This window comes from Paraburkholderia caffeinilytica (assembly GCF_046030355.1).
In the GTDB taxonomy this organism is placed as follows: Bacteria; Pseudomonadota; Gammaproteobacteria; order Burkholderiales; family Burkholderiaceae; genus Paraburkholderia; species Paraburkholderia caffeinilytica_B.
On sequence record NZ_JAQQCQ010000034.1, the window covers coordinates 1 to 57,671 of the forward strand.

At 61.8% G+C, this 57,671-nt stretch carries 45 protein-coding genes (1 of these 45 running past the window's edge); 37 read left to right on the top strand and 8 right to left on the bottom strand.

Annotated features, from left to right (window positions below):
• Positions 1-384: 384 nt before the first annotated feature.
• Entirely contained in the window at positions 385-1,365 is a 981-nt protein-coding gene (locus PQQ95_RS33340; protein ID WP_408445796.1) for a chemotaxis protein, read from the bottom strand.
• Between the two features lie 403 nt (positions 1,366-1,768).
• Between PQQ95_RS33340 and PQQ95_RS33345 the strand changes: the two genes are divergently transcribed.
• From PQQ95_RS33345 to PQQ95_RS33355, 3 genes are all read left to right on the top strand, one after another.
• Positions 1,769-2,326 carry a DUF4142 domain-containing protein gene (locus PQQ95_RS33345; RefSeq protein WP_408445799.1) on the top strand — a complete coding sequence of 186 codons (558 nt, stop codon included), beginning with the start codon at positions 1,769-1,771 and terminating at the stop codon, positions 2,324-2,326.
• 306 nt (positions 2,327-2,632) lie between these two features.
• Positions 2,633-4,363: a tetratricopeptide repeat protein gene (locus tag PQQ95_RS33350; RefSeq protein WP_408445802.1), complete on the top strand. Its 1,731-nt coding sequence runs from the start codon at positions 2,633-2,635 to the stop codon at positions 4,361-4,363.
• A 39-nt stretch (positions 4,364-4,402) separates the two neighbouring features.
• A complete protein-coding gene (locus PQQ95_RS33355) occupies positions 4,403-5,428 on the top strand; it encodes an aldo/keto reductase (protein WP_408445803.1) in 1,026 nt (341 codons plus the stop codon).
• 50 nt (positions 5,429-5,478) lie between these two features.
• Here the strand turns inward: PQQ95_RS33355 and PQQ95_RS33360 are convergent, their stop codons facing one another.
• From PQQ95_RS33360 to PQQ95_RS33370, 3 genes are all read right to left on the bottom strand, one after another.
• Positions 5,479-6,027 (bottom strand): cyclic nucleotide-binding domain-containing protein, encoded by a 549-nt coding sequence (locus tag PQQ95_RS33360; RefSeq protein ID WP_408445805.1) that lies wholly within the window; start codon positions 6,025-6,027, stop codon positions 5,479-5,481.
• An 85-nt stretch (positions 6,028-6,112) separates the two neighbouring features.
• On the bottom strand, positions 6,113-7,009 hold the full coding sequence (locus PQQ95_RS33365) for an SDR family oxidoreductase (RefSeq protein WP_408445807.1): 897 nt from the start codon (positions 7,007-7,009) through the stop codon (positions 6,113-6,115).
• An 80-nt stretch (positions 7,010-7,089) separates the two neighbouring features.
• The gene (locus tag PQQ95_RS33370; protein WP_408445809.1) at positions 7,090-7,833 is read right to left on the bottom strand and encodes an SDR family oxidoreductase; all 744 of its coding nucleotides are present in this window, start codon (positions 7,831-7,833) and stop codon (positions 7,090-7,092) included.
• Positions 7,834-7,979: 146 nt separating this feature from the next.
• On the opposite strand from PQQ95_RS33370, the gene PQQ95_RS33375 reads away from it, so the two are divergent.
• Positions 7,980-8,888 (top strand): LysR family transcriptional regulator, encoded by a 909-nt coding sequence (locus tag PQQ95_RS33375; protein WP_408445811.1) that lies wholly within the window; start codon positions 7,980-7,982, stop codon positions 8,886-8,888.
• Between the two features lie 109 nt (positions 8,889-8,997).
• Entirely contained in the window at positions 8,998-9,303 is a 306-nt protein-coding gene (locus PQQ95_RS33380) for a single-stranded DNA-binding protein (RefSeq protein ID WP_408445814.1), read from the top strand.
• A 782-nt stretch (positions 9,304-10,085) separates the two neighbouring features.
• Here PQQ95_RS33380 and PQQ95_RS33385 read toward each other — a convergent pair.
• On the bottom strand, positions 10,086-10,364 hold the full coding sequence (locus PQQ95_RS33385; RefSeq protein WP_408445817.1) for a hypothetical protein: 279 nt from the start codon (positions 10,362-10,364) through the stop codon (positions 10,086-10,088).
• The gene (locus PQQ95_RS33390) at positions 10,358-11,239 is read right to left on the bottom strand and encodes a LysR family transcriptional regulator (RefSeq protein ID WP_408445820.1); all 882 of its coding nucleotides are present in this window, start codon (positions 11,237-11,239) and stop codon (positions 10,358-10,360) included. Before PQQ95_RS33390 ends, PQQ95_RS33385 begins: the two co-directional genes overlap by 7 nt.
• Before the next feature lie 110 nt (positions 11,240-11,349).
• On the opposite strand from PQQ95_RS33390, the gene PQQ95_RS33395 reads away from it, so the two are divergent.
• The 23 genes from PQQ95_RS33395 (at position 11,350) to rfbC (ending at position 48,200) form a co-directional block, all read left to right on the top strand.
• Entirely contained in the window at positions 11,350-13,116 is a 1,767-nt protein-coding gene (locus PQQ95_RS33395) for an acyl-CoA dehydrogenase family protein (RefSeq protein WP_408445823.1), read from the top strand.
• Positions 13,113-14,342: a CaiB/BaiF CoA transferase family protein gene (locus PQQ95_RS33400; RefSeq protein ID WP_408445826.1), complete on the top strand. Its 1,230-nt coding sequence runs from the start codon at positions 13,113-13,115 to the stop codon at positions 14,340-14,342. The genes PQQ95_RS33395 and PQQ95_RS33400 overlap by 4 nt, the downstream gene beginning before the upstream one ends.
• Before the next feature lie 76 nt (positions 14,343-14,418).
• Positions 14,419-15,732: an MFS transporter gene (locus tag PQQ95_RS33405; RefSeq protein WP_408445828.1), complete on the top strand. Its 1,314-nt coding sequence runs from the start codon at positions 14,419-14,421 to the stop codon at positions 15,730-15,732.
• 216 nt (positions 15,733-15,948) lie between these two features.
• Complete coding sequence (cuyB, locus tag PQQ95_RS33410) at positions 15,949-17,457, top strand: cysteate racemase (RefSeq protein WP_408445831.1); 1,509 nt, start codon at positions 15,949-15,951, stop codon at positions 17,455-17,457.
• Between the two features lie 199 nt (positions 17,458-17,656).
• Entirely contained in the window at positions 17,657-23,572 is a 5,916-nt protein-coding gene (uvrA, locus tag PQQ95_RS33415; RefSeq protein WP_408445833.1) for an excinuclease ABC subunit UvrA, read from the top strand.
• A 978-nt stretch (positions 23,573-24,550) separates the two neighbouring features.
• Positions 24,551-25,261, top strand: a complete 711-nt coding sequence (locus PQQ95_RS33420; RefSeq protein WP_408445835.1) for an energy transducer TonB — start codon at positions 24,551-24,553, stop codon at positions 25,259-25,261.
• Positions 25,262-25,337: 76 nt separating this feature from the next.
• Positions 25,338-26,243 (top strand): MotA/TolQ/ExbB proton channel family protein, encoded by a 906-nt coding sequence (locus PQQ95_RS33425; RefSeq protein WP_408445837.1) that lies wholly within the window; start codon positions 25,338-25,340, stop codon positions 26,241-26,243.
• Positions 26,244-26,255: 12 nt separating this feature from the next.
• Positions 26,256-26,678: an ExbD/TolR family protein gene (locus PQQ95_RS33430; RefSeq protein ID WP_310812341.1), complete on the top strand. Its 423-nt coding sequence runs from the start codon at positions 26,256-26,258 to the stop codon at positions 26,676-26,678.
• 229 nt (positions 26,679-26,907) lie between these two features.
• Entirely contained in the window at positions 26,908-27,339 is a 432-nt protein-coding gene (locus PQQ95_RS33435) for an ExbD/TolR family protein (RefSeq protein WP_054043145.1), read from the top strand.
• A 9-nt stretch (positions 27,340-27,348) separates the two neighbouring features.
• Positions 27,349-28,554: a tetratricopeptide repeat protein gene (locus tag PQQ95_RS33440; protein WP_408445839.1), complete on the top strand. Its 1,206-nt coding sequence runs from the start codon at positions 27,349-27,351 to the stop codon at positions 28,552-28,554.
• A gap of 303 nt (positions 28,555-28,857) precedes the next feature.
• Entirely contained in the window at positions 28,858-29,433 is a 576-nt protein-coding gene (locus tag PQQ95_RS33445) for a helix-turn-helix domain-containing protein (RefSeq protein ID WP_408445841.1), read from the top strand.
• 379 nt (positions 29,434-29,812) lie between these two features.
• On the top strand, positions 29,813-32,548 hold the full coding sequence (locus PQQ95_RS33450) for a TonB-dependent receptor (RefSeq protein WP_408445844.1): 2,736 nt from the start codon (positions 29,813-29,815) through the stop codon (positions 32,546-32,548).
• Positions 32,549-32,772: 224 nt separating this feature from the next.
• Positions 32,773-34,728, top strand: coding sequence for an extracellular solute-binding protein (locus tag PQQ95_RS33455; protein ID WP_408445932.1), 1,956 nt, complete (start codon positions 32,773-32,775; stop codon positions 34,726-34,728).
• Between the two features lie 8 nt (positions 34,729-34,736).
• Positions 34,737-35,789, top strand: coding sequence for a microcin C ABC transporter permease YejB (locus PQQ95_RS33460; protein ID WP_408445846.1), 1,053 nt, complete (start codon positions 34,737-34,739; stop codon positions 35,787-35,789).
• Entirely contained in the window at positions 35,743-36,858 is a 1,116-nt protein-coding gene (locus PQQ95_RS33465; RefSeq protein WP_408445848.1) for an ABC transporter permease, read from the top strand. The genes PQQ95_RS33460 and PQQ95_RS33465 overlap by 47 nt, the downstream gene beginning before the upstream one ends.
• Positions 36,855-38,516 carry an ABC transporter ATP-binding protein gene (locus PQQ95_RS33470; RefSeq protein WP_408445850.1) on the top strand — a complete coding sequence of 554 codons (1,662 nt, stop codon included), beginning with the start codon at positions 36,855-36,857 and terminating at the stop codon, positions 38,514-38,516. Before PQQ95_RS33465 ends, PQQ95_RS33470 begins: the two co-directional genes overlap by 4 nt.
• Positions 38,509-39,945 carry a TldD/PmbA family protein gene (locus PQQ95_RS33475; protein ID WP_408445852.1) on the top strand — a complete coding sequence of 479 codons (1,437 nt, stop codon included), beginning with the start codon at positions 38,509-38,511 and terminating at the stop codon, positions 39,943-39,945. Before PQQ95_RS33470 ends, PQQ95_RS33475 begins: the two co-directional genes overlap by 8 nt.
• Positions 39,945-41,306, top strand: a complete 1,362-nt coding sequence (locus PQQ95_RS33480; protein ID WP_408445855.1) for a TldD/PmbA family protein — start codon at positions 39,945-39,947, stop codon at positions 41,304-41,306. Before PQQ95_RS33475 ends, PQQ95_RS33480 begins: the two co-directional genes overlap by 1 nt.
• A 4-nt stretch (positions 41,307-41,310) precedes the next feature.
• A complete protein-coding gene (locus PQQ95_RS33485; protein WP_408445856.1) occupies positions 41,311-41,871 on the top strand; it encodes a GNAT family N-acetyltransferase in 561 nt (186 codons plus the stop codon).
• 44 nt (positions 41,872-41,915) lie between these two features.
• Positions 41,916-42,464 carry a GNAT family N-acetyltransferase gene (locus tag PQQ95_RS33490; RefSeq protein ID WP_408445859.1) on the top strand — a complete coding sequence of 183 codons (549 nt, stop codon included), beginning with the start codon at positions 41,916-41,918 and terminating at the stop codon, positions 42,462-42,464.
• 13 nt (positions 42,465-42,477) lie between these two features.
• Positions 42,478-45,681: a multidrug efflux RND transporter permease subunit gene (locus PQQ95_RS33495; RefSeq protein ID WP_408445861.1), complete on the top strand. Its 3,204-nt coding sequence runs from the start codon at positions 42,478-42,480 to the stop codon at positions 45,679-45,681.
• An 845-nt stretch (positions 45,682-46,526) separates the two neighbouring features.
• Positions 46,527-47,522 (top strand): GlxA family transcriptional regulator, encoded by a 996-nt coding sequence (locus tag PQQ95_RS33500; RefSeq protein WP_408445864.1) that lies wholly within the window; start codon positions 46,527-46,529, stop codon positions 47,520-47,522.
• A gap of 126 nt (positions 47,523-47,648) precedes the next feature.
• The gene (rfbC, locus tag PQQ95_RS33505) at positions 47,649-48,200 is read left to right on the top strand and encodes a dTDP-4-dehydrorhamnose 3,5-epimerase (protein WP_408445866.1); all 552 of its coding nucleotides are present in this window, start codon (positions 47,649-47,651) and stop codon (positions 48,198-48,200) included.
• Positions 48,201-48,239: 39 nt separating this feature from the next.
• Here the strand turns inward: rfbC and PQQ95_RS33510 are convergent, their stop codons facing one another.
• Positions 48,240-49,130: an EamA family transporter gene (locus tag PQQ95_RS33510; protein WP_408445868.1), complete on the bottom strand. Its 891-nt coding sequence runs from the start codon at positions 49,128-49,130 to the stop codon at positions 48,240-48,242.
• 81 nt (positions 49,131-49,211) lie between these two features.
• On the opposite strand from PQQ95_RS33510, the gene PQQ95_RS33515 reads away from it, so the two are divergent.
• Positions 49,212-50,135: a LysR substrate-binding domain-containing protein gene (locus tag PQQ95_RS33515; protein ID WP_408445871.1), complete on the top strand. Its 924-nt coding sequence runs from the start codon at positions 49,212-49,214 to the stop codon at positions 50,133-50,135.
• A 204-nt stretch (positions 50,136-50,339) separates the two neighbouring features.
• Here PQQ95_RS33515 and PQQ95_RS33520 read toward each other — a convergent pair whose 3' ends face one another.
• The gene (locus tag PQQ95_RS33520) at positions 50,340-50,501 is read right to left on the bottom strand and encodes a DUF1328 domain-containing protein (protein ID WP_035551387.1); all 162 of its coding nucleotides are present in this window, start codon (positions 50,499-50,501) and stop codon (positions 50,340-50,342) included.
• Between the two features lie 204 nt (positions 50,502-50,705).
• Here PQQ95_RS33520 and PQQ95_RS33525 point away from each other — a divergent pair, with 204 nt between their 5' ends.
• From PQQ95_RS33525 to PQQ95_RS33560, 8 genes are all read left to right on the top strand, one after another.
• Entirely contained in the window at positions 50,706-51,689 is a 984-nt protein-coding gene (locus PQQ95_RS33525) for a LysR family transcriptional regulator (RefSeq protein ID WP_408445874.1), read from the top strand.
• Between the two features lie 85 nt (positions 51,690-51,774).
• Complete coding sequence (locus tag PQQ95_RS33530) at positions 51,775-53,265, top strand: 2-hydroxymuconic semialdehyde dehydrogenase (protein WP_408445877.1); 1,491 nt, start codon at positions 51,775-51,777, stop codon at positions 53,263-53,265.
• Positions 53,262-54,083, top strand: a complete 822-nt coding sequence (locus tag PQQ95_RS33535; RefSeq protein WP_408445879.1) for a 2-keto-4-pentenoate hydratase — start codon at positions 53,262-53,264, stop codon at positions 54,081-54,083. The genes PQQ95_RS33530 and PQQ95_RS33535 overlap by 4 nt, the downstream gene beginning before the upstream one ends.
• 11 nt (positions 54,084-54,094) lie before the next feature.
• Positions 54,095-55,039: an acetaldehyde dehydrogenase (acetylating) gene (locus PQQ95_RS33540; RefSeq protein WP_408445882.1), complete on the top strand. Its 945-nt coding sequence runs from the start codon at positions 54,095-54,097 to the stop codon at positions 55,037-55,039.
• 13 nt (positions 55,040-55,052) lie between these two features.
• Entirely contained in the window at positions 55,053-56,096 is a 1,044-nt protein-coding gene (dmpG, locus tag PQQ95_RS33545) for a 4-hydroxy-2-oxovalerate aldolase (protein WP_408445885.1), read from the top strand.
• On the top strand, positions 56,093-56,866 hold the full coding sequence (locus PQQ95_RS33550) for a 2-keto-4-pentenoate hydratase (RefSeq protein ID WP_408445888.1): 774 nt from the start codon (positions 56,093-56,095) through the stop codon (positions 56,864-56,866). The genes dmpG and PQQ95_RS33550 overlap by 4 nt, the downstream gene beginning before the upstream one ends.
• Positions 56,863-57,294: a RidA family protein gene (locus tag PQQ95_RS33555; RefSeq protein ID WP_408445890.1), complete on the top strand. Its 432-nt coding sequence runs from the start codon at positions 56,863-56,865 to the stop codon at positions 57,292-57,294. The genes PQQ95_RS33550 and PQQ95_RS33555 overlap by 4 nt, the downstream gene beginning before the upstream one ends.
• Positions 57,295-57,326: 32 nt before the next feature.
• On the top strand, positions 57,327-57,671 hold the 5' portion of the coding sequence (locus PQQ95_RS33560) for a 3-hydroxyanthranilate 3,4-dioxygenase (protein WP_408445892.1). It continues 180 nt past the right edge of the window; 345 of the gene's 525 nt are visible here — the first part of the coding sequence; the start codon lies at positions 57,327-57,329; its stop codon lies beyond the right edge, outside the window.

The following is a 57,671-nucleotide window of genomic DNA, read 5'->3' on the forward strand; positions in this document are numbered from 1 at the left end:
TGCGCCTCGGCGCCGCGCCTCTGCACTTCCCCGGAAGTCATGGTTCGACGGTGAGACGCGAGCGCGGAAACGCAGCAGTCGGTCTTAAGAAATACGCTTCGGCGCGCGCAGCGCCGCCGGAAGTATGACGCCTTTGTCACTAGCGCCGAATGTGCGAGAACACGGATTCCAGATGCACCACTACCGTAACTGCGCGGGGGACCCGCTTATGAGCTAGCGGTTTGAGCTGCTTTCTTTTGCCTACTTTTCTTTGCAGCAGGCAAAGAAAAGTAGGTGCCTGCCCCGCACAGGGGCGACACTAATAGACCAATAAGAAAACAAGGAAAGGCCAACCCCACAAGCACACAGACAAACAAGCGCCGCGCAGGCAAACAGACAACCCCCTCAAACAACCCCTTCCACCAAAGCCACTCCCCCCAACGCGCCACGAATAGCACTAGCCAGCTCAGCGGCTGCAAACTTAGCCACATACCCATTCGCCCCAGCATTCTTCACATGCGCCTCATTAGCCGCCCCAGTCAAAGAAGAATGAATAATCACCGGAATATCCCGGGTCCGTTCGTCAGCCTTGATCTGACGGGTCAACATAAACCCGTCCATCTCCGGCATCTCGAGATCGGTCAACACCAGCGCAATACGGTCCTTCACCCGTGTACCATTAGCCTGCGCTTCACGCGCGACCTGCTGCAACGTACTCCACGCCTCCTCGCCGGTCTTGGTCATCACATAGTCCGCACCAATCGCACTCAACGCCTGCTCAATCAACTTGCGCGCAAAACCGGAATCGTCAGCGGCGAGAATCTTCGCGCCATGGCGGATGCCAAGCGCTTCGCCCACTGAGGTGGGGTCGACGCTCGGATGCTGTGACGGAAACACGTCGCGCAACACCTGCTCCACATCGATCACCTGGGCGAGCCGCGAGTCGCCCGTGTTGCCGTCGATACGCGCAATGCTCGTCACCAGATTGCCACCGGCCGCGCCTTCGGCGGAAAGCACCTGATTCCACTCGAGCCGCACAATGTCGTCCACTTCCTCGACCGCAAACGCCTGCGTCGAACGCGCGAATTCCGTCACCAGCAAAATGTTCAAGCCGCGCGTCGGCTCGCAACCCATCAGGCGCGGCAAGTCGATCACGGGAATAATCTGGCCGCGAATGTCCACCGCACCCATCACGAACGGCGAAGAACCCGCAATCGGCGTCACCGGCGGCATCGTCGAAATTTCACGCACCTTGAAGACGTTGATGCCGTAAAGCTCATGCGCGTCGCTGCCAGGAACCGAACCCAGCCGATACAGCAATAACTCGAATTTATTGGAACTCGTCAAATTGCTGCGCTCGTCGTTCGCGCGGTGATCTACTGCCATCGAATCTCTCCAGGGAATGCGGTGCGAGTGGTGCGCCATGCATACCGTTCGTGTGGCCCTGGCGCGTGCCCCATCTTTTTGTTATCGGCGCGGCAGCAGGAAAGTTCAGCGAATTCAGGCGTTTTACCGATGCTTTCTGGTTAACACCCAGTCTCCATTCGAGGCATGAAGAGGCCGCTGGCCTTACGGCAAAGGCAAGTCTTTCGTATGAAGGTTACCTAACGTTACAGAAGCGACAGCACGGTTTCACATGCGGGATAACGTGCCTCCTAGAATGCACAGCGATAAGAGCGGGGCGCTGTAGGTCAGTCGCAAGCGACTTGCAAGGTGTCAACGCAATCGCATGCAGTGGCCAGGACGCACCCGCATCGCCGTCGTTTCGCTTCCACTCCAAGGAGAACGTATGATCCGTTTGCCTCTCGCCGCCATCACCGGTGCCTGCATGGCCAGCCTTATGGTTGTCGCTAGCGCGGCCAGTGCTCAAAACGCGCCGTCAGCGGCCGCGCCGGATGCCGCACGCATTCATGCCACCGATCAAGCCTTCATCGCCGACGCCACCAAAGCTGTCGCCACGCAACGCGATGCCGCCCGCATCGCCACTTCGCGCTCCACGGATCGGGACGTGAAGGCATTCGCAGAACGCGTGTCGAGCGACAACGCGAAAATCTCCGACGCGCTGCGCGCCGCGAGTCCGCGTGGCGTCGACGTGCCGAAGAACGATCCGGACGCAGCGGTGCTCGCGAGCATCAACAACCTGCGTGGTGCCGACTTCGACAAGACCTACATCGAACAGGTCGCGCTCACCGGCGAACAGAAAGCGCTGTCGGCGTTCCAGGCGGAAATCGCCTCAGGTCGCGACGAACAACTGAAGGACGCGGCGAAGAAGGCACTCCCGACCATCCAGGAGCACTACGCGATGGCTCAGGATCTCGCGAGACGTAAGCATCTGACTGCGCAGTAAGCCGAACACCAGATACAGTTTGGCGCAGTCTGAGCAACAAGCGCGCATCACGTTGCAACGTGACGCGCGTCTCCAGGCGGCATAAAGCGCCCTTAAAAGGCACTCTCAAAGAGCGCCTCCGAAACCAGCCGCAACTTTCCCGCTCGCGGACAATCAATGCCGCTTGCAAACAGCAGACCGAATGCGTTCTTTTCGGCGATAATCGGCTTCGTTCTTTCAGGCGTGACCTGCGCGGCTTCCGCGCGCGACTCAGGCGGCTTGAAAGCGGTTTCCCGATTCCACTCGCATTCAATCAAAGCTCACCTCATGAGCAAGCCTGCCAATCTTCCGCAACAGTTGGACGCTATGCTTCGGCAAGCCGTCGCGCTTCAGCAGAACGGCGCACTCGCCGAGGCCGAAGAGCTTTACCGTGAGATTCTCGAACTCAAGCCACGCCATTTCGATGCGCTGCAATTGCTGGGCTCACTCGCGCTGCAGGCGGGTCGTGTGCAAGAGGGCATCGAACTCCTTAGAAAGGCGCTCGCCATCAATGCGAAACAGGCACCGCTTCATTCGAATCTCGCTTATGCGCTCAATGCCTTGCAACGTTTCGACGAAGCGCTCGCAAGCGCTAATCGTGCGCTCGCATTGCAATCAAAATTCCCTGACGCACTGAACAATCGCGGCAACGCGCAAGCCGGCCTGAACGTGCCGCTCGAGGCGCTCAGCAGCTTTGATCGCGCGATCGCCCTGCAGCCGGAATTCGCGCAGGCCTGGAATAATCGCGCCTGCGTGCTGCGCGATCTGGGCCGTCCCGCCGATGCTCTGGCAAGTTGCGATCACGCGTTGGCGTTGCAGCCGAACTATCCCGACGCGTGGAGCAATCGCGGCAATGCGCTCAGCGATCTGAACCAGCCGGGCGAGGCGCGGCAAAGCTATCAGCGTGCGCTCGAACTCGCTCCTGCGTTTGCCGATGCCTGGAACAACCTTGGCCTGACCCAGATCGATCTCGGTGAATACGCGCATGCGTTGCAGAGCTATGAGCGCGCACTGGCGGTCAATCCCACCGCGGCCGAGACGCATTGGAACCAGTCGTTGTGTCTGCTGCAACTGGGGCAACTGGAAGCGGGATGGAAGGAATACGAATGGCGCTGGGAGCGTAGCCGTATCAAGGCAGGCAGGCGCACCTTTGCCCAGCCGCTCTGGCTGGGCGATTTTTCCATCGAAGGCAAAACGATTCTGCTGCATGCTGAACAGGGTCTCGGCGATACGCTGCAGTTCTGCCGCTACGCCGACAGGGTGTCGAAGCTCGGCGCAAAAGTCGTGCTGGAAGTACCGGGTGAGTTGATGCGGCTCATGTCCACGCTAGGCGGTGTGGATCAATTGATCGAAGCGGGCCACGCGCTGCCGCCGTTCGATTGTCATTGCCCCTTGCTGAGTCTGCCGCTCGCGTTCAAGACCGATCTCGCGAGCATTCCGTCAAAGACGCCTTATCTGTTCGCCGATCCGCAAGCCACGCGTGAATGGCGTGAGCGTATCGCTGCACAAGAGGCACCGCGCCTTAAAGTCGGACTGGTCTGGGCCGGCGGAAACCGGCCGCATGTCGCCGAGCTCCGCAAGAACGACGCACGTCGTTCGATTACGTTCGAGCAGCTCACACCGCTTCTCGATGTGCCGAACGTGCAGTTCTTCAGTCTGCAAAAAGGACACGCTGCGCTTCAGCCGCTGCACCGCGATTCTCATCCCAACGTCGTGGACTACACCGAGGAACTCGATGACTTCGCCGACACGGCAGCGCTGGTGGCCAACCTCGATCTGGTGATATCGGTGGATACGTCCACCGCGCATCTGGCCGGTGCGCTGGATAAGCCGGTATGGATTCTGAACCGCTTCGACACCTGCTGGCGCTGGATGCTGGAGCGTGCCGATACGCCCTGGTATGCGCAAGCGAGGCTGTTCCGGCAGCCGGCATTGGGCGATTGGGACAGCGTGATTCAACGTGCACGTGACGCGCTGGCTACGTTTGCCGACGCGTTTACCCGGACGCGCGTAGACTAAAGGTCCGTTTATCGACGGCTAGGCCACGGAGAATCATCAATGGAATACAGACATCTGGGTGCATCGGGTTTCAAGGTGCCGGTACTGAGTTTCGGCACGGGCACATTCGGCGGCAAGGGCGAATTTTTCCAGGCGTGGGGCGCCACGGACGTCGCCGAAGCGCGTCGCCTGATCGACATCTGTTTCGATGCGGGCGTCACGATGTTCGACAGCGCGGACATCTATTCGAGCGGTGCTTCCGAGTCGGTGCTCGGTGAAGCACTCAAGGGCAAGCGCGACAAAGCGATCATCTCCACCAAAGCGACTTTCCGTTTCGACGACGGCCCGAATAACGTCGGCTCGTCGCGCTTTCATCTGATTCAGGCAGTGGACGCGGCGCTCAAACGTCTGCAAACCGATTACATCGACCTGTTCCAGTTGCACGGTTTCGACGCCAGGACGCCTATCGCCGAAGTCATGTCCACACTCGACGATCTCGTGCGCGCCGGCAAGATCCGCTACACCGGCGTGTCGAATTTCTCCGGCTGGCATCTGATGAAATCGCAGGACACCGCGGATCGTTACGGCTATCCGCGCTACGTCGCGAATCAGACTTACTACTCGCTGATCGGCCGCGATTATGAATGGGAGTTGATGCCGCTCGGTATCGATCAAGGCGTGGGTGCGGTGGTGTGGAGTCCGCTCGGCTGGGGGCGTCTCACCGGCAAGATCAAGCGCGGTCAGCCGTTGCCGGAAACGAGCCGTCTGCATAAGACCTCTGACATGGGGCCACCGGTGCCGGACGAGTATCTGTTCCGCGTGCTCGATGCAATCGACGAGGTCGCGGCCGAAACCGGCAAGACCGTGCCGCAGATCGCGCTGAACTGGTTGCTGCAACGGCCTACGGTATCGACGGTGCTGATCGGTGCGCGTAACGAAGAGCAGTTGCGGCAGAACCTCGGCGCGGTGGGCTGGAATCTGACGCCTGAACAGGTGGCGAAACTCGACGCGGCCAGCGCTGTACGTCCCGCGTATCCGTACTGGCATCAGGAAGGATTTGCGGAGCGCAATCCGACGGCGGTTTAAGGGCGCCTGTTTGGTGTTTTCATAGAGTAATGACCGCTCCGGCTCGACCGCTATTTGACGAGTCCGGCCGGAGCGGCGAACAGTTCGCTGTAATAGCGTCGGCCCGCGTCGAGATGTGAGTCGAATGCGAAACCTTGTTCGAGCATCGCGTCAAAGTCGGCGCGTTCGATCTTCATCACATAGCTGTGTTCGGTCGTGACAAGGCTGCACGGCCGCTCGGTCACAGCCGCGCTAAACCATTTCCCCGCACTCGCATGGCCCGCCGGATACGATTGTTGGCCGTATTCGATTTGCCAGCCACCGTCCAGAAGAATCCACGTGCTCCGATCGCTCGCGGTGCCGCCGCATTGCGCGATCACGGTGCCGGGTTGTGCTTCCCATTCATGCGAATGGCCGATCACCCAACGCAATTGTTCGGTCGTCAGGCTCGTGAAGAAGGGCGTGTGCTTCAATAAATGAAGATATGTCACTGAGGGTTTCATGGCGGTACTCCGCGTGGCGGCGGATGCGTCCGGCGACTGCGCTTGTTGTCGTGCATCACACGCGGCGATCAGAAAGGACAGCAGCACGGCGCAGGCGATCAGGATGGCGGATTTCATCAACGGGTGTGCTCAAAACGAAAAAGGAACTGCGGGACGCCGGGGTTCATCAATCACAGTGGGCGTCCCTCACGGTCATGCTTGATTAACGCTTGACCTTCGCTTCGAGCAGGTCGCCCATGCCGATCCGGTTGGCGAACTCGATGCGCACGCGCTCTGAAACGTCGAGCACTTCACGCGCGCCATCACCGACGAAATCGATCACTGAGCGCATCGGCCGCTCGCCCGAAGGCAGCGCGACGATCCGCACGATTTCATCGGCAACGGCTTGCGGATCTGCGTCGGCCGGTGTGAGTTCGGACAGGCGCTCGCCGATCCGATCCATCACGCCGTCATAGCGTGCATAAGCGGCGGCGCGTTCGGCATCGGCGGGTTTGCCGGCGCTCGGAAAGTGTGCGGTGCCGCGAGTGAACGCGCCCGGCACCACGATCGAGGTTTCGATGCCGAAGCGCGCGATTTCGTAGGCAAGGGTGACGGCCAGGGAATCCATCGCGGCTTTTGCCGCACCGTACGGACCGAGGAAGGGCGGAAAACCGCCCTTGGTCGTCGTGCTGCTGATCCACAGCATCAAGCCCGCTTCCTGCCGGCGCAGATACGGCAGCACCGCACGGTTCACACGCTGCGCGCCGAACAGGTTGGTGTCGAACACCTTCACCATTTCTTCGGGCGTGAATGCTTCGCTCGGACCGACCACCAGATGTCCGGCGTTCTGCATCACCACGTCGAGCCGTCCTTGCTCGCGGATGATCGTCGCGGCGGCGGCATCGGCGGATTCCTGCGACAGCACGTCGAGTTCGAGCGGATGCAACCGGATGTCCTTCGCTTTGGCGAACGCTCGCATTTCGTCGGCACGCGGCTTGTTGCGTCCTTCGACATCGCGCATCGTCGCGTAGACGATATGACCTGCTTCGGCAAGCGATTGCGCGCTGAGCTTGCCGATGCCTGTACCCGCGCCCGTCACCAGGATGACGTTCTTCTGCATTTGTCTTCTCCGATTCGATGAAAACGATACGACGTTTGAAACTGCGATGAGAAAGACGCTTTAAGCGTTTTCAGGCAGGGTTAAGCCAGGCCGCCGTTGGCGCGCAGGATCTGGCCATTGACCCAGCCTGCATCCGGGCCGGCGAGGAACGACACGACCGAGGCGATGTCGTCCGGCTGGCCGAGGCGTTGCAGCGGCGGCATCTTCGCGAAGGTCTGGATCTGTTCTTCGGTCTTGCCGTCGAGGAACAGCGAGGTCGCGATCGGGCCCGGCGCCACCGCGTTGACGGTGATGTTGCGGCCGCGCAATTCCTTGGCGAACACATGCGTGAAGGCTTCGACGGCGGCCTTGGTGCCGTTGTAGATCGCGTAGCCCGGCATGTTCAGCGCGAGCGTGGTGCTCGAGAAGTTGACGATGCGTCCGCCGTCGCTCATCCGTGCGGCTGCTTCGCGCAGGGTATTGAAGGTGCCGCGCACGTTGATGTCGAAAGTCTGGTCGTACAGCGCGTCGCTGGTGTCGGCGAGCGGCAGCGTCTTGAGCACGCCGGCGTTATTGACCAGCACATCCACTTTGCCGAGCTGCTGTTCGGTGGTCTCGAACATGCGACGCACGTCGTCGGCCTTCGAAACGTCGGCCTTCACTGCGATGGCCCTGGTGCCTCCCGCCGTGAGTTCCGCGACCAGCGCATCGGCTTCCGTCGAACGCGACGCGTAGTTGACGGTCACCGCGAAGCCGTCCTTGGCGAGGCGTCGCGCAACCGCTGCGCCGATGCCTCGCGATGCGCCGGTGACGATGACGACTCGCGCATTTTTGATCGTGTTCATGATTTATTTCCTTCTGTGTGATGGGCTAGTGAGATGAATCTTGATCGCTTTCGTCTCTGAGATAATCGGGTTAGGATGGTTATCTTCATTCCATTTGCTTTAATAATTGACCGGTAAGCCGCTGGCCCGGCACCAAGGCCCCAACTATGGATCGCTTCGAGGAAATGCGGGTGTTCGTGCGGATCGCCGAGCGGCAAAGCTTCACGCGCGCCTCGGACGACTTGCAGATTCCGCGCGCCACCGTCACCAACCTGATGAAGCGCATGGAGCAGCGGCTCGGCGCGCGGCTTCTCGAGCGCACCACGCGCTCGGTGCGCCTCACGCACGACGGCGAGGCGTATTACCGCCGCTGCGTGCGGCTGATCGCCGACATGGAGGAGGCGGAGGGTTCGTTTTCCAACCTCGCGCCGAAGGGTCTGTTGCGTGTGAATCTGCAGGGCACCCTGGCACGCTACTTCGTCGTGCCGGCGCTACCGGCTTTTCTCGCGCGGTTTCCCGACATCGAACTGACGATCGGCGAGGACGACCGGCTGGTCGATCTGGTGCGGGAGGGGATCGATTGCGTGTTGCGGGCGGGCAATCTGCAGGATTCGTCGATGGTGGGGCGGCGCGTGGCGCAACTGCCGCAAGTGACGGTGGCGAGTCCGGCTTATCTGGAGACGTGTGGCGAGCCGTCCGATCCGGCGGCTTTGTCCACGCATCGGGCGGTGAATTATCTGTCCAGCGCGACTGGCAAGCCGGTGCCGCTCGAGTTCAGAATCGACGGCCGCGATACGGCCATGCACCTGCCATCGTCGGTATCGGTGACCGGCGCGGATCTCTACACGGGCTCAGCGGTGGCCGGGCTCGGCATCGTGCAAGTGCCGCAATACCGCGTGGCGGGAGAGCTGGCGTCGGGGCGGCTGAAGATCATTCTCGCGGATTTCCCACCGCCACCCATGCCGGTTTCGGTCCTTTATCCGCAGAATCGCCAGTTGTCGTCGCGCGTGCGGGTGTTTGCGCAGTGGCTGCGCGATATTTTCGAGGCGGCCGGGGGGCAGACGGGTTCGCGGTGAACGCGTGGGTCCGTGCTTTTGCGTAAGCCGCGCTGCGGATCGTGGGATCATACGGGCCGTGCTGGGCAATACTGCTTTTTGCACGGTACGGAATAACAGGAGCAGGACGATGATCGATGGACTGGTGGGCGGACGCTTGTACGGCGAGGCGCAGATCCGCACGGGGCAGAATGGTAAGCGCTTTGTGACCTGCAAGGTCCGGGCGACCACCAATGATGGCGATACGATTTTCGTCAACGTGATTGCGTTTGATGATGAGGTGCAGACTGCATTGCTTGCTCTCACGGATGCAGATAGTGTCGCGCTGAGCGGGGCGTTAACGCCCAAGGTTTGGACCGACAAGAATGGGTTGATTAAGCCTGCTATGGATATGGTTGCGCACAGGGTGCTGGTGGGGTATCGGGGGGAGGCGTAAGCGGGTTTTTGCTTGCTCGGCACGCATGCGCACCCGTCGTATCTCGACCTACACCGCGCCGCGCTAGCCTACTGGACCGCGTCCTGATCGGCGGCTACGTTGCAAGCGTGCAGGGCTGGTGCGATAGGCATGTTCTTTACGAACTGGCGGCAGCTGCCGTTCCCGTTGCCAAGCGCATCACCTTCGACAATTGCATAAAAATGCTCATTGCGATTCCTCTCCGGATCGGCTTTGAGGCGCGGGTATTTGAGCGCCCTGTAATTTCGGGCGCCGATCCGAATACGTCGGCTCACCGCTACCTTTGCCGCCTTCGTATCGGTAAATAATGTATCGCTTGCGGGACTCGTTTCGCGTGCTATTAGATATTAGAACCGCCATACCGTTGGCATCTAAATAGACGGCCGTTGGGCGCGTTCGCTCTGCGAAATCGACACGCTCCCATCGCTTCGCCTTGGCGTTATAGCGAACTGCAACGCCCTGTAGATAGTTCGAAGTGAATTCCCCGGATATGACGAAAGCACGTTCTTTCGTGCCTACACAAGCGACCTGTATATCATCGCCGCGTGACTGATCTTCGTCACCTTGATAGAGGCGCATGGGCGCGGCACCGTCTCTGCTCAGGTAGTAAACCGCTGTGCTATCTATTAGATGAGCGCGCAGCAATGCGAGCGTATGGCTTCGATCGCTTCCGAGTGTGCAACTCGTGACCGCCTCCATACCGATAGCAGATTGCGAAGCGGCGGCGTAACCAAGACACAGGATCGGTATAAAGGCGGCTATTCTCATTGGACCATATTGCGTAATGGTTGCATTGAGTCAGGATCGGCGCGCAGCTTGTCCGCACATGCCTTGATCTTCTGATAGTAAATTCCGTTGGATAGGCCGCGATAGAGTTTGTAAGCTCCATCGACGGAATGCGCCTTGTTTAGCCAGTATTGCATGTACTCGGTTCCTAATCCGATGTTTGTGGCATCGTCGGTAAGTTGAGAGGAAGCATGCGCCGCCGCCGCTTCGGCAAATAGCTGGTGTGTTTGCGCATCGCCTGGCATATGGCCTAACATTTCTCACGCCCAAGATACTCGACGAACCGATCCGCGACAGGCTCCATGTCGCCACCCCTTCGCAATAGCAAAACCTGCGACTGAAGCGTCTCGCCCTGCAAGGGCAAAAAGCACACTCGTGGGTCCTGCACCTGCCGCAACGTAAAGGGCACCAACGCCACCCCCATCCCAAACCCGACCATCGTCACCACGGTTTGCCACAACCGCGCCTCATGGCGAATCAGCGGACTAAAACCGGCCCCCACGCACTGCGCAATGATCAGATCGTGATAATGCGGCGACACCGTGCGTGGAAACAGGATGAACGGTTCCTGCGCCAACGCCCGCAGATCGACCTTGCGCTTTCGCGCCAACGGATGACCCACCGGCAGGCAACACAAAAACGGTTCGGAAAAAATCGGCGTTGAAGTCACATCCGACGGGAAATTGCCCCAATGCGCGCAGCCCATGTCGATCTGCATCCGCTGGATCGCATGCACCTGCTCGCTGGTATTCATCTCCTTCAGCACGATTTCGACGCCCGGGTAGTCAGCCTCGAAGCGGCTCACCGCCTGCGGCATACCGCGGTACAACATCGAATTCACAAAGCCGATCCGCAGACGGCCGGCCAGCCCATGCGCCGATCGAACGGTGATGCGTTCGGCCTCGGCCGCCTGCAGCAGCAAGCGGCGCGCTTCGCCAAGCAGCACCTGCCCCGCGTTCGTCAGCGCGACCGTCTTGTTGGTGCGCGCGAGCAGTTGCACCCCTAGCTGCTCCTCGAACTTGCGGATGTCGAAACTGAGCGCCGGCTGCGAAATGAACAGCCGCTTGGCCGCGCGGCCGAAATGCAATTCCTCGGCGACCGCCACGAAATAGCGCAATTGTTTCAGGTCCACGGCAGCCTCCGGCTCTTTTTAACGATAAGCTGTGTCTATCGTACCGGATATAAGTTGTATTAGACGATTATCGAAGCCGCTTCTATGCTCCTTTCACAAAGGAGACACGCATGAGCGACATCACCGCGCAGCCGGCACACGGCTCGTCCAATATTCCCGACAGCCGGGGCATCAACTTCTTCAGCAGCGACCCTGACTTTGCCCGTCTGCTCAAACTGCATCTCGGCGACGCGCTGTATCAGGAACTCGAAAGCCAACTCGTTTCGTTAGGCCAGCGGGCGTCCGATGAACTCGACGTCTGGGCGCTGTCCGCCGACAAAAATCCGCCGCAATTGCGGCATCGCACGCGGCGCGGTGAAGCGCTGCAAAGCATCGACAAGCATCCCGATTACATCGCGCTCGAACGCGTGGCCTACGCGGAATTGGGGCTTGCCTCGATGAGCCATGACACTCGCGATGGCAAGAAAGCGCCGCCGCCGCTGGTCAAATACGCGCTGACGTTTCTGTTCGTGCAGGCGGAGTTCGGTCTGTGCTGCCCTGTCAGCATGACCGATTCGCTCACGCGTACGCTGCGCAAATTCGGCGCGCCCGAACTGGTCGCACGCTTTCTGCCGATGCTGGCGTCGCGTGATTTCGACACGCTTTTTCAGGGCGCGATGTTCATGACCGAACAGACGGCGGGCTCGGATGTCGCCCGTATCGCGACGCGGGCCGCGCGCGAAACCAGCGTGAACGGTGAAGACGCGTGGCGTCTGTATGGCGACAAATGGTTCTGCTCGAACGCCGACGCCGATCTCGCGATGGTGCTCGCGCACGTCGACAATGCGCCCGCCGGTATCCACGGCCTTGGGCTTTTCCTGCTGCCGAAGACCTTGCCGGACGGCTCGCGCAACAGCTATCGGATCGTGCGTCTGAAGGACAAGCTCGGCAGCCGGTCGATGGCGAGCGGCGAGATCGTGCTGGAAGGAGCCGTGGCGCACCTGATCGGCGAAGTGGGGCGTGGCTTTCATCAGATGGCCGACATGATCAACATGTCGCGTCTGTCGAACGGCGTGCGGGCGGCGGGCTTGATGCGCCGCGCGTTGACTGAGGCGCTGCACATTGCGCGCAATCGCGAAGCGTTCGGCCGCAAGCTGATCGATATGCCGCTGATGCAGCGGCAATTGCTCAAGATGATGCTGCCCGCGGAGCAGGCCCGTTCGATGTTCATGCAGATCGCCTTGCTGCTGGAGAAAGCCGACGCCGGTGATCGGCAGGCGGCGAAATGCGTGCGCATCCTGACGCCGTTGATCAAATTCCGGGCGTGCCGCGATGCCCGCCGGGTAACGGGCGACGCGATGGAAGTGCGCGGCGGCACGGGCTACATCGAAGAGTGGAGCGACGCGCGTCTGGTGCGCGACGCCCACCTCGGTTCTATCTGGGAAGGCACCAGCAATATCGTGGCGCTCGACGTCGCGCGCGCGGCGAAACGGGATGGCGCGCTTGAACCACTGCGCGCGTATCTGCTGGATAGGCTCGGCGCGGCAGCATTGCCCGCGGAGAGCCTCAAGCTGCTTCGTTCGACCTTGACGCGCGCTTGCGACGCCCTTGAGAGCGTCGCCGAGTGCGGACGCGATGAGTCGGTCCGGCAGGCGGCCACCGCCTTGTATCACGCGAGCACAGCGGTGCTCATGGCTTGCGAAGGCGTACGCCTCGCGCCGGATTTCCGGCGGCTCGCGCTGAGCCATCTGGTGTTGCGGCACAAGCTGTTGCCGGTCGATCCGCTCGACGTGCAGACGTCTTCGGATGACGGCGAGGTCATCGCTGCGCTGGTCAATGCCCGTGACATCACGCTCGACCAGGCGCTGAAACTGCTGCCTGCACGGAGCGAGCCATGACCGAACATGTGAACGATATCGCGCGGCACACGCAGGCTACGCAACACACACAAGGCGCGTTGCAAGGCATCAAGGTCATCGACCTCAGCCGCGTACTCGGCGGCCCTTACTGCACGCAAGCGCTGGCCGATCACGGCGCCCAGGTCATCAAACTGGAGCCGCCCGGCGGCGACGAAACGCGCGGCTGGGGGCCGCCGTTTTACGGTGACACCGCGTGGTATTTCGCCGGCGTGAACCGCAACAAGCAGGGCATCGCGGTCGACCTGTCGTGCGACGAAGGCCGCGACATTCTGTGGAAGCTGCTCGAAGATGCCGACGTGCTGGTCGAAAACTTCAAGCCCGGCACGCTCGCGCGCTGGGGCATGGACTACGAGCGCGATCTGCGCGAGCGTTTTCCCAAGCTGATTCATTGCGCGGTATCGGGCTTCGGTCCCGACGGCCCGCTTGGTGGTCTGCCTGGCTACGACGCCGCGATTCAGGCGATGACCGGCTTGATGAGCGTGAACGGCGAACGCGACGGGCCGGCGACGCGCGTTGGCTTGCCGGTCGTCGACATGGTGACGGGTTTGAACGCGCTGGCCGGCATTCTGCTGGCGCTCGCCGAGCGCACGAAAAGCGGCCATGGCCAATCGATCGATATCGCGTTGTACGACTGTGGCGTATCACTGCTGCATCCGCATCTGCCGAACTATTTCGGTTCCGGCCGCACACCCGAACGCAGCGGCAACGCGCATCCGAACATCACGCCTTACGACAGCTATCGCACCGCGACTGCGCCGATCTTTCTCGCCGTCGGCAACGACCGGCAGTTCGCGCGCCTGTGCGCGCATCTCGGCGCGCCGGAACTCGCGTACGATCCGCGCTACGTGGATAACCGCAGCCGCTGCGCGCATCGCGAGCCGCTCAAGGCCGCGCTGGAAGCACTGCTCGCCACCCATGACTGCGAACCGCTCGCGCAGGCATTGATCAAGGCAGGCGTGCCGTGCGGACCGGTGCAAACCGTCGACGTCGTCGCGCGCCATCCGCATACGCTGCATCGCGGCATGGTGATCGAGATGGGCGAGTATCGCGGCACGGCGTCGCCGATCAAGTTGTCGCGCACGCCCGCCACGTATCGCAGTGCGCCGCCGACGCTGGGCGGCGATACCCGCGAGGTACTCGACGCATTGGGCATCGATACGGCAACCCAGCAGCGCTTGCTCGAGGCGGGTGTGCTCAAAGCCTGAGCGCAAGCCAGCAGTTTTCCGGTGACGGCACGCAGAAACCGCGCCATCCAGAAGAATGACCTTGGAGACGAAAGACATGAATCGCGAGTCAGACGACCACGCCGCCGGCCGGCAACCCACGCGCGCCGCGGCAGCGGCATTTGTGGGCACCACGATCGAGTGGTACGACTTTTACATCTACGCCACTGCATCCGCGCTGATTTTCGGCAAGCTGTTCTTTCCGGGTAGCGATCCGTTTTTCGCTACGCTGGCCTCGTTCGGCACCTTCGCGGTGGGGTTCTTCGCGCGGCCGTTCGGGGGACTCGTGTTCGGCCACCTCGGCGACCGCATTGGCCGCAAGAAGGCGCTTGTGGCGACGCTGGCGATCATGGGCGTCGGCACGGTCGGCATCGGCTTCCTGCCGACGTACGCGAGTGCCGGCGTGTGGGCGCCGGTGCTGCTGGTGCTGCTGCGCGTCGCGCAGGGCATCGCGATCGGCGGCGAGTGGGGCGGCGCGGTACTGATGGCAAGCGAACATGCGCCGCAGGGACGGCGTACTTTCTTCGCCTCGTTCGCACAGCTTGGCAGCCCCGCGGGGTTGATCCTGTCGTTGCTCGCGTTTCGCGCGGTGGCGTCGATGGATAAGGAGGCGTTTTTCAGCTGGGGCTGGCGCCTGCCGTTTCTCGCTAGTGCAGTGTTGCTGGTGGTCGGTTTGCTGATCCGCGCGGGTGTCGACGAATCGCCTGAATTCAAGGCGCTGAAAGCGCAGCGGCGCGTTGCGGCGCTGCCGGTCGCCGAAGTGGTGCGCGACGCGTGGCGCACGCTGTTGCTGTGCCTTGGCGCGAATGTGATCGGCGTGGCCGGCGCATGGTTCGTCAATACGTTCATGCTGAATTACACGACGCAAACACTGGGCCTCGATCGTTCGCTGATTCTCGATTGCCTGTTCGTGGTGGCGTTCATTCAGTTGTTCACGCAACTGGGTTCCGGATGGTTCGCGCAACGGATCGGTACCGGAAGATTTTTGAAAGGCGCGGCGGCGTTGGCGATGCTTTCGCCTTATCCGATGTTCGCGCTGGTATCGACCGGGAGGCCGGTGGCGATTGTGATCGGCATCGCGCTGGCGGTGATGTGCATGTCGAGTTCTTATGCGGTGATGGCCGGTTTTATGTCGACCGCGTTCGCGGTGAGAGTCCGGTACTCGGCTATTTCTTTGTCTTATCAGGTGTGCGCCGCGTTGGCGGGCGGCTTGACGCCTTTAATCGGCACGTTGCTCGCGCATCGATATCCGGGAGCATGGTGGCCGCTGGCCGTTTTTTATAGTTGCCTCGCCGGGGTGTCGCTGGTGTGTATCAGTACGTTGGAGCGCCGCAAGGGCGGCGCGGCGAGCGGTGTCGTCGAGGCGGCTTAGGTCCGGATTTCCAGGTGTGGCGCTTGTTTGTCTGTATGCCTCGAGCGAGGGCCACGCCAATAAACCGTTAACACAGCGAGAAAGGCGTCGCTACAGGAAAACAAATGGTAAGCACTTAGCCAGGCATAAACCCGCTATTTCGTGGTGAATAGCATCCTGAACCCCTCAAAGCATCCTAATATCAAGGCAAACTGAAAAACGAGGGGGGAAGCCATCATGTATCGTCATCGTTCGCTGGGGGTCGTGACAGGCGCGTCGCCGCTCGCAAGCGTCGACGTGTTGAGCCGGATGACCATGGCCTGGCGCCGGCCCGGCGCGGCCAGGCCATTCGATATCGTCCTCGAGCAGCAACCGTGGCAAGGACCGGCTTCGCTAAGCGCGGCGAGCGCGCCGTTCAAGATCCACGTGTTCGACACGATTCGCGCCTTCGAGAAACGCGGTGTCGATGCAATCGTCTTGCCGTGCTTCCTCAGTCACACCTTCATCGACGAACTCTCGGCGAACGTGACGCTACCGATCGCCGATCTCATGGCTGCGCTCCGCGCGCATGTGCGGCAAGCGTTTCCGTCGGTTCGCCGTATCGGTGTGCTGACTTCCGGCACGATCCGCAGTAACGGTCTCTTCGAGCGTTATTTCGACAGCGCGCAGTTCGACGTGCTGCATCCGCATAACGATGAGGGCGGCGATCGCGTAACGCGTGCCGTGTTCGGTGACGACGGCATCAAAAGCGGCCAGCTATACGGCCAGCCGGTCGAGTTGCTGCGCGCGGCTTGTGCGGACCTCATTGCGCAAGGCGCCGAGATCATCGTGCCCGGGCTCGCCGAAATCGCCATGGTGGCGCGCGCGCTCGGCATGCAGGAAGTGCCGTTCGTCGATAGCAGCCTGGTCTACGCGCGCTACGTCGCGGCGGCGCAATATGCGCAGCCGGCGCGGCGTTTCAAGGTCGGTGTGCTGGGCGGCGTCGGCCCGGCGGCGACTGTCGATTTCATGGCGAAACTGGTGCGCAATACACCGGCCGCACGCGACCAGGATCACATCAAGGTGATGGTCGAGCAGAATCCGCAGATTCCGGATCGCACTGACGCGCTGCTCGGCAACGGCGACGATCCGACGCTCGCGCTGTATGCCGCCTGCAAAACGCTCGAAGAGGGCGGCGCCGATCTCATCGCGATTCCGTGCAATACGGCGCATGCGTTCGTCGAACGGATTCAGCCGTCGTTGACCATTCCGATCATCAATATGCTGACCTGTACCGCTGATTATCTGCGCGAGACGTTTCCGGGCCTGCGCGGAGTCGGTGTGCTGGCGACCTCAGGCACGCTGGCGAGCGGCGTCTATGAAAAGGCGCTTGCAGCGTGCGGTTTCGCCCAGATCGCGCCGGCCGAGGCCGCCCAGGCCCGGCTCATGAACGCGATATACGGGGCCCGCGGCGCCAAGGCGGGCTATACGTCGGGTGAGTGCTGTGACGACGTCGCCGCGGCGGTGGATGATCTGGTCGCGCAAGGCGTGCAGGTCATCGTGCTGGGCTGCACCGAATTGCCGCTGCTGTTGCGCGGTTCGACGCTGGCGCGGCCGGGCGAGCGGGCAGTGCAGCTTGTCGATCCCACCGAGGTGTTGGCAAAACGTTGCGTGGCATATGCGCTGGGCGAAAGCGGCGCGGTGAGTCTGGGCAGTGCGCGAAGCGCGTCCGGCCGCGTATTTCCTGCGCGCGCCAGCGCGATCTGAACGATCGATCTGGCTGCTGCCGCCGGCGATCCAGCAGATGTTGCCCCGCGACTATCGGCAAGCTGGTTACATTAGCGACCGCCTTGCAAAACCTGTATAAATATACAGTACAATATCCCCCTGCAACCTGGGCCTTTGGCGCGTCTTCCCGTTGGCTCGGGCACACTGAACTTGCGCGGTCGCGAGGCGTCCGTGAGCGGTGGTCAACTCATTCAGACGGTCGGGAAAATTGGCATCTAACGGAATTATTCGCATTCGCGGCGCGCGCCAGCACAACCTGAAGAACGTCGATCTCGATGTAAAAACCGGCGAAATGACGGTTGTCACCGGGCCGTCCGGTTCCGGCAAATCGAGCCTCGTGTTCGACACGCTGTACGCGGAAGGGCAGCGGCGCTACGTCGAAACCTTCAGTGCCTACGCGCGGCAGTTTCTGGACCGCATGGACCGGCCGCAAGTCGACCGGGTCGACGGCGTACCGCCCGCCATCGCGATCGACCAGACCAACCCGGTGCGCAGTTCGCGCTCCACCGTCGGCACCATGACGGAACTCAACGATCACCTGAAGCTGCTCTATGCGCGAGCGGCCGAACTGTTCGATCGCAAGACCGCCCTGCAGGTGCGCCACGACACACCCGAAACGATTTACGCCGAGCTGGTCGCGCGCGCCGCGGAGCATGATCCGCGGCTGGCCGTCACGTTTCCGGTCGAGTTGCCGGAAACCGCGTCCGAGCAGGAAGTGGAGCAATGGCTCTCCGCGAGCGGTTACACGCGTGTGCAGGCGCAGCGCGAAGTCGACTCGCCCACCGGCAAGCGCAAGCTGCTCGACGTGGTGGCCGACCGCTTCCGTTTGAGCTCGGTCGACAAGCAGCGGGCGGTCGAAGCGATTGAGGCGTCGCTCAAGCGCGGCGGCGGCCGCGTCAATATTTACGTGCTGCCGGCAGCGCCCGATGCGCCCGAAGCGAATCCTCCCGAGCCCCAAATCTGGCGTTTCTCCACCGGCCTGCACAGCCCCGAGAGCGACCTGCGCTATGCGGATCCCCAGCCGGCGCTGTTCTCGTTCAATTCGGCCTACGGCGCGTGTGAAGTCTGCCGCGGTTTCGGCCGCGTGATCGGCGTCGACCTCGGTCTGGTGATTCCCGACGCGCGCAAGACACTGCGCGACGGCGCGATCAAGCCGATGCAAACGCCGGCCTGGAAAGAGTGCCAGGACGACCTGATGCGCTATGCGGCGAAGGCCGATATCCGTCGCGGCACGCCCTGGGGCGAGTTGACGGACGCCGAGCGCGACTGGGTCATCAATGGCTCGCCGGACTGGAACGGCAAGTGGCAGAGCCATTGGTACGGCGTCAAACGCTTCTTCGAATATCTGGAATCGAAAGCGTACAAGATGCACATTCGCGTGTTGCTGTCGAAATACCGCAGCTATACGCCGTGCGAAACCTGCGGCGGCGCGCGTCTAAAAACGGAATCGCTGCTGTGGCGTCTCGGCAGCAAGCAGAATGCGGACGAGGTGCTGGCGCCGGAGAAACGCTTCATGCCGCGCGGCGTCGAGTGGACGCGTGCGCAACTCGAGTCCTTGCCGGGTCTGACCGTGCACGACCTGATGCTGATGCCGATCGAGCGCATCCGGCGGTTCTTCGACGAGATCAGCCTGCCTAGCGCCTTGCTCGACGACGCACTCAAGCTGTTGCTCGCCGAAGTGCGCACGCGCCTCAAGTATCTGTGCGATGTCGGCCTCGGGTATCTGACGCTCGATCGGCAAAGCCGCACGCTGTCGGGCGGCGAGGTGCAGCGGATCAACCTGACCACGGCGCTCGGCACGTCGCTGACCAAAACCCTGTTCGTGCTCGACGAACCGAGCATCGGGCTGCATCCGCGCGATCTGAACCGGATCGTCGAGGCAATGCATCGGCTGCGCGACGCGGGCAATACGCTGGTGGTGGTCGAGCACGATCCCTCGGTGATGCTTGCGGCGGATCGCCTGATCGACATGGGCCCGGGGCCCGGTGAACGTGGCGGCTCGATCATTTACGACGGCGCGCCGGAGGCAATCCGCTCGTCCGGCACGCTGACCGGCGAGTACCTGGGTGGCCGCCGGCATGTGGCGGACGCGGCGCACTGGTCGCAACGTCCGGTGGACGCGAGTACGCCGCGCATCGTGCTCGAGGGCGCGACCGAACACAATCTGCGCGACGTTACCGTCGAGATTCCGCTGCAGCGGCTCGTTTGTGTGACGGGTGTATCAGGCTCCGGCAAGTCCACCCTGCTGCAGGATGTTTTGTATCCGGCCATGGCGCGCCACTTCGGTCTCGCCACCGAATCGCCCGGTGCATTCAGGAGCCTGACGGGCGCCGACCAGGTCACAGACGTCGTGTTTGTCGACCAGTCGCCGATCGGCAAGACCGCGCGCTCGAATCCCGCCAGCTACGTGGGCGCTTTCGACGAAATCCGCAAGCTTTTTGCCAAGGCGCCGCTTGCGCAGCAACGCGGTTACGGCCCCGGCATGTTCAGCTTCAACTCCGGAGACGGGCGCTGCCCGACCTGCGGTGGTTCGGGCTTCGAGCACATTGAAATGCAGTTCCTGAGCGACGTCTATCTGCGCTGCCCGGACTGCGATGGGCGCCGCTATCGCGCAGAACTGCTCGAAGTCAAAATCGAGCGTGGCGAGCCGGCGCGTGCTTTGAGCATTGCCGACGTGCTGGAGTTGACGGTGAGCGAAGCCACCGCCTACTTCGCCAAGGATGCCGAAGTACTGCGCGTGCTGCAGCCAATCGTCGACGTGGGTCTCGAATACGTGAAACTCGGCCAGCCGGTGCCGACGCTGTCCGGCGGTGAAGCGCAGCGCCTCAAGCTGGCCGGGTTCCTCGCGGAATCGGCGCAGGCGCGCACCGCGCGCAGCGCGAAGCAGCCGGTTGCAAAACGCCTGTTCATGTTCGACGAGCCGACCACCGGCCTGCATTTCGACGACATCGCCAAGCTGATGCAGGCGTTCGGCAAACTGCTGGCGAGCGGCCATTCGCTGATCGTGATCGAACACAATCTCGACGTGATCCGTGCGGCCGACTGGCTGATCGATCTCGGCCCAGAAGGTGGCGACGGCGGTGGCCGGGTGCTATGCGCGGGCACGCCGGAAGACGTCAAGCTTTGTCCCGAATCGCATACCGGTGAGGCACTGCTGCAATACGACCGTGCCATGAACGCAGCGGCCGAACCGGCGTCGCAGGGCATTCCGCTGCAAAAGGCGCTGAGCGCGGCGCGTGCGCGGCGGGTGATCGAAGGCGAAGACGTGGTGCGTATCGTCAATGCACGCGAGCACAATCTGAAATCGCTGGATGTGGATATTCCGCACGGCAAATTCAACGTGATTACCGGTGTATCCGGTTCGGGCAAGTCCACGCTGGCCTTCGACATTCTGTTCCACGAAGGGCAGCGCCGTTACCTCGAATCGCTGAACGCGTATGCGCGGTCCATCGTGCAACCGGCCGGTCGGCCCGAGGTCGACGCGGTGTATGGCATTCCGCCTACGGTTGCGATCGAGCAGCGTTTGTCGCGTGGCGGTCGCAAGAGTACCGTGGCGACCACGTCGGAAGTGTGGCACTTTCTGCGTCTGCTGTATGTGAAGCTCGGTCTGCAGCATTGCATTCACGACGGCACACCGGTCACGTCGCAGAGTGTCGAATCGATCGCGGCGCAATTGCTGCGCGATCACAAAGGGCAACACGTCGGTTTCCTCGCACCGCTCGTCGTGAACCGCAAGGGCGTCTACACCGATCTCGCCAAGTGGGCGAAAGCACGCGGCAATACGCATCTGCGTGTGGACGGCGAGTTCGTGCCGGTGGACCCATGGCCGAAACTCGATCGTTTCCGCGAGCACACCATCGAGCTGCCGGTGACCGACCTCGTCGTATCGCCTGATAAGGAGGCGGAACTGCGCCAGGCGCTCGACCAGACGCTGGAAATCGGCAAGGGCGTCATGCATCTTCTGGCGCCGCTCGACGGTTTGCACGACGCGATCAGCGGCGGCCGGCCCACGGCGAAACTCGGCGCGGTGAAGGTACTGTCCACCAAACGTGCCTGCCCGGTATGCGGCACGAGTTATCCCGAACTCGACCCGCGCATGTTTTCGTACAACAGCAAGCATGGCTGGTGCACTACGTGCGTCGGCACGGGCCTCGCGCTGACGCGCGAACAACGCGCGGCGTATGACGACACAGTGGTCGTGGACGACAACCGTGGCCGCGAGCAGAGCTTGCCTTCCGAGGAGCAGGAGCCGGAAGGTCTCGTCGACGAACCATGTGCGGATTGCGGCGGCACGCGTCTGAACCCAACCGCACGCGCGGTCACGTTCGGCGAGCAGGCTATCGTCGACGTCGCGCAATGGACCGTGTCCGATACGCGCGCGTGGATCGACACGCTGGAGATGAGCGGTCGGGACGCGGAAATCGCGCGCGACGTGGTCAGCGAAATCGGCAGCCGCCTGCAATTTCTTGAAGAAGTCGGGCTCGGTTATTTGAGTCTCGATCGGGCAGCGCCGAGCCTGTCGGGCGGCGAAGCGCAGCGCATCCGGCTCGCCGCGCAACTGGGCAGCAATTTGCAAGGCGTGTGCTACGTGCTCGACGAGCCGACCATCGGCCTGCATCCGCGCGACAACCAGATTCTGCTCAACGCCCTGCGCAAGCTAGGCGAAAAGGGCAATACGCTGGTGGTGGTCGAGCATGACGAGGACACGATTCGGCGTGCCGATCACATCATCGATATCGGACCGGGCGCGGGCAAGCGCGGCGGCACGCTGGTTGCGCAGGGCAGTGTGGCCGATCTGTCGGCGCAACCCGATTCGCTGACCGGGCAGTTTCTGGCCCATCCTATCGTGCATCCGCTGCAGCCGCGTCGCAAGGTGGTTGCGCCGACCAAACGCGCGACCGCGGTGCCGGAGAACTGGTTGACGGTGCACGGCGGCAAGCTGCATAACCTGCAGAACGTCACCGTCGGCATTCCGCTTTCACGATTGGTGGCGGTGACGGGCGTGAGCGGCTCGGGCAAATCGACGCTCGCGCGCGACGTGCTGATGGCTAATTTGCTGGATGCGGTGGGGCGCTCGGTATTGTCGTCGCCGGCCACGCGGCGCGCGCGTGCGGCGGCCGAGACCCAGCCGGCGGCGAACCGGCGTTCGAGCGTGTTGGCGCGCACGGCGCCGCGTGCGCCGCTGAACGTCACCCATGCGTGGCAAGGGTGCGATGCAATCACGGGCTGGGAAACCATCGACCGTGTGCTGGAAGTCGATCAGACCCCGATCGGAAAAACACCGCGGTCGTGTCCGGCAACCTACATCGGCGTGTGGGATGCGATCCGCAAGCTGTTTGCCGGCACGCTCGAAGCGCGCGCGCGTGGCTATACGGCATCGCGTTTCTCGTTCAACACCGGCGAAGGACGTTGCCCCGCGTGCGAAGGGCAGGGCGTGCGTACCATTGGCATGAGCTTCCTGCCCGACGTGAAGGTGCCGTGCGACGTTTGCCACGGGCAGCGCTTCAACCCGGAGACGCTGGCGGTTACATGGCGCGGCAAGAATATCGGCGACGTGCTGACCATGGAAATCGACGAAGCCGTCGAGTTCTTCGCGCCGATTTCGAACATCGCACATCCGTTGCAATTGATGAAAGATGTCGGGCTCGGTTACCTGACGCTTGGGCAGCCGTCGCCAACGTTGTCGGGCGGCGAAGCGCAGCGCATCAAGCTCGTCACCGAACTCAGCAAGGTGCGTGACGACGTCACGCGCCGTGGTCAGAAGCCGCCACACACGCTGTATGTGCTGGACGAACCGACTGTCGGCCTGCATATGGCCGACGTCGCGAAGTTGATTCGCGTGCTGCATCGTCTTGCGGACGGCGGTCATAGCGTCGTCGTTATCGAGCACGATCTCGATGTGATTGCCGAAGCGGACTGGATCATCGATCTCGGCCCGGAAGGCGGTGTGGGGGGCGGCACCATTGTCGCTGCCACCGATCCGGAAGGATTGGCTCGCGTTGCCGCCAGTCACACCGGCGCGGCGTTGCGTCCTGTGCTCGCACGTACCCGGAACGACATGCCGGTTGTCGCGAGCGAGGGAACGAACGGGTGAGGCAGCGGGCGCAATGGGTTTTTGCGCCCGCTGCTCCGCTTTGCTCGTTGGCTCCGGAGGGTCTCGTTGCGCGGAATTGCGCGCATGCCAACCGCGCGTGGGTTCTCGTGGGCTCTGAAAGTCTCTTCGGCATCTTCGATGCGGATCGCATCGGGCATTATCGACGTCGTTAGCTATATGTAATTATTTGGAATAATTTTGTAATTATGAAAATGGCGTAATTGAAATGTGTATTTAGAGTGTCGTAAATACCGCTAAAAAGATTTTCAAACGCTGTTTTCCTTCTGCTATCTTCTCGCCTTCGACGCTGGCCTTCCGCCGACGCTCGACCAACACGTTAGACGACCTGTTCTCGATCTGTTCCGGTTGCGTGCAGTCATCGCAAAGGCCCGTCAGGCGGGCCTTTGCGCCGCGCACCGTTCATGATCCGTCGGCAGTTTGTGACGTGATATGGAAGCCCACAATCGCGGCTGCATCCCAATTAGCGAGCCGCCAAAGGCGCGCTCGCATCTGTTCGACACACGCTTATTCTTTTAAAGCGACGCCAATACGGCATTAGTTAGAGTGCTCTCTCTAAACTTAGTATGCTCCCATCAAAAAAAGTTTGACCCGACATTTTTTGTCCTGCTATTGTTGCCTCCCATGAAACGCAGGTGACAAACGCGCAAAAAGTTCAGAAACGCCAGCGCGCTTCGATCAACTTGTCTTCAGCATGTTCATGCCAGACGGAAATGAGCGGCTCGAATTTAATCTATTAGTAGTTCTACTTAGATGCTTGTTCGGCTGATCTGACGTGCCGTCGCGGCGTCTCATTGCTATACCCGCGCCAGCGCCACAGAGTTGGGCCCTGCGGCATAAATTTTGGATTGCGAATCAAAGATCAGGGCGATGAATGAGATTGCCTGAAGTGAACGTTGTTTGCGATATGTAAGCGCACTGCAGTTACAGAAATGGACGGTTCACGCCGGAGGAGTAAAGGTGGGTACGAAAGTCGAAGGGCAATTTCCGGCAGCGACGGCCCGTATGGAGAGGCCAGGACGCCCGCGTGAGTTTGGGCGCAAGCAGCAAAACCCAGTACGCCGCTTTGGCGGTATCGCAGTTGTTCTGCTCCTGCACATTGTGCTGATCTATGCACTTATCAATGGCCTTGCCACCAAGGTCGTGCAGGTCATCCAGCATCCTATCGAAACCAAGATCATCGAGCCGGTGAAGCCGCCTCCGCCGCCGCCGTTGCCCACCGTGCAATTGCCGCCGCCGAAGTTCGCACCGCCGCCGCCGCCGTTCGTGCCGCCGCCGGAAGTGCAGGTGCAAACGCCGCCGCAGCCGACCATCACGCACCAGGCTGCACCGGTCGTGTCGGCACCCGCCGTGGCGCCCCCCGCACCGCCGGCGCCTCCTGCGCCGAGCAAGCCCGTGAGCGCGGAAGTAGGGGTGGTGTGCCCGAACTCGGATCAGATCCGTTCGTCGATTCGCTACCCGAAGGAAGCGCAGGAGAACAACGTGACGGGTGATGTGCTGATTGAATTTGTAGTCGACCCGCAGGGCCATATTACGAATGAACGTGTTGCCAAGTCGTCGGACGATTCCTCGCTGGATCGCGCGGCCTTCAACGCGGTCAAGCAGTTCACGTGCGTTTCCCAAGGCCAGGCTGTCCGTGTGCAAGTTCCGTTCTCGTTTAACCTGAACTGAAACCCACGGCTGTTCGGTACCGGTAGCGATTTATCAGTCTTGGTTTAGAAGTTGTACTAATGAACTTGGAGCAGGCATGAAGAAGCGTACTCTCGCCGCATTGGCGGCAACCATGTTGTTCGCCGTAACCACGGTGGATACCTTTGTGGCACCGCAAATGGCCCACGCGCAAGCGAGCGACGCAACCGCGTCGGCTGCGGCGCCGGCTACCGCCGCACCGCAAACGGCCGCCCCGGCCGCAGACGAAGCAACCCCGCCGCCGGCGCCTGCCACGTCCGAAACCGTCAATAACCCGTACGGTCTCGGCGCGCTCTGGAAGAACGGCGACTTCGTTGCACGCTTCGTGCTGATTCTGCTGGTGCTCATGTCGATGGGCAGCTGGTACATCATGATCACCAAGTTCTTCGAGCAGTTCCGTGCGAACCGTCGCGCGAAGAGCGCCGACGAACAGTTGTGGACTGCGCCCTCGCTGGTCGAAGGCACGAAGCTGCTCGACGAAGCATCGCCGTTCCGCTTCATCGCCGAAACGGCCATCGAGGCAGGCGAGCATCACGACGAAGCATTGCTCGAAGCCGTCGACCGCAATACGTGGATCGATACCTCGGTCGAGCGTGCGATCACCAATGTGTCGAACCGTCTGCAAGATGGTCTGGCTTTCCTGGGTACGGTTGGTTCAACCGCGCCGTTCGTCGGTCTGTTCGGTACGGTGTGGGGGATTTATCACGCACTGACGGCAATCGGTATCGCCGGCCAGGCTTCGATCGACAAGGTCGCGGGCCCGGTGGGCGAGGCGCTGATCATGACCGCGATCGGCCTTGCCGTCGCCGTGCCGGCGGTGCTGGGCTACAACTTCCTGGTTCGCCGCAACAAGTCGGTGATGGAGCGTGTTCGTGCGTTCGGCGCACAACTGCACACTGTTCTGCTCGCCGGCAGCCGGCGTTCGGCACGCGCTTCGGCTCGTGAAGCAGCGCTGGTCCAATAAGCGGAGTCTGTCATGGCTATGAGCGTTGGGCAGGATGATAACGACGAGGTCATCTCCAGTATCAACACCACGCCGCTTGTCGATGTGATGCTGGTTCTGCTGATCATCTTTCTGATCACGATTCCGGTGGTGACACATACGGTGCCGGTGCAACTGCCGAAGGAGACGATCCAGCCGCTGCAGACCACGCCCAAAAGTATCGTCATTGCGGTCAACCACGACGGCGATTTCTTCTGGAACGAGAAGCAGGTGGATGCGCCTACGCTGTTGGCACGCCTGAAAACCGTCTCGGTCATGACGCCGCAGCCGGAAGTGCACGTTCGCGGTGACCAGAGCGCGCGTTATGAATTCATCGGCCGGGTCATTACCGAGTGCGAGCGCGCCGGTATTGCCAAGGTTTCGTTTATTACTGAGCCGCCTGCGCGCGGCGGCTAGCTTTGCATGGGATCGGACTAAGAGCTTTGCATGGGGCCGGAGTAAGAGCTTTGCATGGGGCCGGAGTAAGAGCTTTGCATGGGGCCGGAGTAAGCGCTAAAGCGCCAACTCCGGCCGACAGCTAAAGCGCCAACTCCGGCCGACAGCTAAAGCCCCAAGTCCGATCGACAGCTTTGCATGGGATCAGACTAAGTGCTAAAGCACCAAGTCTGATCGACAGGAGATGATGATGGGGATGAACGTATCTTCGGGCGGTGGCAGTTCTGAACCGGATGTGATGGTCGATATCAACACCACGCCACTGATCGACGTGATGCTGGTGCTGCTGATCATGTTGATCATCACGATTCCGATTCAGACGCACGCCATCAAGATGAACTTGCCGGTCGGCAATCCGCCGCCGCCGATCACGCAGCCGGAAGTGGTGCAGATCGATATCGACTTCGACGGCACCACGACCTGGAACGGTCAGCCGGTGCCGAACCGCGCGGCGCTCGAATCCAGGCTTGCGCAGGTGGCGGCCGAACCGGTCCAGGCGGAAATCCATCTGCGGCCCAACAAGCTGGTGCCGTACAAGGATGTCGCAGCGGTGATGGCATCCGCGCAACGACTGGGCGCGACGAAAATCGGCCTGATCGGCAACGAGCAATACATGCAATAGGGAAGTGGAATGCTAACGATCCATCAACGGTTCAAGCGCGCCGTCATTGCGGGCGCTATCGCAGGGCTGTCCGCGCTCGTCGTGCTGCCGGTCACGTCTCATGCTGCCGACACCTTGCGGCCGGATGTGGCGAAGCCGCTGAACGCCGCGCAGGATCTGTATCGCGCGCACAAGTATAAGGACGCGTTGACGAAGATCGATCAGGCCGACGCCGTGCCGGGCAAAACGCCCTACGAAAGCTACATGATTCAGGAGATGCGCGGCGCGGCTGCTGCGGCGGCCGGTGAATCGGGTGTGGCGGCCCAGGCCTACGAAACCTTGCTGGCTTCAGGGCACCTGACCGGTGCTGACGAGCAGCGCACCAGCGCGGCGCTCGCAGGCATCTACTTTCAGCAGAAAAACTACGCCCAGGCCGCGAAGGTCGCGCAGCGTTATCTGAAGTCGGGCGGCAGCGATCCCGACATGCGCACTTTGCTTGTGCAGTCTTATTACCTGTCAAACGATTGCGGCAGTGTGGTGAGCCTGCTCAAACCAGGTATCGATGCGCAAGTGCATGCGGGTCATGTACCTGACGAGTCGCAACTGCAATTGCTCGGCACGTGCGCGCAACGCGTGAAAGATGACGCGACGTACCGCAGCACGCTCGAAAAGCTGGTTGCCTATCATCCGAAGCAATCGTACTGGGACGATCTGTTCAACGCGATTCGCAGCAAGCCCGGCTATTCGTCGGCGTTGGATATCGACACGTTCCGCCTGCGTCGTGCGACCGGTTCGCTCAGCACCGCTGACGACTACATGGAGATGACGCAGTTGGCGATTGTGGCTGGCACCACAGCCGAAGGTAAGCAGGTCATCGATCAAGGTTTCGCGTCAGGCGTTCTGGGTCACGATGCGCAGGCAGATCGCGAGAAGCGTCTGCAGGCACTCGCCGCGAAACGGGCGCAAGCGCCGGCCGATCCTGCAAACCCCGTTGCGCCAGTCGACGCCGGCTTCAATCAGGTCTTTGCGGGCCAGGCCAAACAAGGCCTGACAGCCATGGACGCTGCAATCGCGAAGGGCGGAATCGATCACCCGGACCAGGCGCAATTGCATCTGGGCGAGGCGTACTACATGGCGGGTGATAAAGCACGTGCAGTGCAAACCTTCCGTGCCGTGAAGGGTACTGACGGTTCGGCCGACCTCGCCCGTTTGTGGGTGCTGGTGGCGTCGAAGTAACGGTACGCCGGTTCTGACATGTTTCTTTCTGCGAAGTGCCTTCCAGATATCCGCGCATCGAACCGGGAGGCACATTCTCACTGTATGACGCTCAGGCCGTCGTCAATAGACGGGTGTGGTTGCGCGCGCAACCAGCGCCCGGTTCGCCGCACGGTCGAAAGTGTCCCGGGAATCGCAATGATTGAGTCATTCATCGCGGCAACTCGCCCGGCATATGGCGCATGTCGTAGGGAGGATGTTGCACTCAATGAAACATAATTTGGTTATATCAAACTAATTTTGACTACGGGATTCTGTCTTGCTATGGTTTTGCCACTCGATAACAAGGCACAGGTCGCAGTTTCTATAGGAAGTAAAGTCCGCGCGCTTCGCCAACGACTCAAGCGCACGCTGGATGAAGTGGCAACCACAGCGGGAATTTCCAAGCCCTTTCTGTCGCAGGTGGAACGAGGTCATGCAACGCCTTCGATTACATCGCTGGTGGGCATTGCCCGGGCTTTAGGTGTGACGGTGCAGTATTTCGTCGACACGCCAACCGAAGACAGGTCGGTGCGCAGAGGGAACGAGCTGAAGTACTTCGGGTTCGACGGAACCGCGAATCGATTTGGACGGCTGACGAACCTGTCGGTCGGCAGCAAGCTGGAAGTGATTCTCGTCAGGATGCCCGTTGGACAGAACCCGTCGGAAGTCACGACGCATGCGGGGGAAGAGTTCTTGTATGTAATGAGCGGCCAGATATCGCTCACATTAGAAGGTACAACGTTCGTATTGCAGGCCGGTGACACCGCGCATTACGAGTCCACTGTGCCTCATGCCTGGTGCAATACCGCCCGCGAAGAAGCGGTGGTCGTCTGGGTTGGTACGCCAAGATTGTTCTAGATGCCGTTGCTCCATGCTTTCGTCGAAAGCGGTCACGGCGTATTTGTAAGCATGACTTAAGGTTTAGTCGGAAATTGATCTGGTTGGAAGTGCATTGCCTCAATAACCAGAATCCGAAGCATTAGAAGTGAAAACATTTAGAAAGCGCTGCGCATTTCGTTTGTAATAAATAAGTAGTCCGATGTTGAAGTATCTGAAGTGTCCCGTCTCCCTCTGTACTTGCAATCCGGTGTGCTGTAGACCGGATTGCAAGGCAATGGGAGCGGGTCAGCTTTAACGGAGCGCGGCGCACGATCGCCGTATATCGAGTGGGGAGGTTCACAAGACCTCTCTTCACACACACAGCTGTGGCCTTAATTGACGAGCGGGAAGGGGAAAAATGAAACAAAGGGCATTGGCGCTGGCCGTCAAAAGAATAATCTGGGCTGAACTGGCATTGTCAGCCGCAATCGTCGTACCGGCGTTTGCGCAGAGCCAGCCGGCCACCACCGGAACCGCGGCAGGTGCGACGACGGAGAGCGCGCCCGCTGTGGCGGCAGCGCCGGCATCGGGCACTGCCGCAACACCGTCTGCGGATAACAACACGGCGACGCCGGGTGGCAAAAACGTTCAGCAGCTGAAGAAATTCGAAGTGACCGGGTCGCTGATTCGCAGTTCCGACAAGGTTGGCTTCAACCAGGTTCAGACGGTTACGCAGAAAGACATTCAGAATAGCGGCGCCACAACCGTCGCCGATTTTCTGCGTACGACGTCGGCCAACTCTGCGAATAGCTGGAGCGAAGGTCAGTCCGGCAACTTCGCCGCAGGCGCCGCGGGTATCGCCCTGCGCGGTCTCAGCGAGAAATACACGCTTGTGCTGGTGGATGGACAGCGCGTTGCGCCGTTCGCGTTCTTCTCGAACAGCGTCGACTCCTTTTTCGACCTGAACACGCTGCCGTTGAACTCCATCGACCGCATCGAAATCGTGAAGACCGGCGCCGTGTCGCAATACGGCTCGGACGCGATTGCGGGCGTGGTCAACATCATCACGAAGCACGACTTCCAGGGGCTGCAACTCGACGGCAGCTATGGCAGTGCCATCAACGGCGGCGGCGGTGCCGGTACGACCAAGTTCGGCGTGCTGGGCGGCTTCGGTGATCTCAACTCAGATCGCTTCAACGTAACGGCTGCGGCGAGCTACTACAAGTCGAATGGCTTTACGCTCGCAGACCGCGATTCGACACGCAACCAGGATTTCACGAATCAGGCGGGCGGCCTGTCGTTGCTCGCGCCGTCGTACTGGAATATGCCTGACGGCAGCGTGCAGGCATTGAGCGGTTGTCCGTCCGGCGGTTCGGTGCGTCCTGCAGCCACCAACTCGTTGACTGCTGGTTCGGCGGGTACGGTGTGTGGCTTCAACACCGCCGAAGGCACGTCCATCGCGCCGATGACCGAGCGTCTGAACGCGAAGCTTCACGCTGACTTCAAGATCAACGATACGACGACGGCATTCGGCGACTTCCTGATCAGCAGCAACTCCACCACCACCAACGACGGTCTGTGGGGCAACGTGGTCGGCAATCCGCAGAACCCGACGCTGGTGCTGAATCCGCAGACGAAGCTGCTTACGCCGTTTAGCACGGTGGTGCCGGCGAGCAACCCGTACAACCCGTTCGGCGTGGCCACCCCGCTCACGTATGCTTTCCCGAACTCGGTATCGGAAATGACGGATTCCGTCTACTGGCGCGCGTCCACGGGCGTCAAGGGCTCGTTCGCCCTGCCGAATGGTGAGTGGGATTGGGCAACGTCCATCAGCCACTCGCAAAGCACGGTTTCGAACACCTACACGAACCAGCTGGACCCGACTGTACTGACCAACATCTATCAGAACGGGACACTGAATTTCGCAAATCCGTCGGCTACGCCCAACGCGTTCAGCGGCTTGTACAGGGATGCGAACAACCTGGGTGTCTCGAAGCTCGATACCGTTGACGCGACGCTGTCCACACCGGAGCTCTTCCATCTGCCGGCAGGCGACGTGGGTCTCGGGTTCGGTGCACAGTTCACGCACCAGAGCGAAACGCTCACGCCGGGTGGGCCATTCGAAGACGGCCTGGTGATCAACCCGAATCTCCAGACGGTGAACGGCCAACGCAACGTTGCAGCCGTGTACTACCAGGTGGACATTCCGATTGTGCGCAACCTGACGTTCAGCCAGTCGGGCCGTTACGACCACTACAGCGATGTTGGTGGTGCATTCTCGCCGCGCTTTGCGCTTCGTTATCAGCCGGTTCAGGCACTCACGATGTACACCTCGTACAACCGTGGCTTCCGTGCGCCGACGTTCGTTGAAAACAGCAAGTCGCAAACGCTGGGTATCCAGGTGGACCCGAATACCGGTCTGAACTACACCTCGATCACGGAAGGCAATCCGGACCTGCAGGCGGAACGCACGCGTAACCTCAACATCGGCTTTGAGTTGTCGCCGACGCGTACGACCGATGTCGGCTTCGACTGGTACAAGATTCGCGTCGATCACGTGATCGGCCAGGGGGCACCTTCGTCGATTGTCACCGACCCCACATCGGGCGACGTGCTGTACAAGGTCATCCCGTACCAGAACCTCGGCTACCTCGACACGAACGGCTTCGAAGGCACGTTCCGCCAGGCGCTGCCGACGAAGGCCGGTACCTTCACCCTGTCGGGTGACTGGGCTTACGTGAACAGTTTCAAACTCGGCTTCCCGGGTGCTTCGCCGGTGAACGGTGCGGGTAACAACTTCACCCTCACGCAACCGTTCGGCGGCAGCTTCCCGCGCTGGAAGGGCAACACCACCCTGGACTGGACGTACCACAAGTTTGACGCAGCGTTGACGTGGCAGTTCACGGGGCCGTACGCGCAGAATCTGGCGGCTCAGCCCAACAAAGTGGGATCGTATAGCCAGTTCAACCTGATGATGACGTACACGGGGTTCAAGAACTGGACGATCTACGGCGGCATCGACAACATCTTCAATCGTACGCCGCCGTACGATCCGATCTTCGCGAACGGCACGTTGGATCAGAATGGCTACGACCAGTCGATCTACACGTATATTGGGCGTTTCGCGCAGATCGGCGCAACGTACAAGTTCTGAGGTCCCGGCAGTTGATCTGATGGAAACACCGCTCCGGTTCCGTTCGTGCGAGGAACCGGAGCGGTGTGCTTTGAGCGGCGACTCATCGTAGGGCGGCGCAGGCCGCCTGTCGCTGCAATGGGCCAGCGTGCGCGGGTAAAGCCAACCGGCTGTGCTCGTGACGCAGGACGAATCGCGCGCAGGTCACGAGCCGGTGCGCACTGTATGGACTGACGAAAAGAATGATGAATTCCGGACAGCTGCGCCTCTCCGACGCGATGGGATGTTTGCTCGGCGCAGTGCGCCGCGCCGCGCGCATCGGGTTCGCCGTTGCCGCTGCGCCTGGCCTGTTGGCGGTGTGCGGAGCGATCCCGATGGCGGTCGAGGCGAAGCCATCGATTTCACAGTACGACCAGCCGAAATATCCCGCGGATTTCACGCACTTCGACTATGCGAATCCCGACGCGCCCGCTAACGGTTCGCTCAGCTTCGAAAACTATAACGAACTGCAGACTTACGATTCGCTGAATCCGTTTCTGGTGCGTGGCGCGCCCGCGCCCGACATCCTCAATCTGATGTTCGATACGCTGATGCAGCGTAGCTGGGACGAACTGGCCTCCGAATATCCGCTGATCGCCGACGATGTCGACGTCGCCCCGGATCTGACGTCGGCGACGTTCCATATCAATCCCGCCGCACGCTTTTCGAACGGCGACCCGATCACCGCCGCCGACGTCAAATATTCGTACGACACCTTGACGAGTCCCCAGGCATCCCCGCTTTTCAATGCGCAGTTCTCGATCATTAAAAGCGCAACCGTGATCGACAGGAACACGATCCGCTTCGATTTCAAGCATCCGGAGCGCGATGCGCCGTTGATTGCCGGCGATCTGCCGATCTTCTCGCCGAAGTGGGGGATGCAGCCCAGCGGCAAACGGCCGTCATTCGATCAGATCTCTTCCACGCCACCGATCAGCAGCGGCGCCTATCTGATCGAGGCACGCAAAAACGACAAGCAGATCACGTATCGCCGCAATCCTGACTACTGGGCGGCGAATCTGCCGTCGCGGCGTGGCATGTTCCGCTTCGCGCGTATTACCTTCAATCTGTACCGCGACCACTACACGCAACTCGAAGCGTTCAAGGCGGGTGATGCGGACGTTATCGTCGAATACAGCGCGACACAGTGGGCGCGCAAATATGTCGGCAAGAACTTCGACAACGGGCTATTGAAGAAAGGCGAGTTCGCCGACGGTCCCGCGCAGATGCAAGGCATGTTGATGAACATGCGCAAGCCGATGTTCCAGGACCCACGCGTACGCCATGCCTTGACGCTGGCATTCGACTACGACTGGATGAACCGGATGATGTTTTACGGTCAATACCGGCGCACCAGCAGCTATTTCGAAGCAAGTCCATTTGGCGCAACCGGCATGCCGGGCGAGAAGGAACTGGCGCTGCTCGAACCGCTGCGCGGCAGTGTGCCGCCGGAAGTGTTCGGCCCGATGCTCAAGCAGCCCGACACGATTTCGCCGAATTCCTTGCGCGGCAATTTGCGCGTTGCACGCGATCTGCTGGCGCAGGCCGGGTGGCACTATCGTGATGGGGCATTGCGCGATGCCAACGGCACGCCGATGACGATCGAAATCATGGACGATCAACCCGGCATGGATCGTCTGATTCTGCCTTATATGCAGGCGCTCGAGATGCTTGGGATTCAGGCCCATATGCGCGAAATCGACAGCGCGTTGTACGAGAAGCGGCTGGATAATTTCGAGTACGACATGACCACCTTCATCTATCCGCCCGTCACCATTCCGGGGGCTGAACTGACGCGCCGTTTCGGCAGCGCGGCCGCGTCCGAAGTCGGCTCCGAAAACTATATGGGCATTCGTTCGAAGGCGATAGACTCGCTGATTCACTCCGCGCTGTCGGCGACCAATCTCGACGATCTGGAGGCCGCGACCCGCGCGCTGGATCGCGTGTTGATCTACTCGTTCTATCTGGTGCCGGAGTACTACGCGCCGGGCGCGCGCATCGGCTACAAGACCACCCTTGGCTTTCCGAAAACCGTGCCGAATTCCTACCTGTACGAAGACTGGGTCGTTGACTACTGGTACGCGAAAGCGCCAGGCGCCCCCGCTACGCAGCTAACGCCAGTGGCGCAATCCACACCTGCCACAACGGCGGCAGCCCATTAAGGAACCGCATGCTTGCCTACATTCTCAGACGATTGCTGTTGATGGTGCCGACCTTGCTCGGCGTGGTCACGCTAACCTTTGTCGTCACGCAGTTCGTACCGGGTGGGCCGGTCGAACAGGTGATGACGCAACTCCGCCACGGCGCCGGCCGTGGCGGAGAGGCGGGGTCGGGTGGCGGCGGCTATCACGGCAGCCAGGGTGTCGATCCGCAGCAGATCGAGCAGATCAAGAAGCAGTTCGGTTTCGACAAGCCGCCGCTCGAACGTTACGTGCTGATGCTCAAGCGTTACGCGACCTTCGATCTCGGCCAGTCCTACTATCAGCATGACAGCGTGTGGGACGTCATCAAATCGAAGCTGCCGGTGTCGATCACGCTCGGCTTATGGACGGTGATGCTCACGTATCTGATATCGGTGCCGTTGGGTATTGCGAAAGCGGTGCGCAACGGTTCGCGCTTCGACACCGTCACGAGTGTGCTGGTGCTCGCCGGCTATGCGATTCCTGGTTTCGTGCTGGGCGTGCTGCTGCTGATGCTGTTCGGTGGCGGCACGTTCTGGCAGGTGTTTCCAATGCGCGGCCTGACCTCGGACAATTTCAACGACCTCAGCCTGTTCGGCAAGCTGCTGGATTACCTGTGGCACATCGTGCTGCCGGTCACCGCTTCGGTAGTGGGCAACTTTGCCATCGTCACGATTCTCACCAAGAACACCTTCCTCGAGGAGATTGGACGTCAATACGTATTGACCGCACGCGCCAAAGGCGCGCCGGAACGCGACGTGCTATGGAAACACGTGCTGCGCAATGCCGCGATTCCGTTGCTGACCGGCTTGCCGGCGGCTTTCGTCGGCGCCTTCCTGAACGGCAATCTGCTGATTGAAACCCTGTTCTCGCTCGACGGCATGGGTCAACTTTCGTATGACTCGGTGATTCGCCGTGATTATCCGGTCGTGCTCGGCTCGCTGTTTCTGTTCACGCTGATCGCCCTCGTAACCAAACTCATTGCTGACGTCTGCTATGTCCTCGTCGACCCCCGCATCCAATTCAACCGCCTGGACCGCTGATCAGTCCGGCGCGGCGCACGTGGCGTCGCCGTCTCCCTGGCGGCGCACCTGGCTGCGCTTCAGGCAGCAGCGGCTCGGTTACTGGAGCCTCGTGATCTTCGTATCGCTGTTCGTCATCAGCCTGCTCGGCGAGGTGCTGTCCAACGATCGTCCGTTGATCGTCCGTTACGAAGGGCACTATTACTTTCCGATCGTCAAAGACTATTCGGAGAAGATTTTCGGCGGCGATTTTCCGGCGCGCGCGAATTACCTCGATCCGTATATTCGTTCACGGCTCGAATCGAACGGCAACTTTGCGATCTATCCGCCGAATCATTTCCATTACGACACGATCGACTATTTCGCCGCGCATCCGTACCCGGCGCCGCCTACCCGAAGCAACTGGCTCGGCACGGATCAATACGGCCGCGACGTGCTGGCGCGGCTGCTGTACGGTTTCCGGCTCTCGGTGCTGATGGCGCTCGCGCTTACGGTATCCGGCGTGCTGATCGGCGTATTGACCGGCGCGGTGCAAGGCTTCTACGGCGGACGCACCGACCTGATCGGTCAGCGTCTGATCGAGATCTGGAGCTCGATGCCGGACCTGTACCTGCTGATCATCTTCGCGTCGATCTTCGAGCCCACGCTATGGCTGCTCTTCATTCTTCTGTCGATGTTCGGCTGGCTCGTGCTTTCCGATTACGTACGTGCCGAATTCCTGCGTAACCGTTCGCTGGATTACGTGAAGGCGGCGCGCACCATGGGCCTCTCGAACTGGCAGATCATGTGGCGCCATGTGCTGCCGAATAGCCTGACGCCGGTGATCACGTTTCTGCCGTTCCGCATGAGCGCGGCAATTCTGTCGCTGACCAGTCTCGACTTTCTCGGGCTGGGTGTGCCGCCGCCCACGCCGAGCCTTGGCGAATTGCTTCAGGAAGGCAAGAACAACCTCGATGCCTGGTGGATTTCGATTTCGGCTTTTGCCGCGCTGGTGATCACGTTGCTGCTGTTGACCTTCATGGGCGATGCACTACGCAATGCGCTCGATACGCGCAAACGCGGGTCGGCGTTCGGTGGAGGTCCGCGATGAGCGAAGCCAAACCGAACCGTCCGTTGCTCGAGATCGACCGCTTCTCCGTGCGTTTCGGCGACAAGATCGCGGTGCATGAACTCAGCCTCTCGATCGCGCGCGGCGAGCGCGTTGCGCTCGTCGGTGAATCGGGCTCCGGCAAGAGCGTGACCGCGTTGTCGATTCTGCGTCTCGTCGAACATGCCGATCTGAGCGGACGCATGCTGCTCGACGGCGAAGATCTGCTGCAGAAAACCGAGCAGCAGATGCGCGGTCTGCGCGGCGCCGACGTGGCCATGGTGTTTCAGGAACCGATGACGGCGCTCAATCCGCTCTTTACGATCGGCAAGCAGATCGCCGAGAGTTTGCGCCTGCACGAAGGCTTGCGGCCGAATGCTGCGCGCCAGCGCGGTATCGAGTTGCTCAGGCGTACCGGCATTCCCGAGCCGGAACGGCGCATCGACAGTTTTCCGCATCAACTGTCCGGCGGCCAGCGACAGCGCGCCATGATCGCGATGGCGCTCGCGTGCCGCCCACGCCTGCTGCTTGCCGATGAACCGACGACGGCGCTCGACGTTACCGTGCGTCAGCAGATCGTCGATCTGTTGATCGCGTTGCAGGAGCAGGAAGCGGCCGAGCGTGGCATGGCCGTCCTGCTGATCACGCATGACCTGAACCTGGTGAAGCGTTTCGCGCAGCGTGTCGCGGTAATGGAGAAGGGCGTATTGGTCGAAACCAATACGACCGAAGCGTTGTTCTCCAATCCACAGCATCCCTACACCCGGCGCCTGCTGGACAGTGAGCCGCAGCGCGCGGTGGAGCCGGTCGAGCCAGGTGCGCGGCGTTTGCTCGACGTGCAGGGACTCGCCGTCGACTACAGTACTTCCGCAAAAGGCTTGCGTTCCCTGTTCGGCCGTTCCACGTTCCGCGCGGTGCACGACGTCGACCTGAGCGTGCGGCGCGGTGAGACGCTTGGCATCGTGGGTGAATCGGGGTCGGGCAAATCGACGCTGGCGGCCACCGTGCTCGGCCTGCAGCAACCGGCCGCCGGCCATATCCATATCGACGGTTTGCCGCTTTCCACGCTGAAAACCGCGCGCTCGCGGCGGGCGTTGTATTCGCGCATGCAAGTCGTGTTTCAGGACCCCTTTGGTTCGTTGTCGCCACGCATGACCGTGGAGCAAATCATCGGCGAAGGGCTGACCATGCATCAGCCCGACATGGACGCACGGGCGCGGCGCGCTCGCATAGGCAGTCTGCTGGAAGAAGTGGGCATGCCCGCGGACGCCATGCTGCGCTATCCTCACGAGTTTTCCGGCGGGCAGCGCCAGCGTATTGCGATTGCGCGTGCGCTCGCGGTCGAGCCGGAATTGCTGGTACTCGATGAGCCGACCAGTGCGCTCGATGTATCCATCCAGAAACAGGTGCTGAATCTGCTGACAAATCTGCAGAAAAAGTACAAGCTAAGCTATTTGTTCATTACGCACGATCTGGCGGTGATGCGAGCCATGGCGCATCGCGTGATCGTGATGAAGTCGGGGCGCATCGTTGAAGCAGGCGACACACTCGATGTGTTGCACGCGCCGTCGCATCCTTATACCCAGTCGCTGCTCGCGTCGTCGCTGATCGTATCGCCGGCGGGGGCAGCGCAGACTCCTACGGGAATCGCCAATGATTGACGAACGTTGGGCGCAAGCCGCCCGGTCGCTTACAAGCCGTGCGGCGTTCTGGTCGCTGCGCATTGTCGATGAACAGATCGACGATCACGAGATCCGCAACGACATCGCGCAACCCATGCGCACAGTGCGCGATCGCGGTGCGATGCTGATCGCCTGGGTGGGCGCGGGCGCAGGCTATGCGGCCACCGCGAATCTGACCGCGGCCGGCTTGCAGGACGCGCTGGATCTCGCCACGGCCCGCGCGGAAGCGAGTGCGGCCTTGTCGCTGATCGACCATCGCGAAGTGGCGCACCCTGCGGTGAGCGGCCACTATGTATCGCCGAACGCGCAGTATGCGTTGCCGGGCCGCGCCGAATGGTTGGACCGCCTGAGCGTGGAATGCGCGGCTGCGAATCTCGATGCGCGCATTGTCGAACGCGTTGCGGCGGTGCAGATCACGCATACCGATCAGCTTTACATCACCAGCGACGGCGTGCGAATCGATCAGCAGTTCCAGTTCGTGATGCCGCAATTGAGCGTGGCCGCGCATGCGGACGGCGATACGCAGGTGCGGACCCTCGGCGGCAACTACGGCACCTTGGGGCAGGGCGGCATGGAAGTGCTGACGCGCTTCGGCTTCGACGGCTCGGGGGCGCGTGTCGCCAATGAAGCGCTGCAATTGCTGGCCGCGCCGAATTGCCCGTCAGGCAAGCGCGATCTGCTGCTGATGCCCGACCAGATGATGCTGCAGATTCATGAGTCGATCGGCCATCCACTCGAACTCGACCGGATCCTCGGCGACGAGCGCAACTTCGCCGGCTGGAGCTTCGTCAAGAAAGAAATGTTCGGCTCGTATCGCTACGGGTCGGAACTGCTGAACGTGACCTTCGACCCTGAACTGCGCGAGGAAGCCGCCGCGTACGCTTTCGACGACGACGGCACCGAAGCGAAAAAGCAATATCTGATCCGCGACGGCGTGCTTGAACGTCCGCTCGGCGGCGCGCTTTCGCAGCAACGCGCGCATATGGCGGGCGTGGCGAATTCGCGCGCGTCGAACTGGAACCGCCCGCCGATCGACCGGATGGCGAATCTGAACATCGAACCCGGCGAGCATTCGCTGGAGCAGATGATCGGCAACATCGAACACGGCATTCTGATGCGCACCAACACCTCCTGGTCGATCGACGACCATCGCAACAAATTCCAGTTCGGCTGCGAGTTCGGTCAACTGATCGAAAACGGCAAGCTCACCCAGGTCGTCAAACAGCCGAACTATCGCGGCATCTCGGCGAATTTCTGGCGCAGCCTGAGCGCGGTGGGGAATGCGGAGACGCGCGAGGTGTACGGCACGTCCATGTGCGGCAAGGGCGAACCGGCCCAGATCATTCGCGTCGGCCATGCCTCGCCGGCCTGCGTGTTCAGCAACATCGACGTGTTCGGAGGCGCTTGATGAGCCAATTCATCCCCTCGCGTTCCGCGCCGTCGATCGACTGGCAGCAGCATTTCACGTCGCTGGCCGATGCTATCGAACGCCTGCAGCAAGGCGCGGAAACCACGCTGAGTTCATTTGCCGGCGAGCAGTCCGACTTTATCCGCTTCAACCTGGGCCGGGTGCGGCAGATCGGCAGCGTGTCGCAAGGCAAGCTGACTTTGCGGCTGATCGACGGCGCCCGGCAGGCCTACTCGACGCTGACCGTTTGCGGCGATCTGCAACAGGACCTGGACGACGTGAGCGCGGCGCTCGCCACCTTGCGGGAAAGCCTGCGCGGGGCGGCGGACGATCCGCATCTGTTGTTCGACACGTCGCAATGGGCGCGCACCACGCAACGTTCAGGCAAGCTGCCGGAGCCGGACAGCTTGTTGCGCACCGTTGCCGAATGCGCGCAAGGGCTGGATTTCGTGGGCTTTTATGCGGGCGGCACGATCGTGCGCGGTTTCGCGTCCACGAGCGGCAGCCGCGGCTGGTACGAAGTCGATAACTTCAATTTCAGCTGGTCGCTCTACGACCCGAGCGGCCGCGCGATCAAAACCACTTACGCCGGCGACGACTGGAGCGACGCTGTTTTCGCGCGCAAGGTCGAGCTGGCCGCCGCGCGTTTGTCCGTGCTCGCGCGCACGCCGCGCACCTTGGCGCCGGGGCGTTATCGCTCGTATCTGGCGCCCGAGGCGCTCGCGGAACTGCTGGGCGTGACGGCATGGAGTGGTTTCTCCGCACGCGCCCAGGCCACGTCGCGCAGCGAGTTGTACAAGCTGCATGTGGGAGAAATCGTAGTCGACCCGCGCGTCACCATCAGCGAAGATCTGAACCTCGGCATTACACCCGGCTTCAACGACGACGGCTATTTGCGCGAAAGCGTCCCGTTGATCCAGGCCGGCCGCAGTGCCGGGCGCCTGACCAATGCACGCAGCGCGCGCGAGTACGGGTTGACGCCCAACGGTGCGCTGGCGAACGAGTCGCCGGCAGCGCTCTCCATGCAGGCGGGCGATCTGCTGGAAGAAGACGTGCTGGCGAAGCTCGATACAGGTCTCTACATCGGCAATCTCTGGTACGTGAATTTCTCGGACCGGATGAATTGCCGCCTGACCGGCATGACGCGCTTCGCGACCTTCTGGGTCGAGAACGGGCAGATCGTCGCGCCGCTGGAAGCCATGCGTTTCGACGACAGCCTGTACCGTCTGCTCGGCAGCGAACTCGAGCAACTCGGCGCACAAGCGGAATTGCTATTGAGCGACTCGACATGGGGCGAGCGTGCCACGGGCGGCATGCAATTGCCCGGCATTCTCGCGAGGTCGTTCGAATTGACGTTATGAGCCTATGAATCAAAACGTAGGAACACAATCTGAATCTGGGCGCTTGCCCGAGGGCCTGACGCTGCGCGCCTTGCGCGTGGCCGACGTGGAGCAATACCACGCGATGCTGCAGTTGCCGGCGGTGGTGAACGGCAATCCGCACGTGCCGTTTCAGACAATTGCCAGTACGCGCGAATATCTTGAGGAGCTCGCGGCCCCCGAAATCGCGATCGCGGCGATGGTGGGCGACACGCTAGTCGGTGAAGCGGAGCTCACGCCTTTTAAAGGGCGCCGCGCGCACGCCGCGTCGCTCGGCATTGGTGTACACGACGCATGGCACCGGCGCGGCATCGGCAACGCGTTGATGACCGAACTGCTCGATCTGGCCGATAACTGGCTCGGTCTGCGCCGCCTCGAGTTGCTCGTCTTCGCCGACAATCACGCGGCGCTCGCGCTTTACCGCAAGTTTGGCTTCGAGATCGAAGCGCATCAGCGTGGCGCCGTGTTGCGCCGTGGCATGCTGATCGATTGTTATTTCATGGCGCGGCTGCGTGAGGCGGCGCCGTGGATGTCGACCGCTGAGTAGCCAGCATCGGCCGCTATCGGCCACCCTCGCAACGGAACCCGATCATGAAAGAAGAAACGTTGCAGAGCGACGCCGCGCTCGACAACCGCATTACGGTTCGAGCGCTCGAATCGTCCGACATGGACGCGTTCGCCGATATCATGAGCCTGCCCGGCGTGCGGCGCGGCACGCTGTCGGTCGGCTACCGCAGCCCTGAACAGCTCAAGGCGTGGTACGAACGGCGCCTCAAAAGCGGCGTGAACGTGTGCGCGACCATTGGGGGGCAGGTGGTCGGCCACGCCGGATTGGACATTCACCGGCCCAGCCGCGCGCATTGCGCGCATTTAGGCGTGGCCGTCCACGACAGGTATCATGGGCGCGGTGTCGGCTCAGCGCTGCTGCAAGGGCTGGTCGACTGCGCGGACGCGTCGCTCGGTTTGCGCCGCATCGACCTCACGGTGTTTTGCGACAACGCGCCGGCAATCGCGCTGTATCGCAAGTTCGGCTTTGTCGAAGAAGGCCGCTCGCGCGGTTTTGGCCTGCGCGACGGCGTACTGGCCGACGTGCTGCATATGGCCCGCCTCGTTGACGCGCCGCGTCTCCAGACAATCTGAACGGATTTTTTGCGTGCCATTTTTTTTCATCGACCGTCCGGTCTTCGCATGGATCGTTGCGCTCGCCATTGTCGTGGCGGGCGCGCTGGCCATTCCGCAACTGCCGGTGGCGCAGTATCCACGTCTTGCGCCGCCGCGCATTGTGATCAGCGCCACCTATCCGGGGGCGGCCACTGAAGTGGTCGATGCCAACGTCGGCAGCATCATCGAGGAGAGCCTCGATGGCGCCGACAACATGCTGTACTACGAAACGACCAGCGACAACCTCGGCAATCTGGAGATCGACGCGACCTTTGCGCCGGGCACCAATCCGGATCTCGCGCTGGTCGATATCCAGAACCGTCTCAAGCAGGTCGAGCCGCGCTTGCCGCAACAGGTCGTGCAACAGGGCATCAGCGTGTTCAAGGCGGCCAATACGTTTTTGATGCTGGTCGCGCTGACCTCCACGGACGGCTCGCGTGATTCCGTGCAATTGAGCGACTATCTGAGCCGTTACGTGTTGCGCGAATTGAAGCGCGCCCCGGGCGTGGGCGCGGCTGAGCTGTGGGACGCGGACGAGGCGCTGCGCATCTGGCTCGATCCGATGAAGCTGCGTGAGTACAACCTCGGCGCCGCCGAAGTGAACGCCGCGGTCGCCGCGCAGAACGCCACCGTAACGGCCGGCACGCTGGGCGACGCGCCGTTCGTTCCAGGACAGCAATTGACGGCCTCGGTGAGCGTGAAAGGACAACTGATCTCGCCCGCCGAATTCGGGCAGATCGTGCTCAAGGCGCTGCCCGACGGCTCGGCGGTGCGCCTGCGGGACGTCGCGCGGGTTGAACTGGGGCGCGACAATTACTCGTACTACTCGCGCCTGAACGGCAAGGCCGCGGCGACTGTCGGTATCCAACTCGGGCCGCGCGGCAATGCGCTCGAGACGTCCAACGCGATCCGCGCGCGGCTTGCCGAACTATCGAAAGGTTTGCCGCCGGGCGTCGCCGTCGAGATTCCGTTCGACAACGCGCATTTCGTGAAGATCGCGATTCGCGAGGTGCTCGTCACGCTGGCGGAAGCGGTGGTGCTGGTGTTCTTCGTGATGTGGCTGTTCCTGCGCGATCTGCGCTACACGCTGGTGCCGACGGTGGTGATTCCGGTCACGCTGATGGGCGCGTTTCTTGCAATGTACGCCTGCGGCCTGTCGATCAATGTGTTCACGATGTTCGGCCTCGTGCTGGCCATCGGGATTCTCGTCGACGATGCGATCGTGGTGGTGGAGAGCGTGCATCGCGTGATGGAAGAAGAAGGTTTGCCGCCGCGTGAGGCCACGCGCAAAGCGATGTCGCAGATCGGCAGCGCGATCGTCGGCGTGACCGCGGTGCTGACGGCCGTGTTCGTGCCAATGGCGTTCTTCCCGGGCGGTGTCGGCGGTATTTACCGGCAATTCGCGGTGTCGATGATCGCGTCGATGCTGGTGTCGTCGTTCATGGCTTTATCGTTGACGCCCGCGCTGTGCGCGAACCTGCTGAAAGCGCACAAGCACCCGGTGAGTCAACGCGACGCCCGGCGCGGCCTGCTCGGTTTCGCGGCGCGAGCCGCCAGCCGTTTCACGTCCGGTTTCGATCGGGCCGCGCGTGGCTATCGCGGGTTGACCGCGCGTACGCTGCGCCGAATCGGCCCGATGCTGGCAATCTATGCGGTGCTGGTCGGCGCGTGCGCCGCGCTCTACTGGCAAATGCCCGGTGGTTTTTTGCCGAGCGAAGACGAAGGCCAACTGCAGGTGATGGTGCAACTGCCGGCCGGCGCGACACAGGCGCGTACGCTCGCGGTGGTCCAGCGAATGGAAAAAATCCTCCACGCCGAGCCCGCGGTCGCGCACGTCACCAGTGTGATTGGCTGGAGTTTCAGCGGCAGCGGCCAGAACGTGGCGATGGGTTTCGTCGAACTGAAAGACTGGGGCAAGCGCGACACGGATGCGATGGTGTTGCGCGACCGGCTCAACGAGAAGTTCGACAAGATTCTCGACGGTAGTGTGGAGGCGCAATTGCCGCCTTCCGTGCCGGGGCTCGGGCATTCGGACGGCTTTGTGTTCCGGCTCGAAGATCGCGGCGGAGTCGGGCTGGACGCGCTGAAGGCAGCGCGCGAGCAACTGTTCGCGCAGGCCAAGGCGAGCCCGGTGCTGGCTTCGGTGCGTTCGGAGGATCTGCCGGATGCGCCGCGCGTCGAGCTCATCATCGATCGTGCGAAAGCGTACGCGCTCGGCGTGCCGTTCGACCGCATTGCCGACGTGCTGGGCAGCACCTTCGGATCGCTGTATATCGACGACTTTCCTGCCGGTGGCCGGATGCGCCGCGTGATGATCTCCGCCGACGCCGCCACGCGGATGACCGAGGACGATCTGATGACGCTCGGCGTGCCGAACTCGACCGGCGGCATGGTGCCGTTGTCCGCGATTGCGTCACGCCATTGGAGCATCGGCCCGGTGATGCTGACCCGTTACAACGGCTATCCGTCGCTCGACGTGAGCGGCCACGCGGCGCCCGGCTACAGTTCGGGCGCGGCGATGGCGGAGATGGAGCGGCTTGCTGCTTCGTTGCCGCTCGGGGTCTCGTATGACTGGGTCGACGCGGCGCGTGAAGAAACCGCGGCGGCGCAGCTCACGCCGTTGCTGATCGGCTTGTCGCTGCTGGCCGTGTTCATGGCGCTGGCTGCGTTGTACGAAAGCTGGACGATCCCGCTTGCCGTGCTGATGGTTGTGCCGCTCGGCGTGATCGGCGCAGTCGCCGCAATGTTGCTGCGGGGCATGCCAAACGACGTGTACTTCAAGGTCGGCATGATTACGGTCATCGGCCTCGCGGCGAAAAACGCGATTCTGATCGTGCAGTTCGCCCGTGATCTGTATCGCCGGGGCTTGCCGTTGACGCGTGCGGTGACCGAAGCAGCCGCCGCGCGCTTCCGGCCGATCGTGATGACCTCGGCAGCGTTTCTGCTGGGTGTCGTGCCGTTGGTCGTGTCGAGCGGCGCGGGCGCCGAAAGCCGTCGTTCGATCGGCACCGGCGTGTTCGGCGGGGTGCTGGCGGCCACGCTGTTCGGCCTCGTGTTCGCGCCGGTCGCGTTTCATGCGGTTGCCTCGTTCACTTATGGGAGACGGCGGCTCGCCGAACTGAAGCGCAAGCGGCGTGAGCGGAGTTCGGCGACGGACGCGCAGGCGCTTGCCGAGCGAAGCATGGAGTCGCCGTAAACCACGGAGGAGTGGGACAACGGGAACGTTGCGTGGCGACGTTCCCGTTTCCAGAAGTCCAGACACGACGTTTTTCCACAACAAAAAACGGCGTCGCAAACTCGATGTTGCCGGTTGAGCCGGCAAACACCTTCTCTCTTCGTGCACGGGTCTGTTGTTGGCCCAGGCAGCGCCGGCGGCTAGAAATTACCTGGCACGATTTGCGCTGCAGCACGGAATTATCTGATGTTTTGTCGGCATAGCGGCCGGCAACAAACGCATTTGATCATATTAAAAGAAGCCGGATGTTTCAATATAGAAACATTTTCGGACCAGTGAAAATAGAGTCTCGGAATGCTTAATTCTGAATATTTCGATAAATGGGCGGTACACCACATTGGCACTGTGGATAAATTTCCGATTTGCGAATAAAAGCCTGATTGAGTGTTCATTATTTGCGAGGTTTGGATTTCATGTTTGAAACAATTCTGTCTGTGATTGTGGCGAATCACCGTCGTGAATCAGGCCAGTCACGGCAAGCCGGTGGGCCGGAGGGAAAGGCTATAGAGCGAGTGCGTATATGCTTTGCTGTCTTCGTGCGGTGGGCAGGCCGCCATGGCCTGTCGCTATTCCGGGTCAAATGAAGACAGTTATATGAAACAAAAAATAATAGTTTTCTTCATACATTGAATTTCTTGATGTGGATTTATTTTTGAAATTTACTGTAGCGCGGCATTCGGCTAACATCACGCTTAATCCGTTAAGTGGCGTTGCCGGCGGCTTTGCCCGCCGGGATTAAATTCGACCATATCAGCCGGACGACGGGACAGCGGGGTCCACAACGTACGACAGTTTGGGGAAAGATCATGCCGCACATGCACATGGATACTGCGAGGGTTACCTGGTTACACACGCCGATGCTGAACGTGCGCAGTGCAGCACGGCGAATCGGCGTGTTGCTGTTCGACGGCTTCTGGCTGCTCGGGCCCGGCACGGTGGTTGAAATGTTCCAGACCGCCAACGAACTCTCGGGTTCGCGGGCCGGCGAGGAGCCGCCTTATGAAGTGCAGTTTCTGTCGATGGGCGGCGGCAGCGTCGCGAGTTCTTCATCGGCCCGGATCTGGACCGACCGTATCGACACACGGTATGGCAGCGGTTTCGACGTGCTGTTCATCGCAGGCGGCTACGGCGCACACGAAGCCGCCCTCGACGAACGGTTGCTGGGCTGGTTGCGCTCGGTGCAAACGCGAACCCGTGCGATCGAGACGATCGGCGAGGGCCGTCTCGTGCTGGAAGCAGCGGGTCCCGCGGAGCATGACGGCCTGCAGGTGAACCGCTATCTCGGCAGCGCCGCGACGGATGCAGCGCGCAGCGCCGCCAACGACCGTAACGACTGCGCGCGCAGCGCGCTGATGTTCATCAAGCGCGATCTTGGCGCGGAACTCGCGCGCAGCGTCGCCGACCGGGTGATGCCGGGCATGGCTGCGACCTGGGTGCCGCTGCCGGCGGAAGGCGGCACGCTCAGTGTCGCGGAGAAAATCCGTGCCGCCGCGCGCTGGATGGAGGCGAATTGCGATCGTCCGGTGTCGGTTGCCGACGCGGCGCAGGTAGCGGCGATGAGCGAGCGCAATTTTCTGCGGCGCTTCAAGCATGAAATGCAGGTCACGCCTTCTGACTATCTGTTGCAGGTGCGGTTACGTATCGCCTGCAACTTCCTGACCGAAACCGAATTGCCGGTCGACAAGATCGCGCGCCGCAGCGGCACCGGCAACGGCGATCGCCTCGCGAAGATATTCCGCAAGCGTATGGCGCTGTCGCCCACCGAATATCGCGCGCGCAGCAGGGTGGCGACCGAGGCGTAACAACCGGGCCGTAAGTCCGGGCAGGCGCCGTGCAGACGGTGCAACCCGGCACGGAAGGGCGCATGCGCAACGGTGAGCGCAGCGGCGGTGTTTTCTCCTGGCAGGCTTCTTACGAGCACAGTAGCGATGGGCAACAAGGTAATGGCGACAGCATTGCCGGAGGTAAAACTCATCGAGCCTGAGGTGTTTTGCGACGAATTCGGCTTCTGCTTCGAGAGCTTCAGCGCGGATGAGTTTACCGACGACGTCTCGCACGGTTTCAATTTCGTGCAAGACCGTCATTTGCGGGCGGTGCGGGGCGTGTTGCGCGGCTTGCACTATCAGGTGCAGCGGCCGCAAGGCCGGCTTGTGCGCGTGGCGGTGGGGGAAGTATTCGACGTCGCCGTGGACGTGCGGCTCAACTCGCCGAACTTCGGTAAGTGGACCGGCACACACCTGAGCGCGGACAATCATCGGCAGGTGTGGGTGCCGCCGGGCTTCGCGCACGGGTTCGTCGTGCTGTCCGACGTCGCCGAATGCCTGTGGAAGACCACCGAATACTGGTTCCCCGAACTCGAACGCTGCATCTTGTGGAACGATCCCGATATCGGCATCGAGTGGCCGATCGAAATCGAGCCGATCCTCGGCCCGAAGGACGCGGCGGGCCGGCGTCTTTACGAAGCGGAAAACATTTCCTGAGCGCTGCGCGCGCAGGGGTTTAGCGCCATTCAGCGCCATTCAGCGTGCCGCCACCACGGCGCCCACGCTCGCGGCGACCACCAGCAGCGTGCCGGCGATCTGCAAAACGCCCATCGGTTGATGCAGAACCACGAAGCCGGCCAGTGCGCCGATTGCGGGTTCGACACTCATCAGGATCCCAAACGATGCGGCCGGCATGTGCCGTAACGCCACCATTTCCAGCGCGTAGGGCAGCAACGGAACCAGCAGCGCGAGGCCCGCGGTTGCGGCGATCTGTCCTGCGGCGAGGTGCAGGCCGCTTTGCGCAAAGCCAAACGGCGTGGCAACCAGCGCCGCAGCGATCAACGACACCGACAATCCTTCCAGGCCGGCGAACACCGTGCCGGTCTTTTTCATCAGCACGATATAGCTACCCCAGCCGAGCGCGGCGCCGAACGCGAGCAGCACGCCGAACGGTTCGCCGATCCAGCCCGCGCGATCGCGCGAAAGCAGCAGCACGCCGGCAATCGCCAGGGCCGGCCACAGTAAGGCGCGCGCGCGGCGTACCGCGAAGGTCGCCACAGCGAGTGGTCCGAGGAAATCGATCGCGACGGCGAGCCCCAATGGAATCCGCTGAAGCGCCGCGAAGAAGCACAGCGTCATGCCGGCCATCGCCGAGCCCAACGCACCGGCCGCGAGCCAATGCGAGCGCGAGTAGGAGAAGAAACGCGGGCGCACCAGCAACGCAAGCACCACGGCCGCCCAGCAAAGACGCAACCAGGTGGTGCTGAGCGAACCGTACTCAGCCATCGTCGGCGCGGAAAGTGCGGCCCCGAATTGCACGCTCGACATCGACAGCACGCACAGCAGCGCTGCGCCGGCCGCCGCACTGGCGGGCTTCACGGGGGTTGGCGCGGGCTTCAGCGCTGATTTGATGGTGGTGTCCTGCATCTTGGCCTTATTGCCGTTCTTCGGATGGAGTGGAAGCTATCTTATCGGTGCGAGCGGTATTAAGATAAGTTGATATTTCTTATGGCTACTTCAGAAAACGTGATGACCCGGGATCTCGACAGCAGTCTCCTGCGCGCATTCGTCACCGTTGCGGAAACCGGCGCCGTGGGTGTGGCGGCGGCCCGCCTCGCGCGCACTCAGGCGGCGGTGAGCATGCAATTGCGCCGGCTCGAAGAAGAACTGGGGCAGCGTTTGCTCGACCGCTCGCCGCGTGGCGTGCAACTCACCGAGGCAGGGCATTTGCTGCTGCCGTTCGCGCATACGATCCTCGGCGCGGGCGCCGATGCGCGGCGGGCGTTGAGTGCGGGGCAGGTGTCCGGCACGGTACGGCTCGGCATGCTGGAAGACATCGCGGTGGGCCGGTTGCCGCGCGCGCTGCGGCGCTTTTCGATCGCTTATCCGCAGGTGGCGCTGGAGATCGTCGTCGATACCAGTCCCGCGTTGTCGAACCGCCTTGCTGACGGTGGCCTCGACGTGGTGGTGGGCGACCCCGCACTGGTCGAGGCGGCGCCGCTGTTGACCTGGACGCAGCCGCTGTTCTGGGTCGGCGCGCGCGGATTTAGCCGTGACGGTGACGTGGCGTTGCCGGTGGTGGCGTTCGGCGGCGCGTGTCTGTGGCAGCAGCAGGTATTGACGGCGCTGCGGCGCGCGGGGATTGCGTGGCGCATCGTGTGCACCAGCACCAGCTTGCCGGCGGTGCAGTCGGCCGTGGAAGCGGGGCTCGGTGTGTCGGTTTTGCTCGACGGCAATATCCGCTCGGAGTCGATGCGCGTACTCGGCCAGGCCGATGGTTTGCCGGATGCGCCGACCGCCGATTTCGGTCTTTTCATGCGCCCGGTCTCCGGTGCGCAGGCGGCCGCCGTGCAGACCTTGCAGACGTTCCTCTGCGAGGAGTTGCACCTGGGCTTGCGGGAAAACGAGCCGCTTGGGGTACCGGCGAGTTAGCGTGCGTGCGAGCCACCGGTTTGCACGTGTGGGGATTAAACGGTGGAGACGACACATTTACGCGCAATGCGCGAGGCGGCGGGCTGGCGATAAAACCCCGGTGCGGGCAGCAACTATTGCAATACCGTGCGGCAAGTATTGCAATGAACTGCGGATCCTCGCACCGGGGCGGGTGTTGCTTCGCTTACTGGGTCGATGGGGAGGTCAGCGTCGCATCACGCCCATCAGCAGGGTGACGAGGAAGATCACCACGAAGATGAAGAACAGGACCTTGGCGATTTCCGTTGCGCCTGCGGCAATGCCGCCGAAGCCGAATACCGCGGCGATGATCGCGATGATGAAGAAGATTACAGCGTATCGAAGCATGGGGCCTCCCACCGATGGATTGCTGGATCGAAGTTAAAAACGGCTAATCGTCGTGGGCACTGCGTGCTTTGACGAGTCTTTTGCCGGCTAGCGATGTGGAGCAATAGGTGTGCCCAGCGGAGGTCCAACACGGGGTGCCCCTAATCGGCCAGTCGATTGGGTGCTGGTACCATCGCGGATCGTCGATTTCCGGTCACGCCTGCCATGCAACACAATCCTCTTAGCGAGATTTCCCTGATCCGCAAGCTGAAACTCAATCAGCTGATGATCTTCGAACGCGTGCTGGAAACGCGTTCCGTCGTGCGGGCAGCCAACGAAATGCGCTTGACGCAACCGGCCGTCACCAAGGTCATCCACGAACTCGAATCGTGTTTCGACGGCGCACTGTTTGCGCGCTCGAATCGCGGCGTCGTGCCGACTGAGCTGGGCCTGATGCTGGGGCGGCGGGTCAAGTCGTTGATGGCGGAGTTGCGCTATATGACTGACGAACTCAACGACTTCCGCCTCGGCACCAGCGGCCATGTGATCGTCGGCACACTCATTTCCGCGTCGGCGCGGCTGTTGCCGGCCGCGATCGCTATGTTGAAAGCGCGTACGCCAAACGTCCTGGTGACCGTGCGCGAGGGCACCACAGCGCATCTGTTTCCGGCGCTCGCCACGGGCGACCTCGATATCGTCGTCGGGCGTTTGCCTGAGCGTGAGTTGCCGATTGCGAGTGCTTTCCCGTTGACGCACGAGGCGTTGTTCGACGAGTCGTTGTGCGTGGTGGTCGGCAAAGGCTATGGGCCTGCGCCGGCCGGCGTGACGCATCTGTCGGAGCTGGTCGGTTCGCCATGGATTCTGCCGACACCTGATTCGCCGGCGCGGCTTTCGGCGGAGCATCTGTTTCGGGCCGCGGGGTTGCCGTTGCCGACGGATATCGTGGAGTCGTTGTCGCTATTGACGAACATTGGGTTGCTGCTCGATACGCCGCGAATCGCGTTGATGCCGCGGGTGGCGGCGCAGCAGTTCGAAGATGCGGGGCTGTTGCGGATTCTGGATTTGCCCGAGAGCGGGGCGTTCGGGACGGTTGGATTTTCAGTGCGCTCGCATAAGGAGTTGAGTGCGGCGTGCCAGGCTTTTGTCGAGTGTTTGCGGGAGGCGGTTGCGGTGCAAAACACGTCCAACCCTTCTGGTATTCCCCTTTAGCATACCCACCGCCCAATCTTTGATTATCGCCTCGTGAGGCCCCCCTTTAGACTCCTGCCAACACCTCAATCGAGCAGGAGACGTCGTGACTTTCACCTCGGCCGCCGCGCAACGCGCTCAGCCATTACTTCGCCATTACATCAACGGCGAATTCATTGCGACCGCGACCACCTTCCCTAACATCAGCCCTGTCGACGGCCGCGAACTCGCGCAAGTCTGCGAAGCGGACGCGGCCACCGTCGACGCCGCCGTCCGCGCTGCAAGCGCCGCGCAACGCGCCGGCTGGCGCACGACCAAACCGGCTGAACGTGCCGACTGGCTCCATAAGATCGCTGACGGCATCGAAGCCCGGTTCGACGATTTCGTCGCGGCGGAAGTGGCCGACACCGGCCGCCCACTCGAGCAGGCTCGCAAGCTCGACATCGCCCGCGGCATCGCGAACTTCCGCACCTTCGCGGACCTCATCCGTACCGCGAATAGCGAGTTCTTCGAAACGCATGCAGCCGATGGCAGCGAACTGATCAACTACGTCACGCGCAAGCCGCTCGGCGTGGTCGGCATCATCTCGCCGTGGAATCTGCCGCTGCTGCTATTCACGTGGAAAGTCGCGCCGGCCCTCGCAATGGGTAACTGCGTCGTCGCCAAGCCGTCGGAAGAAACGCCCAGCTCAGCCACGCTGCTCGCCGAAGTCATGCACGACATCGGCCTGCCGCCCGGCGTCTTCAATCTGATCCACGGTCATGGGCCGAATGCGGCCGGCGAATTCCTCACGCGTCATCCGGACATCAGCGCGATCACGTTCACCGGCGAATCGCGTACCGGCAGCACGATCATGAAGACCGTTGCCGACGGCGTGAAGGAAATCTCGTTCGAACTCGGCGGCAAGAACGCCGCGGTGGTGTTCGCCGATGCGGACTTCGACGCGGCCGTCGCCGGCGTGCTGAAGTCGAGCTTCACGAACGCCGGGCAGGTTTGTCTGTGCAGCGAACGCGTGTATGTCGAGCGGCCGATCTTCGAACGCTTCGTTGCCGCGTTGAAGGAAAAGACCGAGGCACTCCAGGTCGGCGCGCCTCACGATCCCGCTACCACGATGGGTCCGCTGATCTCGCGCGGTCATCGTGAGAAGGTGCTGTCGTATTTCCGCCTGGCGGTGGAAGAGGGCGCCACCGTCGTGACCGGCGGCAACGTTCCGCAATTCGGCGACGAGCGCGACCAGGGCGCATTCGTGATGCCGACGATCTGGACCGGCCTGACCGACTCGGCACGCTGCGTCAAGGAAGAAATCTTCGGACCTGTCTGCCACATTGCACCGTTCGATAGCGAAGATGAAGTGATCGGCCGTGTAAATGACAGCGCCTACGGCCTCGCCGCGAGCATCTGGACGACACAACTCTCGCGTGGCCATCGCGTGGCGCGGCAGATCGAAACCGGCATCGTTTGGGTCAACGCCTGGTTCGTGCGCGATCTGCGTACACCGTTCGGCGGCACCAAGCTCTCGGGCATCGGTCGTGAAGGCGGGCGTCATTCGCTCGATTTCTATTCGGAGTTGACTAACGTTTGCGTGAGGATCGCATGAGCGGAATCGACCTGAATGCCGCGCGGCAAATCGCCGACACGCTCTGGCAGGCACAACAGAACGGCACGCCGGCCGTGCCGGTGCGCGCAGCCATCGCGGAGCTTGGCCGCGATGCGCTCGAGGCCGCTTACGCGGTGCAGCGTCTGAACACCGAACGCAAGCTGGCGGCGGGCCGCCGGCTGGTGGGCCGCAAGATCGGCCTCACGTCGAAAGCGGTGCAGGCGCAACTCGGCGTCGATCAACCGGATTTCGGCATGTTGTTCGACGATATGTCGATTGCCGACGGTGAAGAGATCGCGATGTCGCGCACGCAGCAAGCCAAAGTGGAAGCGGAAATCGCCCTGGTGCTCGCTCGCGATCTGCCGCACGAACGCCATACCATTGCCGATCTGATCGGCGCAACAGCGTATGCGTTGCCCGCTATCGAGATTGTCGGCAGCCGGATTGCCAACTGGGATATCCGCTTGACGGACACCGTGGCCGACAACGCGTCGAGCGGTCTGTTCGTGCTCGGCAATCGTCCCGTCAAACTCGACGCTTTCGACGCCATCCACTGCGGCATGGTGATGGAGCGGCGCGGCGATCAGGTGAGTGTCGGCGCGGGCGCGGCGTGTCTCGGCAATCCGCTCCATGCGGCCGTATGGCTCGCCAATACGATGACGCGTGTCGGTGCGCCGCTGAAGGCGGGCGACATTGTGCTCACCGGCGCGCTCGGGCCGATGGTCAGCGTAAATGCGGGCGACGTCTTCACCGCCCATATCGAAGGACTCGGCTCCGTGAGCGCGAGTTTTGCGCATCTTTCTGAATTCGTATCATGACCGGGAACGCCATGCACGATAAGCAAGACAAGCAGGCCGTCGCCATCATCGGCTCCGGCAACATCGGCACCGATCTGATGATCAAGGTGCTGCGTAATGCGAAGCACCTGGAAATGGGCGCGATGGTCGGCATCGATCCGGCTTCGGATGGTTTGGCGCGCGCCGAACGGCTCGGTGTGCCGACTACGGCAGAGGGGATCGATGGCCTCGTGAACATGCCGAACTTCGGCGATATCCGCATTGCGTTCGACGCGACCTCCGCCGGCGCGCATCATCGCCATGCGGCGGTATTGCGCGAACATGGTGTCACGGTGATCGATCTGACGCCGGCCGCGATCGGGCCGTTCGTGGTGCCGGTGGTGAATCTGTTTGCACATCTCGACGCGCCCAACCTGAACATGGTCACGTGCGGCGGTCAGGCGACCATTCCGATCGTCCATGCCGTGTCGCGCGTGGCGCCGGTGCGTTACGCCGAAATCGTCGCGTCGATCGCGAGCCGTTCGGCGGGTCCGGGCACGCGCGCCAATATCGACGAATTTACCGAGACCACGTCGAAGGCGATCGAAACCGTCGGCGGGGCGGCGCGCGGCAAGGCGATTATCGTGCTGAATCCGGCCGAGCCGCCGCTGATGATGCGTGACACCGTCTACTGCCTGACCGAAGAAGACGCCGATACCGACGAAATCGAAAGCTCGATTCACGCGATGGTCGCCGCGGTCGCGAGCTATGTGCCCGGTTATCGTTTGAAGCAGGCCGTGCAGTTCGACCGCTATACCTCGGCAAATCCGCTTGCCTTGCATGCGAATGAGCGTCGCGCCGGCCTGAAGGTGAGCGTGTTCCTCGAAGTGGAGGGCGCCGCGCACTACTTGCCTTCGTATGCGGGGAATCTGGACATCATGACCTCGGCGGCGCTCGCCGCGGCCGAGCAGATCGCGGCAAGCCGCGTGGCAGCGTGAGAGGAAAGACGCAATGACCGATAGCAACAAGAAAATCTATGTGTCGGACGTCACGCTGCGCGACGGCATGCACGCGATCCGCCATCAGTACTCGTTGGACAACGCCGTGGCCATCGCGCGAGCGCTGGATGAAGCCGGCGTCGACAGTATCGAGGTGGCCCACGGCGACGGTCTGTCGGGGTCGAGCTTCAACTATGGTTTCGGCGCGCACACCGATCTCGAATGGATCGAAGCGGTGGCGGGCACGGTAACGCGCGCACAAGTCGCCACGCTGTTGCTGCCCGGCATCGGCACCGTCCACGATTTGCGGGCGGCTTATGATGCCGGCGCGCGCGTCGTGCGGATCGCTACGCACTGCACCGAAGCGGATATTTCGAAGCAGCACATCGAATACGCGCGCTCGCTTGGCATGGATACGGTCGGCTTCCTGATGATGTCGCACATGACCACGCCGGATGCGCTGGCGAAGCAGGCCAAGCTGATGGAAAGCTACGGCGCGCAATGCGTGTATGTGGTCGATTCCGGCGGCGCGCTGAATATGCGTGACGTCGCCGAGCGTTTCGATGCATTCAAGGCGGTGCTCGATCCCGCGACGCAAACGGGGATGCACGCGCATCACAATCTGTCGCTGGGTGTGGCGAATTCCGTGGTCGCGCTCGAACATGGTTGCGATCGTATCGATGCATCGCTGACCGGCATGGGCGCGGGCGCGGGCAATGCGCCGCTCGAAGTGTTCATTGCCGCGGTGGACCGCATGCGGCTCAATCACGGTTGCGACGTGAAGAAACTGATCGATGCCGCGGAAGATATCGTGCGTCCGTTGCAGGAGCGCCCGGTGCGCGTGGATCGTGAAACGCTTGCGCTCGGCTATGCCGGCGTGTATTCGAGCTTTCTGCGTCATACGGAAGCGGCCGCGGCCAAATACGGCTTGTCGGCGTTCGACATTATGGTCGAGCTCGGCAAGCGCCGCATGGTCGGCGGCCAGGAAGACATGATCGTGGATGTCGCGCTGGATATGCTCAAGGCGCGCGAACTCGCGCAGAAGGAGGCCGCATGATCGACCTCGACGCTATGGCGGAACGTCTCGACGACGCCGCGCGCCACGCCGAGCCGATCGCGCAACTCACCACGTCCACGCCGTTTTCGCTGGACGATGCCTACGAGATTCAGCGCGCCTCGATCGAGCGGCGCATTCATCGCGGCGAGAGCATGGTCGGCGTGAAGCTCGGCTTTACGAGCCGCGCGAAGATGATCCAGATGGGTGTCGACAGCCTGATCTGGGGCTGGCTGACCGATGCGATGCTCGATGAAGACGGCGGCCGCGTCGCGCTCGATCGCTTTATCCACCCGCGGGTCGAGCCGGAAGTCTGCTTTCTCACGAGCCGTGAGATCGACCGGCCGTTGACGATGCTGGAGGCGTCGCGCTATCTGGAAGCGGTGGCGCCGGCGATGGAAATCATCGATTCGCGCTACCGCGATTTCAAATTCACCCTCGAGGACGTGGTTGCCGATAACTGTTCGTCGGCCGGGCTCGTGATCGGTCCGTGGACCAGAAGCTTCGACGGCCTGCGCAACGCGGGTGTGACGATGCGAATAAACGGCCGTATCGTGCAGGCCGGGTCAACGGCCGCGATTCTCGGCGATCCGTTGCGCTCGATCGTGCAGGCTTCACGTCTGGTTTCGCAAAGCGGCCTGATATTGCCGGCCGGCTCGCTGATCATGGCGGGCGCCGCCACCGCTGCTCATCCGTTGCCTGTCGATGCGCACGTACATTGCGTCGTCAACGGCCTCGGCAGCACCGAATTCACTACTTATCGACTCTCATGACCAACGAACCGACCGTTCAAGGGCGCGTCGTGCCCGGCAAGGCCAAACCGCGTGGCCGTTTTCCGCATGTGACGCGTGCGGGAGACTTTCTGTTCGTCTCCGGCACCAGTTCGCGCCGTCCGGACAATACGATTGCGGGCGCCTTCGCCGATGAGCTTGGCACCGTGCAACTCGACATTCGCGAGCAAACGCGTGTAGTGATCGAGAACATTCGCGATATTCTTCAGAGTGAAGGCGCGGACCTGTCGAACCTCGTCGAGATCTCGTCGTTTCTCGTCAACATGAACGACTTCGGCGGCTACAACGCCGTGTACGGCGAGTATTTCGATGAAACCGGTCCGACGCGCACGACGGTTGCCGTCCATCAATTGCCCCATCCGCATCTGCTGATCGAGATGAAAGCGATTGCGTACGCACCGAAAAAATAGACACGCGTAGAAAACCAACGATAGAGACAGCCATGCTTACGTACGGCAAACCGTTCAATTTCCAGCGCTGGATCGACGATCACGCGCATCTGCTGAAACCGCCGGTCGGCAATCAACAGGTGTGGCAGGACAGCGATTTCATTGTCACGGTGGTGGGTGGCCCGAACCACCGTACCGATTATCACGACGATCCGCTCGAGGAATTTTTCTACCAGCTGCGCGGCAATGCGTATTTGAATCTGTGGATCGACGGCAAGCGTGAGCGCGTCGATCTGAAGGAAGGCGATGTGTTCTTGCTACCGCCGCATGTGCGCCATTCGCCGCAGCGGCCGGAAGCAGGCAGCGTCTGCCTCGTGATCGAGCGGCAACGTCCACAA

Coding starts and splice junctions, on each gene's coding strand:
- PQQ95_RS33340 (WP_408445796.1), bottom strand. CDS start 1,365: ATGGCAGTAGATCACCGCGCGAACGACGAGCGCAGCAATTTGACGAGT.
- PQQ95_RS33345 (WP_408445799.1), top strand. CDS start 1,769: ATGATCCGTTTGCCTCTCGCCGCCATCACCGGTGCCTGCATGGCCAGC.
- PQQ95_RS33350 (WP_408445802.1), top strand. CDS start 2,633: ATGAGCAAGCCTGCCAATCTTCCGCAACAGTTGGACGCTATGCTTCGG.
- PQQ95_RS33355 (WP_408445803.1), top strand. CDS start 4,403: ATGGAATACAGACATCTGGGTGCATCGGGTTTCAAGGTGCCGGTACTG.
- PQQ95_RS33360 (WP_408445805.1), bottom strand. CDS start 6,027: ATGAAATCCGCCATCCTGATCGCCTGCGCCGTGCTGCTGTCCTTTCTG.
- PQQ95_RS33365 (WP_408445807.1), bottom strand. CDS start 7,009: ATGCAGAAGAACGTCATCCTGGTGACGGGCGCGGGTACAGGCATCGGC.
- PQQ95_RS33370 (WP_408445809.1), bottom strand. CDS start 7,833: ATGAACACGATCAAAAATGCGCGAGTCGTCATCGTCACCGGCGCATCG.
- PQQ95_RS33375 (WP_408445811.1), top strand. CDS start 7,980: ATGGATCGCTTCGAGGAAATGCGGGTGTTCGTGCGGATCGCCGAGCGG.
- PQQ95_RS33380 (WP_408445814.1), top strand. CDS start 8,998: ATGATCGATGGACTGGTGGGCGGACGCTTGTACGGCGAGGCGCAGATC.
- PQQ95_RS33385 (WP_408445817.1), bottom strand. CDS start 10,364: ATGTTAGGCCATATGCCAGGCGATGCGCAAACACACCAGCTATTTGCC.
- PQQ95_RS33395 (WP_408445823.1), top strand. CDS start 11,350: ATGAGCGACATCACCGCGCAGCCGGCACACGGCTCGTCCAATATTCCC.
- PQQ95_RS33400 (WP_408445826.1), top strand. CDS start 13,113: ATGACCGAACATGTGAACGATATCGCGCGGCACACGCAGGCTACGCAA.
- PQQ95_RS33405 (WP_408445828.1), top strand. CDS start 14,419: ATGAATCGCGAGTCAGACGACCACGCCGCCGGCCGGCAACCCACGCGC.
- cuyB (WP_408445831.1), top strand. CDS start 15,949: ATGTATCGTCATCGTTCGCTGGGGGTCGTGACAGGCGCGTCGCCGCTC.
- PQQ95_RS33425 (WP_408445837.1), top strand. CDS start 25,338: ATGAAGAAGCGTACTCTCGCCGCATTGGCGGCAACCATGTTGTTCGCC.
- PQQ95_RS33430 (WP_310812341.1), top strand. CDS start 26,256: ATGGCTATGAGCGTTGGGCAGGATGATAACGACGAGGTCATCTCCAGT.
- PQQ95_RS33435 (WP_054043145.1), top strand. CDS start 26,908: ATGGGGATGAACGTATCTTCGGGCGGTGGCAGTTCTGAACCGGATGTG.
- PQQ95_RS33440 (WP_408445839.1), top strand. CDS start 27,349: ATGCTAACGATCCATCAACGGTTCAAGCGCGCCGTCATTGCGGGCGCT.
- PQQ95_RS33445 (WP_408445841.1), top strand. CDS start 28,858: ATGGTTTTGCCACTCGATAACAAGGCACAGGTCGCAGTTTCTATAGGA.
- PQQ95_RS33450 (WP_408445844.1), top strand. CDS start 29,813: ATGAAACAAAGGGCATTGGCGCTGGCCGTCAAAAGAATAATCTGGGCT.
- PQQ95_RS33455 (WP_408445932.1), top strand. CDS start 32,773: ATGAATTCCGGACAGCTGCGCCTCTCCGACGCGATGGGATGTTTGCTC.
- PQQ95_RS33460 (WP_408445846.1), top strand. CDS start 34,737: ATGCTTGCCTACATTCTCAGACGATTGCTGTTGATGGTGCCGACCTTG.
- PQQ95_RS33465 (WP_408445848.1), top strand. CDS start 35,743: ATGTCCTCGTCGACCCCCGCATCCAATTCAACCGCCTGGACCGCTGAT.
- PQQ95_RS33470 (WP_408445850.1), top strand. CDS start 36,855: ATGAGCGAAGCCAAACCGAACCGTCCGTTGCTCGAGATCGACCGCTTC.
- PQQ95_RS33475 (WP_408445852.1), top strand. CDS start 38,509: ATGATTGACGAACGTTGGGCGCAAGCCGCCCGGTCGCTTACAAGCCGT.
- PQQ95_RS33480 (WP_408445855.1), top strand. CDS start 39,945: ATGAGCCAATTCATCCCCTCGCGTTCCGCGCCGTCGATCGACTGGCAG.
- PQQ95_RS33485 (WP_408445856.1), top strand. CDS start 41,311: ATGAATCAAAACGTAGGAACACAATCTGAATCTGGGCGCTTGCCCGAG.
- PQQ95_RS33490 (WP_408445859.1), top strand. CDS start 41,916: ATGAAAGAAGAAACGTTGCAGAGCGACGCCGCGCTCGACAACCGCATT.
- PQQ95_RS33500 (WP_408445864.1), top strand. CDS start 46,527: ATGCCGCACATGCACATGGATACTGCGAGGGTTACCTGGTTACACACG.
- rfbC (WP_408445866.1), top strand. CDS start 47,649: ATGGGCAACAAGGTAATGGCGACAGCATTGCCGGAGGTAAAACTCATC.
- PQQ95_RS33510 (WP_408445868.1), bottom strand. CDS start 49,130: ATGCAGGACACCACCATCAAATCAGCGCTGAAGCCCGCGCCAACCCCC.
- PQQ95_RS33515 (WP_408445871.1), top strand. CDS start 49,212: ATGGCTACTTCAGAAAACGTGATGACCCGGGATCTCGACAGCAGTCTC.
- PQQ95_RS33520 (WP_035551387.1), bottom strand. CDS start 50,501: ATGCTTCGATACGCTGTAATCTTCTTCATCATCGCGATCATCGCCGCG.
- PQQ95_RS33525 (WP_408445874.1), top strand. CDS start 50,706: ATGCAACACAATCCTCTTAGCGAGATTTCCCTGATCCGCAAGCTGAAA.
- PQQ95_RS33535 (WP_408445879.1), top strand. CDS start 53,262: ATGAGCGGAATCGACCTGAATGCCGCGCGGCAAATCGCCGACACGCTC.
- PQQ95_RS33540 (WP_408445882.1), top strand. CDS start 54,095: ATGCACGATAAGCAAGACAAGCAGGCCGTCGCCATCATCGGCTCCGGC.
- dmpG (WP_408445885.1), top strand. CDS start 55,053: ATGACCGATAGCAACAAGAAAATCTATGTGTCGGACGTCACGCTGCGC.
- PQQ95_RS33550 (WP_408445888.1), top strand. CDS start 56,093: ATGATCGACCTCGACGCTATGGCGGAACGTCTCGACGACGCCGCGCGC.
- PQQ95_RS33555 (WP_408445890.1), top strand. CDS start 56,863: ATGACCAACGAACCGACCGTTCAAGGGCGCGTCGTGCCCGGCAAGGCC.